Annotated in this window: 57 protein-coding genes, 2 tRNA genes and 2 pseudogenes (2 of these 61 only partly in view); 37 read left to right on the top strand and 24 right to left on the bottom strand. The window is 44.8% G+C overall.

The genetic code is table 11. From position 1 onward, the window contains the following. From fbaA to AB3F25_RS01210, 3 genes are all read left to right on the top strand, one after another. Positions 1-269: the 3' portion of a class II fructose-bisphosphate aldolase gene (gene fbaA, locus AB3F25_RS01220; protein ID WP_373603713.1), read on the top strand. Its footprint begins 811 nt before the window's first position; 269 of the gene's 1,080 nt are visible here — the last part of the coding sequence; its start codon lies off the left edge, out of view; the stop codon is at positions 267-269. Positions 270-338: 69 nt separating this feature from the next. After that, positions 339-1,595 carry an O-antigen ligase family protein gene (locus AB3F25_RS01215; RefSeq protein ID WP_373603712.1) on the top strand — a complete coding sequence of 419 codons (1,257 nt, stop codon included), beginning with the start codon at positions 339-341 and terminating at the stop codon, positions 1,593-1,595. Then, positions 1,588-2,622: a glycosyltransferase family 9 protein gene (locus AB3F25_RS01210; RefSeq protein WP_373603711.1), complete on the top strand. Its 1,035-nt coding sequence runs from the start codon at positions 1,588-1,590 to the stop codon at positions 2,620-2,622. Before AB3F25_RS01215 ends, AB3F25_RS01210 begins: the two co-directional genes overlap by 8 nt. On the opposite strand, the gene AB3F25_RS01205 is transcribed toward AB3F25_RS01210, so the two are convergent. From AB3F25_RS01205 to AB3F25_RS01195, 3 genes are all read right to left on the bottom strand, one after another. Continuing rightward, the gene (locus AB3F25_RS01205; RefSeq protein WP_373603710.1) at positions 2,578-3,237 is read right to left on the bottom strand and encodes a YitT family protein; all 660 of its coding nucleotides are present in this window, start codon (positions 3,235-3,237) and stop codon (positions 2,578-2,580) included. The genes AB3F25_RS01210 and AB3F25_RS01205 overlap by 45 nt on opposite strands. A 248-nt stretch (positions 3,238-3,485) precedes the next feature. Beyond that, positions 3,486-5,654, bottom strand: a complete 2,169-nt coding sequence (locus tag AB3F25_RS01200) for a heavy metal translocating P-type ATPase (protein ID WP_373603709.1) — start codon at positions 5,652-5,654, stop codon at positions 3,486-3,488. Beyond that, positions 5,641-5,847, bottom strand: coding sequence for a heavy-metal-associated domain-containing protein (locus AB3F25_RS01195; RefSeq protein WP_373603708.1), 207 nt, complete (start codon positions 5,845-5,847; stop codon positions 5,641-5,643). The genes AB3F25_RS01200 and AB3F25_RS01195 overlap by 14 nt, the downstream gene beginning before the upstream one ends. 84 nt (positions 5,848-5,931) lie before the next feature. Here AB3F25_RS01195 and AB3F25_RS01190 point away from each other — a divergent pair, with 84 nt between their 5' ends. Further along, entirely contained in the window at positions 5,932-6,327 is a 396-nt protein-coding gene (locus AB3F25_RS01190; RefSeq protein WP_373603707.1) for a MerR family DNA-binding protein, read from the top strand. Here the strand turns inward: AB3F25_RS01190 and metJ are convergent. Next, the gene (gene metJ / locus AB3F25_RS01185) at positions 6,324-6,641 is read right to left on the bottom strand and encodes a met regulon transcriptional regulator MetJ (protein WP_373603706.1); all 318 of its coding nucleotides are present in this window, start codon (positions 6,639-6,641) and stop codon (positions 6,324-6,326) included. The two genes, AB3F25_RS01190 and metJ, sit on opposite strands and share 4 nt — an antisense overlap. 84 nt (positions 6,642-6,725) lie before the next feature. Beyond that, positions 6,726-8,321 (bottom strand): murein biosynthesis integral membrane protein MurJ, encoded by a 1,596-nt coding sequence (gene murJ / locus AB3F25_RS01180; protein ID WP_373603705.1) that lies wholly within the window; start codon positions 8,319-8,321, stop codon positions 6,726-6,728. A 269-nt stretch (positions 8,322-8,590) separates the two neighbouring features. Here murJ and rpsT point away from each other — a divergent pair, with 269 nt between their 5' ends. Together rpsT and AB3F25_RS01170 are read left to right on the top strand one after the other, a co-directional pair. Beyond that, positions 8,591-8,854, top strand: a complete 264-nt coding sequence (gene rpsT / locus AB3F25_RS01175; RefSeq protein ID WP_005548279.1) for a 30S ribosomal protein S20 — start codon at positions 8,591-8,593, stop codon at positions 8,852-8,854. Positions 8,855-9,239: 385 nt separating this feature from the next. Continuing rightward, positions 9,240-11,489, top strand: coding sequence for a FepA family TonB-dependent siderophore receptor (locus tag AB3F25_RS01170; RefSeq protein WP_373603704.1), 2,250 nt, complete (start codon positions 9,240-9,242; stop codon positions 11,487-11,489). A gap of 450 nt (positions 11,490-11,939) precedes the next feature. Here the strand turns inward: AB3F25_RS01170 and AB3F25_RS01165 are convergent, their stop codons facing one another. From AB3F25_RS01165 to AB3F25_RS01155, 3 genes are all read right to left on the bottom strand, one after another. Next, entirely contained in the window at positions 11,940-12,956 is a 1,017-nt protein-coding gene (locus tag AB3F25_RS01165) for an ABC transporter substrate-binding protein (RefSeq protein ID WP_373603703.1), read from the bottom strand. A gap of 491 nt (positions 12,957-13,447) precedes the next feature. Beyond that, positions 13,448-13,524 (bottom strand) — tRNA-Arg (locus tag AB3F25_RS01160). A gap of 52 nt (positions 13,525-13,576) precedes the next feature. Further along, a tRNA-Pro gene (locus AB3F25_RS01155) sits at positions 13,577-13,653 on the bottom strand. Positions 13,654-13,817: 164 nt separating this feature from the next. Between AB3F25_RS01155 and folD the strand changes: the two genes are divergently transcribed. Then, on the top strand, positions 13,818-14,675 hold the full coding sequence (gene folD, locus AB3F25_RS01150; protein WP_373603702.1) for a bifunctional methylenetetrahydrofolate dehydrogenase/methenyltetrahydrofolate cyclohydrolase FolD: 858 nt from the start codon (positions 13,818-13,820) through the stop codon (positions 14,673-14,675). Between the two features lie 110 nt (positions 14,676-14,785). Here folD and AB3F25_RS01145 read toward each other — a convergent pair whose 3' ends face one another. From AB3F25_RS01145 to AB3F25_RS01135, 3 genes are all read right to left on the bottom strand, one after another. Continuing rightward, a complete protein-coding gene (locus tag AB3F25_RS01145; protein ID WP_373603701.1) occupies positions 14,786-16,207 on the bottom strand; it encodes a sucrose-specific PTS transporter subunit IIBC in 1,422 nt (473 codons plus the stop codon). A gap of 274 nt (positions 16,208-16,481) precedes the next feature. After that, on the bottom strand, positions 16,482-17,519 hold the full coding sequence (gene purM, locus AB3F25_RS01140; protein ID WP_373603700.1) for a phosphoribosylformylglycinamidine cyclo-ligase: 1,038 nt from the start codon (positions 17,517-17,519) through the stop codon (positions 16,482-16,484). 142 nt (positions 17,520-17,661) lie between these two features. Further along, complete coding sequence (locus AB3F25_RS01135; RefSeq protein WP_373603699.1) at positions 17,662-17,949, bottom strand: YfcZ/YiiS family protein; 288 nt, start codon at positions 17,947-17,949, stop codon at positions 17,662-17,664. Positions 17,950-18,144: 195 nt separating this feature from the next. On the opposite strand from AB3F25_RS01135, the gene AB3F25_RS01130 reads away from it, so the two are divergent. From AB3F25_RS01130 to AB3F25_RS01105, 6 genes are all read left to right on the top strand, one after another. Further along, positions 18,145-19,425 carry an outer membrane protein transport protein gene (locus tag AB3F25_RS01130; protein WP_373603698.1) on the top strand — a complete coding sequence of 427 codons (1,281 nt, stop codon included), beginning with the start codon at positions 18,145-18,147 and terminating at the stop codon, positions 19,423-19,425. Between the two features lie 99 nt (positions 19,426-19,524). After that, positions 19,525-20,064 carry a methylated-DNA--[protein]-cysteine S-methyltransferase gene (locus AB3F25_RS01125; protein ID WP_373603697.1) on the top strand — a complete coding sequence of 180 codons (540 nt, stop codon included), beginning with the start codon at positions 19,525-19,527 and terminating at the stop codon, positions 20,062-20,064. Beyond that, positions 20,061-20,723, top strand: coding sequence for a DNA mismatch repair endonuclease MutH (mutH, locus tag AB3F25_RS01120; RefSeq protein ID WP_373603696.1), 663 nt, complete (start codon positions 20,061-20,063; stop codon positions 20,721-20,723). The genes AB3F25_RS01125 and mutH overlap by 4 nt, the downstream gene beginning before the upstream one ends. Positions 20,724-21,167: 444 nt before the next feature. After that, the gene (gene aroK, locus AB3F25_RS01115) at positions 21,168-21,710 is read left to right on the top strand and encodes a shikimate kinase AroK (RefSeq protein WP_373603695.1); all 543 of its coding nucleotides are present in this window, start codon (positions 21,168-21,170) and stop codon (positions 21,708-21,710) included. A 9-nt stretch (positions 21,711-21,719) separates the two neighbouring features. Then, positions 21,720-22,808, top strand: coding sequence for a 3-dehydroquinate synthase (gene aroB, locus AB3F25_RS01110; protein WP_373603694.1), 1,089 nt, complete (start codon positions 21,720-21,722; stop codon positions 22,806-22,808). Position 22,809: 1 nt separating this feature from the next. Next, positions 22,810-23,655, top strand: coding sequence for a Dam family site-specific DNA-(adenine-N6)-methyltransferase (locus tag AB3F25_RS01105; RefSeq protein WP_373603693.1), 846 nt, complete (start codon positions 22,810-22,812; stop codon positions 23,653-23,655). Between the two features lie 11 nt (positions 23,656-23,666). Here AB3F25_RS01105 and AB3F25_RS01100 read toward each other — a convergent pair whose 3' ends face one another. Beyond that, positions 23,667-23,981 (bottom strand): DciA family protein, encoded by a 315-nt coding sequence (locus AB3F25_RS01100; protein ID WP_373603692.1) that lies wholly within the window; start codon positions 23,979-23,981, stop codon positions 23,667-23,669. Between the two features lie 76 nt (positions 23,982-24,057). Here AB3F25_RS01100 and secM point away from each other — a divergent pair, with 76 nt between their 5' ends. The 4 genes and pseudogenes from secM (at position 24,058) to mutT (ending at position 27,570) form a co-directional block, all read left to right on the top strand. Then, a complete protein-coding gene (secM, locus tag AB3F25_RS01095; protein ID WP_373604302.1) occupies positions 24,058-24,357 on the top strand; it encodes a secA translation cis-regulator SecM in 300 nt (99 codons plus the stop codon). Between the two features lie 71 nt (positions 24,358-24,428). Next, positions 24,429-26,957, top strand: a pseudogene (gene secA / locus AB3F25_RS01090) (preprotein translocase subunit SecA); the annotation flags it as partial. 66 nt (positions 26,958-27,023) lie between these two features. Then, positions 27,024-27,113, top strand: a pseudogene (locus tag AB3F25_RS01085) (SEC-C metal-binding domain-containing protein); the annotation flags it as partial. Positions 27,114-27,168: 55 nt separating this feature from the next. After that, complete coding sequence (mutT, locus tag AB3F25_RS01080; RefSeq protein WP_373603691.1) at positions 27,169-27,570, top strand: 8-oxo-dGTP diphosphatase MutT; 402 nt, start codon at positions 27,169-27,171, stop codon at positions 27,568-27,570. A gap of 1 nt (position 27,571) precedes the next feature. Here the strand turns inward: mutT and holA are convergent, their stop codons facing one another. Together holA and lptE are read right to left on the bottom strand one after the other, a co-directional pair. Continuing rightward, positions 27,572-28,606 (bottom strand): DNA polymerase III subunit delta, encoded by a 1,035-nt coding sequence (gene holA, locus AB3F25_RS01075; RefSeq protein ID WP_373603690.1) that lies wholly within the window; start codon positions 28,604-28,606, stop codon positions 27,572-27,574. Beyond that, positions 28,606-29,109 carry an LPS assembly lipoprotein LptE gene (gene lptE, locus AB3F25_RS01070; protein WP_373603689.1) on the bottom strand — a complete coding sequence of 168 codons (504 nt, stop codon included), beginning with the start codon at positions 29,107-29,109 and terminating at the stop codon, positions 28,606-28,608. Before lptE ends, holA begins: the two co-directional genes overlap by 1 nt. A gap of 28 nt (positions 29,110-29,137) precedes the next feature. Between lptE and AB3F25_RS01065 the strand changes: the two genes are divergently transcribed. Then, entirely contained in the window at positions 29,138-29,368 is a 231-nt protein-coding gene (locus tag AB3F25_RS01065) for a hypothetical protein (protein ID WP_373603688.1), read from the top strand. Here the strand turns inward: AB3F25_RS01065 and leuS are convergent. The 5 genes from leuS to AB3F25_RS01040 all read right to left on the bottom strand — a co-directional run bounded on the left by leuS (position 29,323) and on the right by AB3F25_RS01040 (position 34,953). After that, positions 29,323-31,911 (bottom strand): leucine--tRNA ligase, encoded by a 2,589-nt coding sequence (leuS, locus tag AB3F25_RS01060; protein ID WP_373603687.1) that lies wholly within the window; start codon positions 31,909-31,911, stop codon positions 29,323-29,325. The two genes, AB3F25_RS01065 and leuS, sit on opposite strands and share 46 nt — an antisense overlap. 255 nt (positions 31,912-32,166) lie before the next feature. Next, the gene (yggU, locus tag AB3F25_RS01055) at positions 32,167-32,484 is read right to left on the bottom strand and encodes a DUF167 family protein YggU (protein WP_373603686.1); all 318 of its coding nucleotides are present in this window, start codon (positions 32,482-32,484) and stop codon (positions 32,167-32,169) included. Positions 32,485-32,541: 57 nt separating this feature from the next. After that, positions 32,542-33,087 carry a YggT family protein gene (locus AB3F25_RS01050; protein ID WP_373603685.1) on the bottom strand — a complete coding sequence of 182 codons (546 nt, stop codon included), beginning with the start codon at positions 33,085-33,087 and terminating at the stop codon, positions 32,542-32,544. Next, positions 33,087-34,034 (bottom strand): magnesium/cobalt transporter CorA, encoded by a 948-nt coding sequence (gene corA, locus AB3F25_RS01045; RefSeq protein ID WP_373603684.1) that lies wholly within the window; start codon positions 34,032-34,034, stop codon positions 33,087-33,089. Before corA ends, AB3F25_RS01050 begins: the two co-directional genes overlap by 1 nt. A gap of 319 nt (positions 34,035-34,353) precedes the next feature. After that, positions 34,354-34,953 (bottom strand): YajG family lipoprotein, encoded by a 600-nt coding sequence (locus AB3F25_RS01040; RefSeq protein WP_373603683.1) that lies wholly within the window; start codon positions 34,951-34,953, stop codon positions 34,354-34,356. A gap of 92 nt (positions 34,954-35,045) precedes the next feature. Here AB3F25_RS01040 and AB3F25_RS01035 point away from each other — a divergent pair, with 92 nt between their 5' ends. The 12 genes from AB3F25_RS01035 (at position 35,046) to mnmA (ending at position 45,125) form a co-directional block, all read left to right on the top strand. Beyond that, positions 35,046-35,357, top strand: coding sequence for a BolA family protein (locus tag AB3F25_RS01035; RefSeq protein ID WP_373603682.1), 312 nt, complete (start codon positions 35,046-35,048; stop codon positions 35,355-35,357). 493 nt (positions 35,358-35,850) lie between these two features. Next, positions 35,851-37,194: a Na(+)-translocating NADH-quinone reductase subunit A gene (locus AB3F25_RS01030; protein WP_373603681.1), complete on the top strand. Its 1,344-nt coding sequence runs from the start codon at positions 35,851-35,853 to the stop codon at positions 37,192-37,194. Between the two features lie 2 nt (positions 37,195-37,196). Continuing rightward, positions 37,197-38,432: an NADH:ubiquinone reductase (Na(+)-transporting) subunit B gene (locus tag AB3F25_RS01025; protein WP_373603680.1), complete on the top strand. Its 1,236-nt coding sequence runs from the start codon at positions 37,197-37,199 to the stop codon at positions 38,430-38,432. Next, positions 38,425-39,210, top strand: a complete 786-nt coding sequence (locus AB3F25_RS01020; protein WP_373603679.1) for a Na(+)-translocating NADH-quinone reductase subunit C — start codon at positions 38,425-38,427, stop codon at positions 39,208-39,210. The genes AB3F25_RS01025 and AB3F25_RS01020 overlap by 8 nt, the downstream gene beginning before the upstream one ends. Beyond that, a complete protein-coding gene (locus AB3F25_RS01015; RefSeq protein WP_373603678.1) occupies positions 39,210-39,839 on the top strand; it encodes an NADH:ubiquinone reductase (Na(+)-transporting) subunit D in 630 nt (209 codons plus the stop codon). Before AB3F25_RS01020 ends, AB3F25_RS01015 begins: the two co-directional genes overlap by 1 nt. A 3-nt stretch (positions 39,840-39,842) precedes the next feature. Beyond that, positions 39,843-40,439, top strand: a complete 597-nt coding sequence (nqrE, locus tag AB3F25_RS01010; RefSeq protein WP_373603677.1) for an NADH:ubiquinone reductase (Na(+)-transporting) subunit E — start codon at positions 39,843-39,845, stop codon at positions 40,437-40,439. A gap of 11 nt (positions 40,440-40,450) precedes the next feature. Next, the gene (gene nqrF / locus AB3F25_RS01005; RefSeq protein ID WP_373603676.1) at positions 40,451-41,686 is read left to right on the top strand and encodes an NADH:ubiquinone reductase (Na(+)-transporting) subunit F; all 1,236 of its coding nucleotides are present in this window, start codon (positions 40,451-40,453) and stop codon (positions 41,684-41,686) included. 142 nt (positions 41,687-41,828) lie between these two features. Beyond that, a complete protein-coding gene (locus tag AB3F25_RS01000) occupies positions 41,829-42,869 on the top strand; it encodes an FAD:protein FMN transferase (protein WP_373603675.1) in 1,041 nt (346 codons plus the stop codon). 2 nt (positions 42,870-42,871) lie between these two features. Next, positions 42,872-43,132 carry a (Na+)-NQR maturation NqrM gene (gene nqrM, locus AB3F25_RS00995; RefSeq protein ID WP_373603674.1) on the top strand — a complete coding sequence of 87 codons (261 nt, stop codon included), beginning with the start codon at positions 42,872-42,874 and terminating at the stop codon, positions 43,130-43,132. A 93-nt stretch (positions 43,133-43,225) separates the two neighbouring features. Further along, a complete protein-coding gene (locus AB3F25_RS00990; protein WP_373603673.1) occupies positions 43,226-43,486 on the top strand; it encodes a DUF1778 domain-containing protein in 261 nt (86 codons plus the stop codon). Continuing rightward, positions 43,486-43,962, top strand: coding sequence for a GNAT family N-acetyltransferase (locus AB3F25_RS00985; protein ID WP_373603672.1), 477 nt, complete (start codon positions 43,486-43,488; stop codon positions 43,960-43,962). The genes AB3F25_RS00990 and AB3F25_RS00985 overlap by 1 nt, the downstream gene beginning before the upstream one ends. Positions 43,963-43,970: 8 nt before the next feature. Further along, positions 43,971-45,125: a tRNA 2-thiouridine(34) synthase MnmA gene (gene mnmA, locus AB3F25_RS00980; protein ID WP_373603671.1), complete on the top strand. Its 1,155-nt coding sequence runs from the start codon at positions 43,971-43,973 to the stop codon at positions 45,123-45,125. A 177-nt stretch (positions 45,126-45,302) separates the two neighbouring features. Here mnmA and pyrH read toward each other — a convergent pair whose 3' ends face one another. Further along, complete coding sequence (pyrH, locus tag AB3F25_RS00975; protein WP_373603670.1) at positions 45,303-46,016, bottom strand: UMP kinase; 714 nt, start codon at positions 46,014-46,016, stop codon at positions 45,303-45,305. Positions 46,017-46,150: 134 nt separating this feature from the next. On the opposite strand from pyrH, the gene AB3F25_RS00970 reads away from it, so the two are divergent. Further along, the gene (locus AB3F25_RS00970) at positions 46,151-47,713 is read left to right on the top strand and encodes a phosphoethanolamine transferase (protein WP_373603669.1); all 1,563 of its coding nucleotides are present in this window, start codon (positions 46,151-46,153) and stop codon (positions 47,711-47,713) included. 57 nt (positions 47,714-47,770) lie between these two features. Here AB3F25_RS00970 and tsf read toward each other — a convergent pair whose 3' ends face one another. The 3 genes from tsf to AB3F25_RS00955 all read right to left on the bottom strand — a co-directional run bounded on the left by tsf (position 47,771) and on the right by AB3F25_RS00955 (position 50,433). Beyond that, positions 47,771-48,622: a translation elongation factor Ts gene (gene tsf, locus AB3F25_RS00965; protein WP_373603668.1), complete on the bottom strand. Its 852-nt coding sequence runs from the start codon at positions 48,620-48,622 to the stop codon at positions 47,771-47,773. Between the two features lie 133 nt (positions 48,623-48,755). Continuing rightward, complete coding sequence (gene rpsB / locus AB3F25_RS00960) at positions 48,756-49,493, bottom strand: 30S ribosomal protein S2 (RefSeq protein ID WP_373603667.1); 738 nt, start codon at positions 49,491-49,493, stop codon at positions 48,756-48,758. Positions 49,494-49,665: 172 nt separating this feature from the next. Next, entirely contained in the window at positions 49,666-50,433 is a 768-nt protein-coding gene (locus tag AB3F25_RS00955; protein ID WP_373604301.1) for a class I SAM-dependent methyltransferase, read from the bottom strand. Positions 50,434-50,776: 343 nt separating this feature from the next. Between AB3F25_RS00955 and AB3F25_RS00950 the strand changes: the two genes are divergently transcribed. Continuing rightward, entirely contained in the window at positions 50,777-51,991 is a 1,215-nt protein-coding gene (locus AB3F25_RS00950; protein ID WP_373603666.1) for an aromatic amino acid transporter, read from the top strand. 82 nt (positions 51,992-52,073) lie between these two features. Here AB3F25_RS00950 and rdgC read toward each other — a convergent pair whose 3' ends face one another. Beyond that, the gene (rdgC, locus tag AB3F25_RS00945; RefSeq protein WP_373603665.1) at positions 52,074-52,982 is read right to left on the bottom strand and encodes a recombination-associated protein RdgC; all 909 of its coding nucleotides are present in this window, start codon (positions 52,980-52,982) and stop codon (positions 52,074-52,076) included. 67 nt (positions 52,983-53,049) lie between these two features. Here rdgC and proC point away from each other — a divergent pair, with 67 nt between their 5' ends. The 5 genes from proC to dusB form a co-directional block, all read left to right on the top strand. After that, positions 53,050-53,865: a pyrroline-5-carboxylate reductase gene (gene proC / locus AB3F25_RS00940; RefSeq protein WP_373603664.1), complete on the top strand. Its 816-nt coding sequence runs from the start codon at positions 53,050-53,052 to the stop codon at positions 53,863-53,865. Beyond that, positions 53,865-55,028, top strand: coding sequence for a 3-phenylpropionate MFS transporter (locus AB3F25_RS00935; RefSeq protein ID WP_373603663.1), 1,164 nt, complete (start codon positions 53,865-53,867; stop codon positions 55,026-55,028). Before proC ends, AB3F25_RS00935 begins: the two co-directional genes overlap by 1 nt. A gap of 149 nt (positions 55,029-55,177) precedes the next feature. Then, entirely contained in the window at positions 55,178-56,044 is an 867-nt protein-coding gene (locus tag AB3F25_RS00930; protein ID WP_373603662.1) for a DMT family transporter, read from the top strand. A gap of 21 nt (positions 56,045-56,065) precedes the next feature. Further along, the gene (prmA, locus tag AB3F25_RS00925) at positions 56,066-56,953 is read left to right on the top strand and encodes a 50S ribosomal protein L11 methyltransferase (protein WP_373603661.1); all 888 of its coding nucleotides are present in this window, start codon (positions 56,066-56,068) and stop codon (positions 56,951-56,953) included. A gap of 147 nt (positions 56,954-57,100) precedes the next feature. Next, positions 57,101-57,282, top strand: partial view of a tRNA dihydrouridine synthase DusB gene (dusB, locus tag AB3F25_RS00920; RefSeq protein WP_373603660.1) — the beginning only. 799 nt of this gene lie beyond the right edge of the window; 182 of the gene's 981 nt are visible here — the first part of the coding sequence; its start codon is at positions 57,101-57,103; its stop codon lies off the right edge, out of view.

The raw sequence follows: 57,282 nt of genomic DNA, 5'->3' as shown, positions 1-57,282 counted from the left end.
CCCGTGAAGAAATCCGCGAAGCCATCAGCTATGGCGCAATCAAAATGAATATCGACACCGATACCCAATGGGCATCTTGGAACGGTATACTCAACTTCTACAAAGCAAATGAAGCGTATTTGCAAGGTCAGTTAGGTAACCCAGAAGGCCCTGATGCACCAAACAAAAAATACTACGATCCACGCGTTTGGTTACGCAAAATGGAAGAGTCTATGTCTAAACGCTTAGAACAATCTTTCGAAGACTTAAACTGCGTTGACGTTTTATAATTGTTAAAAAATACACTAAAATACAACCGCACTTTTGAGTGCGGTTTTTTATTATTAGAGTGATGACTTATGCAAATCTCAAAACAAAAATCTTTTTCTGCCGTCATTAATTTTGCGATTGGCTTCTTCTTCCTTTCTCTTCTCGCGGCAAAAGGGGCATATAACTGGATGCCTTTTTTTTGTGGCGTACTCGGCATAGGATATAGCCTATTTCTATTAACTCGAAAAACGAAATTAGCCTTTTCAAAAAATGATAAATGGATAATTTGCTGTTATGTTTTCTATTTTGCTGTTTTTCTCATCTCTCTTTTCATTCACAAAGGTAACGTTCGGGAATTGGATAACCCGAGTAGAGCGTTAGTTTTCATTCCTGTTTTAATTCTTCTACTGCAAATTCGGCTTCTCCCTCAAGTATTGATTTATTGTATTCCTCTTGGAGCAATAATTGCAGGCGGTATCGCCATTTATGATCGTTTCGTTTCTCAAGTTTGGTTAGCTTTTTCGCCGAGAATTATGCATATTCAAGGGGGCGACATTGCTATGTCTTTAGGCATATTCAGCTTAGTTTTAGGGTTTTATTCTCTTGAGCGAAAAATGCAAAAAACCGCCCTACTATGTTTTTCGGCGGTTATTTTCGGCATCATTGGCAGCCTTTTATCCGGCGCACGCGGAGGATGGATCGGTTTGCCGCTTTTTATCATATTTTCCCTCTGGTTTTATCGGCATTATTTATCAAAAAAATTTTTTATCGGCGCGATTTCCATTTTCATTCTGGCCGGTGTAGGCGCCGCTCAAACCTCCGAAATGAGGGTTATGGAGCGTTTTAACCAAGCTAAATATGATATTACCTCTTATTTATCAGGAAAAAATACTAGCACCTCGCTCGGCGCACGATTTGATATGTGGAAAGGTGCCGTATTGATGATAAAAGAAAAACCGATTTTGGGTTGGGGCGTAAAAGGCTATCAAGAAAAACAGACGCAACAGGTTTCTGAAGGGACTATTAGTGAATACGCGGGGACATTTAAACATGCTCATAACCAATATTTAGATGTATTGACGAAATACGGCCTGCTTGGAATACTGGCTTTGCTCGGAGTTTTCATCTTGCCATTACGAATTTTCATACAAGGACTAAAAACCGCCGGTAATTCAACTGTAAAAATGACGGCCATATTAGGCATTATGCATATTATCTCAGCGATGACTTATTGCTTAAGCCAAAGCTTTTTTAACCACAATTCCGGCAATATTTTCTATTTTTTCCTCGTTATTGTGTTCTACGCCATGATGAGAACCGAACAGCAAAGAGCGAAGCATGAATAATATTTTAGTCATTCGTAACGATAAACTCGGTGATTTTATACAAGCGTGGCCGGCATTTGCTATGTTGAAGGCGTCCAATCCGTCATTAAAATTAACCGCCCTAGTGCCCGCTTACACATCGCCACTGGCTGAAATCTGTCCTTATTTAGACAGTATCATTATTGATAGTAAAAAAGACGATAAAGCCGATTTTCGGCGACTGCTTAATGAAATAAAAAACCATCATTTTGACGGGTTAATCAGCTTTTTTTCCAATACGCATAATGCCAAATTAGCCTGGAAAAGCGGTATAAAATATCGCTTGGCGCCGGCTACGAAATTTGTTCAGTTTTTCTATAATCATCGTCTGACTCAGCGTCGTTCCCGCTCGGAAAAATCAGAAGCGGAATACAATCAAGATTTAGTCCGTGCATTTCTGAAAAAACAGAATATGCCGATTGTAGAAGTAAAACCGCCTTATTTAACCTTCGATAAAAGTGCGCTCGAAAATCAGCGCGTTTTTTTAAGCCAAACGTTAGGGATTTCAACCAATAAAAAATGGATTTTCGTGCATAGCGGTTCCGGCGGTTCGGCAACGAATTTATCGTTACCTCAATATGCCGAATTAATTCAAGGCTTGCTTACCGAATTTGATTGCAATGCGGTGCTAACAGCGGGGCCGGGCGAAAGTGAAAAAGCTCATGAGCTGGCACAATTAGTGAACGACTCGCGCGTGGCGATTTACGATAAAAATCATGGCCTAGTGGATTTTGCCCATTCTTTGGCTTGTGCCGATTTGTTTATTGCCGGTTCAACCGGGCCACTGCATTTAAGCAGCGCGTTTAACGTACCGACCGTCGGATTCTATCCGAACAGTCGTTCTTCTCAGCCGCGACGTTGGAAACCGATTAACGATGCGGATAAACACCTGGCTTTTTGTCCGCCGGCCGGCAAAAACACACAGATGAATTTAGGCTTAATTTCTATCAAAGCGGCTCTAACCTCAATTATTCCCTTCGTACGTCGAATTTGGCAAGCGGGCAATTAAAGCTAAGTAACTTTGCACAATCCAACCAATTCCGGCGGCAAATACCAACGTTCCGACGCCCACCGTGCCGCCGAGAAAAAATCCCAACATACAAACCGAGATTTCAATACCGCTACGCACAATGCCAACTTTCCAATGAAAACGCTGACAAATGCCCACCATTAAACCATCACGCGGCCCCGCGCCTAAATGACACGTCAAATAAAATGCGGTGCCTAAGCCGTATAGAAACAAGCCGCTGATGCCGAAAATGATGCGAAGTAAAAGCGTGGTCGGTTCCGGTACCGTTTTGGTGGTCAATCCGAGGAAAAAGGCGATGACGATAATATTCAGCAAGGTACCTAATCCAAAGCGGAGTTTAAGCGGTAACCACGCCAGCATAACAATGCCGCTAATGAAAAATGACGCCCAACCGATACTGATATCGCCTTGTAACGCAATGCCTTGCGAGAGCACCGTCCAAGGTGTTGAACCGAGCCCGGAAAGGACGATCAAACCATCGCCCGCGCCCAAGACGGCCAACGCCAAAAGTAAAACCCATAAAGTTTTAAATCGTATGGACCAAAGCGAAGTTGCCGCCCAAGCGGTATGCGGAATAACGCGTATTTTTTTCATAAATTCCCTTGTAAAAGGCACCTCGCCATCATAAAGGGAAACGGCCAAAAACCAAAATAGTTTAATACGCAATACCGACAAGCTTTCGACTTGTACGAGGAACGGCGATAAACCTTGCTTGAATGCGGTGCCAATCGGCAATGACGATTATACGAAAAACCAACCGCCGTCTACTCTCAAAATAGCACCGCATTGGCGTCATTTTCTGAGTGCTGCGGTTATGCGGAGCGCACTTATACGGTTATTGATTAACGGAGTTTCAAACGTTTTAATCTTAACGCATTGGTCAGCACCGAAACGGAGCTTAACGCCATCGCACCGCCTGCAATAACCGGACTTAAATAGCCCAATGCTGCGAGCGGAATACCTAATAGGTTGTAAATCAAAGCAAAAAATAAGTTTTGTTTGATGTTCGTTAAGGTAGCTTGCGCGATGAAAATTCCGTCGGCTAATTGATTCACGGACTGACGCATTAAAGTCGCTGATGCAGTTTGCTGCGCCACATCGGAACCCGATTTCATGGCGAAACTGACATCGGCCATAGCTAACGCCGCTGCATCGTTAATGCCATCGCCCACCATCGCGACAATTTTGCCTTCTTGCTGCAAGGCTCGAATTTTAGCCGCCTTATCGCGCGGGCTGAGTTGGCCGAAGGCGTGTTGAATGTCGAGCTGTTGCGCAACATAATCCACCACCGATTGGCGATCGCCGCTCATAATCAGCACGTCGATATTGCGTTGTCGTAAGCGCGCGATCGCTTGCTTGCTTTCCGACCGTAACGTGTCCGTCAAGGCAAAAGCGCCCGCCGCTTCACCGTTTATGGAAACCGCCACTACACTAGCAATTTGCCATACATCCGGTAAATTTTCCGGCAGGGCAAATCCACAAAATGCCGGAGTACCGACATTAACCGAACCCACCCCTTCCACTTGTGCGCAAATTCCCTCGCCCGGCGTAGTTTGGGCTTCCAATGCGGTGCTAATTTCGAGCTTCATTTCTTGTGCCGTATGCACAATGGCTTGCGCCAGCGGATGAGCGGCATGTTGTTCGACAGTGGCGGCAATGCGGTAAAGCGACTCCTCCGAGAGCACCGCATTGGAAGGCCGCCAGACGGCTACAACTTGAAGATCGCCGTTCGTTAACGTGCCGGTTTTGTCTAATACCACGGTATCGATATGCGCCGCCTGCTCCATCGCCGCCGCGTCTTTAAACCAAATGCCGCTGTTCACTGCTTTACCCATACCGGCCATAATGGCGGCTGGTGTGGCAAGCCCAAGCGCGCAAGGACAAGCAATCACCAATACCGCAACGGCGTGCATAACGGAAGTGTCGAGTTGCTTCGTAAACAGCCAAGTAAGCATGAAAGTAAGCGCCGAAACGGCAAGTACTGCCGGAACAAAAATACCGGCAACTTTATCGGCAAAGCGCGCAATGGGCGCCTTTGTACCTTGCGCTTCGGAAAGCGCACTCATCATATCACCGAGCAAGGTTTGCGCGCCGAGCTGATTCGCGCGATAAGTCAGGCTGCCTTCCGTCACCATCGAACCGGCCAGCACGGAACTTTGCGGTTGCTTCATTTGCGGTGCTGATTCGCCGGTTAAATGACTTTCGTCGCACCAACCGTGGCCTTCTTCCACCACGCCGTCTGCCGCGATACGTTCGCCATGATTGGCCCGCAATACATCACCGGCGTTGACTTGATCAAGCGGAATGTTTCGCCAAGCGCCGGCTCGCAATACGCTGACTTGCTTCGGCGTGAGTTGGAGCAATAATTCAAGGCTATTCAAACTGTGTTTTTTGGTGCGTTCTTCCAAAAACTTACCGAGACTTACAAAACCGATCACCATCACCGCTGCTTCAAAATAAATGTGATGCGTCGCATCATGCCCCAAAGCACGGTGGTGGAACAGCATATAAGTGGAATAAAGGTAAATCGTCAGCGTGCCACTGCTCACCAATACGTCCATATTCGCAAGACCGCCGCGAATACTGCCGATAGCTCCGCGATAAAACGGAATCGCCAAACCGACTTGTACAATGGTCGCCAAAATAAATTGCCACATCGGCGGCAGCATTAAATCATGATTACCAAGTAACATTCCGAACATACCGAACAAAAACGGAATATTAATCAGCAGCAACAACCAAAGGCGCCAATGCGGTTTTTGTCGCTTGTGTGACGCAACCGGCGCATCGCTTTTCAAGGTGCCTTTAAAACCCGTTTTTTGAATAATGCCGATAATCTCTTCCACGTCGGCTTGGCTCGGATCAAACTCCACTTGTGCTTCTTCCACCGCAAAATTCACATTTGCTTGCGACACGAAAGGCTTTTTATTCAACACTTTTTCAATGCGACTGGCACAAGATTGGCAAGTCATGCCTTCAATTTGCAGGCGAATTTTTTTATGCTGTTGCATCAAAGCCTGCGTCCTCAATGGTTTCAATTAATTGGCCGATGGAAACTTTGCTTTCATCAAATTGAATGTCTGCATAGCCTTGCAAATCGACATTCACTTTTTCTACGCCATCAAGCGCTTCCAGCACCTGCGTGACACTTTTCACACAGCCGCCACAATGCATTCCTGTGATAATTAAACGAACGTTTTTCATAGATTTCTCCTTGTTTTAGATTGAATGATAAACGGATGTCGGCTACTATAAACCTTAACTCAAGGTTAAGGTCAAGATTTTTTTATGAATATTAGCGAAGCGGCAAAATTAAGCGGACTCAGCGCCAAACAAATTCGGGATTATGAAAAGCTTAGTTTGCTTAAACCGGCGGCACGTAGCCTTTCCGGCTATCGTCATTATGAAGAAAAAGATATTGAACGGTTGCATTTTATTCGCCATTCGCGCGATGTGGGCTTTTCCTTACAACAAATCGAACAACTGATACATTTGCAAGACAACCCTCGTCGCAACAGCCGCGAAGTTAAAGCGCTCACGGCGCAACATATTGAAACGTTAAAACGACAAATCGAACGATTAGAAAAAATGCTCGCAGCATTGCAACGCTGGCATGATGATTGTCAGGGCAACGATTGCCCCGATTGTGCAATTTTAGAAGGGCTAAATAAAGAAAGCGGTTAATAATCCCAAGTTTCAGGATCAATTCCCAATTGACGCATAATCTCTTTTGCGTTTTCCGGAATTTCATCGTGGCGTTCTTTCATCAAATCTGCATCTGTCGGTAAGGGTTGACCGGTAAAGGCATGTAAAAAAGCCTCACAAAGCAATTCGCTATTGGTTGCGTGACGTAGGCTTTTTAACTGACGGCGGGTACGTTCGTTGGTTAAAATTTCTAAAACTTTGATCGGAATCGACACGGTAATTTTCTTCACCTGTTCGCTTTTTTTACCATGCTCCGCATAAGGGCTGATATATTTGCCCTCCCAATTCGCCATAACGCACCTTTTTAAGTTAAAAAATAAAACTTGATAATGTGTGGGTATTCTAATGAAAAAACCGATAAATGACAATCTAGACGGCTAAATGGCTGTGGTTTCCTCGAATTTACCCGCAATAAAAGCAGATTTCCTTATACCTAATAAAATCAGCATGCCGCCGTAAACCAAGACAGCCAAAACGATCAACCAAGCAAGCCAATGCACACGCATTAAAAAAGTCATAGACGCCCATTGCTCGATGCCCGGCGTGTAGTAGCTCAATGCGGTGCCCATCAGCACGGAGGCGGCAAACACTTTAGCCAAAAAGAGCGCACTCTTGTGCGAAAAACGATACACTTCCGCTTTCGCTAAACCGCGGTAAAGTAAACATGCGTTCAAGGTCGCCGACATGGCGGAAGCCATAGCCAACCCCACATAACCAAAAGGAATCGCCAATACATTAAAACCCATATTGCTCACCATGGCGATCACACCGATTTTTACCGGCGTCTTGGTATCTTGGCGCGCGTAATAGCCGTTGGCAAAAATTTTAATCAGCATAAAACTCAGCAAGCCCGCGTTAAACGCCCATAAAGAATAAGACGCCGCGTGCACATCATGAAGGGTAAAACTGCCACGCATAAACAGCGTCAGCAACATTGGTTTAGCCAATACCGCAATGCCAACGGCGGCCGGCACGCCGAGTAATAAAATCATTCGCACGCCCCAATCCATGGTATTGCGAAAGTCTAGCGCGCTTTGCACCGAATTATCTTGGCGATTGACATGATGGCGCGAAAGTGTCGGCAAAATTACAGTGGAAATCGCAATGCCGAATAACCCGAGGGGAAATTCCAATAAGCGGTCGGAATAATAAAGCCAACTGATAGAACCGGTCATCAAAAAACTGGCAATGACCGTATCCAACAATAAATTGATTTGGCTCACCGACACACCAAACAGAGCCGGAAGCATAAGTTTACGAATTTTCGTCACTCCCTCATCATGCCACGCCCATTTAGGCTTAACGAGCAATCCCGCTTGTTTCATAAAGGGAATTTGGAACAAAAACTGCAACAAACCGCCGAGAAAGATGCCGATTGCTAAAGCCAAGTCAGGATTATCCATCTGTGGGGCTAAAAAAAGCGCGGTGGCAATCATAGCGATATTTAACAGCACCGGCGAAAATGACATCACGCCGAATTTACCTATGCTGTTGAGCACCGCACCGGAAAGCGCTACGAAAGTTATGAACCATAAATAAGGAAAGGTGATTTTGAGCAACAGGGACGCCTGTTCAAATTTATGCGCGTCAGGGCCATTGTTTAACCAATCGGTGAACCAGCCCATACCGAATAAAGCCACAACGATCGGCGAGCCTAGCATGGCCAAAATCGTTACGATACTGACCAAACCGCCCAACGTACCGGACACTTTTCCGATAAATTCTCGGGTTTTATTGAGATCACCGGATTTTTGATATTCTGCCAATACCGGCACAAACGCTTGCGAGAAGGCTCCTTCGGCAAATAGACGGCGTAGGAAATTCGGAATTCGGTTAGCAAATAAAAATACGTCCGCCACGGCTCCCGCACCGATAAGGTGAGCAATTACTACATCGCGCAGCAAGCCTAACACGCGCGACAATAAAGTCATTCCACTTACAATAATGCCGGATTTTAAAAGTCGTTTACTCAAAATAAAGCTCTCTTGGACCAGAAAATTTTAGCCTAATTGTATAGAAATTTTGCTTTTACGCTATATTCCGCACCAAAAAACTGATAGAATCCGCCACACATCGTTTGTGTGAGCCCCTATTGAAAAAGCTTGTAAAAATAACGATGCTTACTTTCGGTTGTGTCTCACCGAAATCAACACAAATCACTCATTGACAAATGTATAAAAAATCGGCATATTGACGCCCTTTATTTTGTCTATCAATTAACAAAAATTTTAGGAGTTTGACCTTGGCTAATATCAAGTCAGCAAAAAAACGTGCGGTTCAATCCGAAAAACGCCGCCAACATAACGCAAGCCAACGCTCTATGATGCGTACTTACATCAAAAAAGTATATGCTCAAGTAGCAGCAGGTGAAAAAGCAGCAGCTGAAGCAGCATTCGTTGAAATGCAAAAAGTTGTTGACCGTATGGCTTCTAAAGGTTTAATCCACGCTAACAAAGCGGCAAATCATAAATCCAAATTAGCTGCACAAATTAAAAAATTAGCGTAATTAAAACAATTCAAGTCAAGACCGCACTTTTAAGTGCGGTTTTTTTATAAAAAAATGCAGTATTATGTAGCAGCTCCAAAAAGATTTAACTTATTGTTTCTGCTATATTTTCTTATCTTTTATTTGTAACAGTACACAAAACTTTCGGACTATAAAACGTACTAGGAAACCCTGACAATATTTGCGATGTGCACTGTCTGCATTGCGGTATTCACCACAAAGTCTATTTTCTTACTTATCTTAAAAAGCGCGTAACTCATCGTCTCCCCCCAAAAAATGCCGATACTATTTTTTGCATTGAATCAAGGTTTTTCTTACCCAAATTTCGCTATTTACTCAAATATATATCGATCTTATCATTGCAAAGTTATTTATCTAACTACTTATGCAAAAAACTTTATCGGGGCTAAGTCTTATCGGCTTAGCAGTTATTTCCACAGTTTCCCGTGCTGATCAATTAGATATTATTCAGGTCACAGCCGACACGGAACAATCTTCCAATCAATCACTAGGAAGAACAACTCTTAGCTCAAAAGAGATTGCCAAACAACCGGTAGTAAGTGATATTGCCGAATTAGTTCGCATGCAACCGGGCGTAAATTTTACTTCGGGAAATGGTAATGGTTCTTACGGCAACAAACGACAAATTGATATTCGTTCTATGGGGCCGGAAAACACCCTTATTTTAATTGATGGTAAACCGGCAACTTCACGTAACAGCGCCCGTTACGGACGATTTGGTGCGCGCGATACACACGGTGACAGTAAATGGGTACCGGTGGAAGAAATTGATTCCGTTGAAGTGATTCGCGGTACGTCAGCAGCCCGTTACGGTTCAGGCGCTATGGGTGGCGTAGTAAACATTAAAACAAAATCTGTAACAAATGAATTAAAAGGTGGCCTTTCTTATTATTTAAATTTACCGGAAGACAGTAAATACGGCACAACTAACCGTACAACCTTTAATTTAAGCGGTCCTTTAATGAAAGATGTGTTAGGCTTCCGTTTATACGGTAGTTGGAGTAAAACGCGTGCAGATTCACCATCTATTAATGCGAACCCAGACGGTACATGGTCTTACGCGGGCCGTGAAGGTTTACGCAATAAAGATATTGCTGGTCGTTTAAATTGGAACATTACACCAAATCAAACTTTAACGTTCGATGTAAGCTATAGCCGTCAAGGAAATATCTATTCCGGCGATAGTGAATCTTGGGGTGCAAATGATGCAGAAAAAGAATTAGCGGGACGAAATCTAGAAACTAATCGAGTTTACCGTCAAGCTTACTCTCTCACTCATAAAGGCAAATGGTCTTGGGGTGAAAACGAAACCTATATTGCTTTTGATAAAACGACTAATGCACGACTACCTGTTGGTTTAGGCTTTGCGATGGAAGGACACTGGAATGGTGGTGATTTAAACTTTACAGATAGCGATCTTACCAACACTCGATTCAGCAATGAATTACGTATTCCATTTACATTCGGCGCAGAACACCTACTAACTATTGGAATGGAAGCTAACCACAGCAAACTCAATGATCCGAGTTCAATGAGCTACAACCTGAGAAATAACAGACCGATGAATTTAGGTGTGATTCCTTGGTTGCAAAGTGAAAATCGTAGTGGTGAAACCAGCTTAAGCGAATACGGTATTTTTGTTGAAGATATGATTGATTTTGGCCAAGGTACTGTTGTTACGCCGGCAATTCGTTTTGATCATCATAGCGTTTCTGGCGGCAATTGGACTCCAAGCCTAAATCTATCACAAGACGTGAACCCGTATTTAACCTTAAAAGGCGGTATTGCTCGAGCCTATAAGGCACCTAACCTTTATCAAATTACGGAAGGCTATGTATTGGCAAACCGCCAAAATAACTGTCCGGCAACAGCGGCAAATATCACCACTGTAGGTTCTTGCTACACCATCGGGAGTAAAGATCTTAAACCGGAAACCAGTGTAAACAAAGAAATCGGTTTTGAATTGCATAATGACCAAGGTTATAAACTCGGTTTAACCTATTTTTACAATGACTACCGTAACAAGATCGATGCCGATGAGGCTCTACTAGGTACCACAGATAACCCAAGTTATCGACGTGTCGGTCAGTATGGCGCGCCGGGACAATATATCCGTACCACCAATATTTATAAATGGGGTAATGTAACTCGCGCAACCGTTGCCGGAATTGAAGGTTATTTAAATTTACCACTTATCACCGATAAATTAAGTTTAGATACCAACTTTACTTATTTCACAAAAAGTAAAAACCGTGCAACAGGTAACCCATTAAATCTTTCACCAAAATACACAATTAGCTCAACTCTAAGTTATCAGATTACTGATAAATTAGATTTTGCAACCACTTATACCCGTTTCGGCAAGCAATTTAGCAAATCAAAAGGTACCCGTTATATGGACTTCAGCCGAACCGGCGCACACGATATGACAATTCGAGAAAGCCAAGGCAGTTATGGCTTATGGGGCGCCAGTATCGGTTATAAATGGCAAAACTTTAGTGTTCGCGCCGGTATAAGTAATATCTTAAACAAGAGATTATATGTTGACGGTAAGGCACAAAGCTATAACGAACCGGGACGTTCTTACTACACAACATTAAAATACATGTTCTAGCTTTTAACCAAATTATGTAGTTGTTACATAAAGTTAGATTGCCTCTATAAAATAGCACCGCATTGAAATGACTTCCAATGCGGTGCTATTTTGTGATCCCAATCCGTACTTCGTTCGGATATTCGTGCATTTACTACATAATGGCGACTTTTAAGCCAAAGCGTGTTGAATTTAACTGCGCTTTACTTAGCGCAAATAAGCCACAGATTAATCCTACCTTTTTATATTAAATGATTATTTTATGAATCGAATTACGCGACACCAACCATTACGGAAGTCGCCTTAATAATTGCAATACGCCTTTACCGACTTCCAAACCCAATTCTTTTACGGAATCAATAGAGATAGTTGACGGAACCAGTTTCGATTGAAGTAATTTTCATAATTCCCTCTTAATTATGCTGAGGTAAAAACCCGGGCACTATAATAGGAATTTTCTAAAGAACAATACTACTTAACGGGTGGTAAGGCATCTAAAATCCGCTTGGCATTTTCTTTCGTTAGTTCATAGTTGTAGTACTTTTTATAAAATGCCTGTGTTTTTTCTATCATATCCAAATCTTTAAATAAAGCAGGGTGGAAAATTTGAGCAGCCCATAAAACTTGTAATGCTTCTTCTGCGCTGTAACGATCCCACATAAATGTTCCGATCGGATTTACAAAAACTCGCCCGTTTTTAACCGCACTTATAGTTTGCCAAGCCGGATTTTGTTTAATTTCCGTCACTGCCCGCGCAGCATTTCCTCCGCCTATAGTAATCACATCGGGATTGGCTTTGATAATTTCTTCCAGCCCGACATCAACAGCATTTTCCAATTCCGGGAATGCCGGACGAGCACCACCTTTACGTTGCCAATCGCCGATAATAGTTTTCCCGCCATCAATGGTCGTCAAGCTTTCACCGCCTGTAATATGCACGGCCAATGGTTTATCATTTTCCGCCAAACCTTTCGTGCGTTCAGCAACAAACGCAATATTTTCATCTAATTCTTTAATATAGTTTTCTGCAATCGCAGGAGCATTTTCACCGATAATCTCTGCAGTGAGCCACACGGTTTTCTTTAAGCCTTCAAAATCATGGAAAATTGCCAGCACACCTTTAAGCTTTGCTCGATTAAGTTCTTCCACCATCATTGGTGTTGGCACAATCACTACATCAGGATGAGAGCCTAGCAATTCTTCCGTTTGCAAATTTCGTCCACTCCCCATAGCCGTGACGTTTTTAATATTAGGATAAACTTCCGCAAACCACGGGTTGCTCTGAATATAACTGGTTGTTGCCACTACTTTATCCATCCCACCCAATAACAGCACAATTTGGTTATTGGCATTCCACAAATCTGCAATCCGCGTGACATTATCAGCGATATCAATTTGATTGCCTGCCACATCAGTAATTGTTTTTGCCTGTAAATTGACAGATAAAACCAAGCTTAATAATGCAGTTTTAGTGTATCTTTTCCACATAATTTATCCTTATTATTAGATTAATCATATTTTAAAGGCTCATTATATCGATATTATCTAGCAGTTGTACAAAGATTTAATCTATTATTTTTTTCCTATATTTCCTTATTTTTAAATAGTAATGGAAGAAAAATAATATCATCTCTATTTGCTATTCTTGCTTAAGTGTTTTTAACTTCCAATGGCTCGTGTCATCTATTAAATATTTTTCCACTAATGATTTATTCACTAATAGTTTAATTTATAGCAATTGTTTGTGATTGTTTACACGGTAATACTTCCTCAATCTTTTGGCTGTTTAATTTTATAGCCTGATATGTAATATCTTTCACATTTAACTATTTTGATAGTGTTTGTTTAAGGATATGAACTATCAATTATTGAGGTTAAATTTGAAAAAGGGGATTTCTTAATTATGCAAAAATCCACACCGATCATAAAAGATCGCAGACTAAAAGAAACTTCCGATAACAATTAACGATTTGACAAAATGGCACGCCCTAAAGGATTCGAACCTTTGACCCACGCCTTAGAAGGGCGTTGCTCTATCCAGCTGAGCTAAGGGCGCATTTCAAGGGATACATCTTTTTGTAGAGATTTCGAGGGAAATATAAAAGAAGTGGTCGGCGAGATAGGATTTGAACCTACGACCCACTGGTCCCAAACCAGTTGCGCTACCAAGCTGCGCTACTCGCCGATAAACGCGCTCAATTATAGTGCGGTTTATCCTTCAGTCAATGAATTTTTGTTATTTTATCGATCGACTGGTTAAAATTATTTCAATTTTAGATTTGCTTTTGTAAATAACGATGTTGTCGGCTAGAATAGCAAACGTTTACGTTTCATCATTAAGGATTCCCAATGACAGCAAAAATTATCTCCGGCAGCGCTCTTTCCAAGCAAATTAAAGCGGAAATCGCACTGCAAATTACCCAATATCGCAACGAAGGGAAACGCGCTCCGGGGCTTGCCGTCATTCTTGTAGGAGCGGATCCCGCCTCCCAGGTTTACGTAGCAAGCAAACGCCGCAGCTGTGAGGAAGTGGGAATTTTTTCAAAATCTTACGATTTGCCGGAAACCATGGAAGAGCACGCATTGCTTGCATTAATTGATGAACTCAATGCCGATGAAACGATCGATGGTATTTTAGTTCAACTTCCGTTGCCTAAACACATTCGTTCTGAAGCAGTGATTGAACGCATCAAACCGGAAAAAGATGTGGACGGTTTTCATCCTTACAATGTCGGGCGCCTATGCCAGCGTATTCCAACCTTGCGCGCCTGCACACCATACGGCGTAATGAAATTGTTAGAAACCACCGGCATCGATTTGCACGGCAAACACGCGGTGATTGTCGGCGCGTCCAATATCGTCGGTCGTCCAATGTCATTGGAATTATTGCTTGCGGGCGCAACCGTTACGGTAACCCATCGTTTCACCAAAGATTTAGAAAGCCACGTTCGCCAAGCGGATATTTTAGTCGTTGCGGTCGGTAAACCGCATTTAGTGCCGGGCGAATGGGTGAAACAAGGCGCTGTGGTGATTGATGTCGGCATTAATCGTATCGACGGTAAACTGGTCGGCGATATCGGCTTTGAAGCCGCCGAGCGCCGAGCGGCTTACATTACGCCGGTACCGGGCGGGGTCGGTCCGATGACGGTCGCAATGTTAATGAACAATACGCTTTACGCTTATCAACATAACTGCCATTCTGCCTAACAAAAAATGCGGTGAAGTTAATTTCACCGCATTTTTTATTGTCGCCGCTCTTGCTTCAAAATAGCACCGCATTGGAGGCGCTTCCAATGCGGTGCTGTAGGCAAAAGAGCTTACGCTTTTGCGTTCGCACGTTTTACCATCACGAAAGAAAGGCCAAACGCCACAGTAAAGGAAATCATCATACCGATGCTGTACATTGCCAAACTGTCCGGTTTGATGGACGGTACGCCGAGGAAGCCCGCCGCGCCTAAGGCAATAGCCTTAACATTAAAGAACGCGATAAACGCACTTGCCAAGCCCGAGCCGATCATCGCCGCAAAAAATGCTTGGCGATAACGTAAATTCACCCCGAACATTGCCGGCTCGGTAATACCGAGTAAGGCAGAAATACCGGAAGGCACCGCCAAACCGCGCACTTTCGGATCTTTTAACGCCAGCGCTACGCCCAAACAAGCTGCACCTTGCGCGATGTTGGACATCGCCGCGATCGGGAAAATGAAAGTTCCGCCGGTTTGCGCCATTTCAGCCAATAATTGGGTTTCCACCGCGATAAAAGTTTGGTGCATACCGGTAATTACGATCGGCGCGTAGAATGTTCCGAAAATCGCGCCGCCCACGAAACCTAAGGTGTCATATAACCAAGTTAAGCCCGTTGCAATTAATGAACCCGCTTCGCGACCAACTGGACCAATCACGGTAAACGCCAAAAAACCGGCAATAAACAACGAGAATAACGGTGTGACCAAGTTATCTAAATAAGACGGCACGAATTTGCGGAAGGTTTTTTCCAAGCTCGCCAGAACCCAAGCGGAAATAATGGTTGGGATGACGGTGCCTTGGTAACCGACCTTTTCGATTTCAAGGCCGAATACATTCCAGTATTGAATATTGCCTTCCATTAAGGTTTTCGCGTAGTTCCAACCATCGGCTAATGCCGGATGTACCAAAAGCATTCCCAATGCGGCGCCGAGAAACGGATTACCGCCGAATTTGCGAGTCGCGGAGAAACCAAGCAACACCGGCAAAAACACAAAAGGCGCATTCGCGATAGTGTTGATGAACTCGACCAAATCTGAAATCGCCGGATATTTCGTGACGACGGAATGTTCCTCCCAGAAGAATCCGACGGAAGTAAGCATGGAATGGATCCCCATTAACAAACCGCCCGCCACGATGGCAGGAATAATCGGGACGAAAATATCTGCCAACCCTTTTACTAGGCGTTGCAATAAGCCTTGATTACTTGCTGCCGCTTCCGCCACTTCCGCTTTGCTCACATCACCGATACCAAGTTGCTTGATGAGTTCTTCATGTACTTTATTTACCGTACCGGAACCAAAAATAATTTGGTACTGCCCCGCCACAGAAAATTGACCTTTCACGCCTTCAATAGCATCAATGCCTTCTTTGTCGACTTTGCTCTCGTCGTTTAACACCATACGTAAGCGCGTTGCGCAGTGAGCGGCCGTGGCAATATTGCCTTTACCGCCCAGTTTTTCAATTACTTGTTCGGCAATTTTAGGAAAGTTCATAGTTTCTCCTGTGTAAATAAAATAAGCCCGCCGATTTTAACGAAAACCCGTTGAACTCACCAGAAATAATTACTTCCCTTAGAATCGCCGGTGACCTTCGCCGGGAGCACCGCATTGAATTTGAAAGTCCCGATTTCAAACGTTTTGATTCCACTTATTAAGTGTCATTCAGGCAGCTAACGAACATCCGTTTAAATATGCAAGCAATAAAGAAGGGTAAAAAAATAAAAAAGAAAGGCGAACTTACATTCGCCTTATAAAAAAAGAGGAGTGATTATTGAATAACGACTTGTTCTTCGTCGTCGGCGGCCTGTTCAATACGGCCGATAAGCCAAGCTTTTTCGCCCGCTTGCTTTAATATTGCCAATGCGATTTCTACTTGATCTTGCGGCAACGCAATCACCATGCCGACACCGCAATTAAAAGTGCGGTACATTTCATGAGTGGAAATATTGCCTTGCTCTTGTAACCATTTAAAAATCGGTTGCCACGCCCAACTTTTTTCGTCGATCACGGCCTTGGTGTTTTTTGGCAACACGCGCGGAATATTTTCCCAGAAACCGCCACCGGTTAAGTGTGCGATGGCGTGCACGTTCACTTTTTTGATAAGGGATAAAACAGATTTCACATAAATTTTAGTCGGCGCCAACACTTGTTCGCTTAGCGGTTTACCGTCTAATTCGGCAGTCGCCGGATTGACACCGGACACCTCGATAACTTTACGAATTAAGGAATAGCCGTTCGAATGCGGTCCGCTGGAACCCAATGCAATTAATGCGTCGCCATTACGCACTTGACTGCCGTCAATAATTTCAGATTTTTCCACCACACCGACACAGAAACCGGCTAAATCATAATCGCCTTCGTGGTACATCCCCGGCATCTCCGCCGTTTCACCGCCCACCAACGCACAGCCTGATTGCACACAGCCCTCTGCGATGCTTTTAACCACGTCGGATGCGACCTCCACATCTAATTTACCGGTAGCGTAATAATCCAAGAAAAACAACGGTTCGGCGCCCTGTACCACTAAATCATTCACGCACATTGCGACCAAATCCACGCCGATGCTGTCATGTTTTTTCAAATCAATCGCCAAACGTAATTTGGTGCCGACGCCGTCTGTGCCGGAAACCAAAATTGGCTCTTTATATTTGCTCGGAATAGCGCACAAGGCGCCGAAACCGCCCAGTCCGCCGATGACTTCGGGACGCGTGGTACGTTTCACATGCGGTTTAATTCGTTCGACAAGTTCGTTGCCGGCGTTGATGTCCACGCCGGCATCTTTGTAACTTAATGATTGTTTGCTCACAATGTTTTCCTGTGTCAGTAAATAAAAATTGGCGCGAATTGTATCAGATCAGGCAAACGTTTGCGATGGAAAAATACGAGATGGAAAATACGATAAAAAAGACCGCATGAAAGCGGCCTAAATTCTGTTTTTGCGAAATTTTTTAGCGGTTCGCCAATTCAAAAATCATCGCTTCGGCTTGGCAACAAAAAGTAAAACGTGCTTTCAATTGAGCACCGCATTCGACGGCAATGATTTCGCCACTGATTTCACAAGGCTCGCTTTCGGTTCGGCGTGCTTTTTCGGTTAAACGTGCAAAGGCTTGTTCCGCGTCCGCTTGGCTTGGGAAAGTTTGATCCACGTTCACCGTACAATCGGAACCATCAATTATCGTACCAACATCCACGCAGCTACAAGTCAGCGATTCTTCTGCTTTGCATTTTACGCTCATAATTTGTCCTTATTTCGAAATAAAAATCGGCGCCATTTTAGCATTTTTAAAAACAAGTTTGAAATTCGCCGCATATTTCAAAAATATTGACTGGTCGGAACTCTAATAAAATAACAAAATGAATTTGCGCTCTAATTAATGGAGTTTTAGAATCGCGCGTCTTTTATTTTTTCGTATAAATAACAAAGGGTTCCAATGAAAAAATTTCACCGTTCTTTATTTGCAATAGCAATATTATTGGCTGCCGGTGGCGTAAATGCGGCAGCATTCCAATTAGCGGAAGTCTCGTCTTCCGGTTTGGGTCGCGCGTATGCCGGTGAGGCGGCAATCGCGGATAACGCAGCGGTGGTCGCGACCAACCCGGCGTTAATGAGCTTATTCGACACTAATCAATTCTCTGCGGGCGGCGTTTATGTGGATTCAAAAATCCGTATGGAAGGCCAGATCGCGCTTCAGGGCACCGCATTGAAAGCCGATGCGCACAAGAGCAGTGTCGTTCCCGGCTCATTTGTACCGAATATGTATTTTATTTCGCCAATCAACGATAAGTTTGCCGTCGGTGGCGGAATGAACGTTAACTTCGGTTTAAAAAGTGAATATGAAGATAATTATGCCGCCGGCATTTTTGGCGGAACAACGGATTTAACCGCGTTAAACCTGAATTTAAGCGGATCCTATCGCGTAACCGAACAATTTAGTGCCGGTTTGGGCATTAACGCCGTTTATGCAAAAGCTGAAGTGGAGCGCACAGCGGGATTTTTAGCGCCGCTGATGGGCGCTCCCGCGGGTACACCGTTGGTTCACTTGCAAGATAAAAACGCTTGGGGATTCGGTTGGAATGCGGGTTTAAGCTATCAAATTAATGAGCGTAATCGATTCGGTCTGGCCTATCATTCGCCGATCGATATTGACTTTAAAGATCATAACGCACTAAGTCGCGCCGCTGCACCGCATCGGGGTGGACAATTGACCGGCGTCGGCGAATTAACCTTGAAATTACCAAGCTATTGGGAATTTTCAGGATTCCATCAAATCACCGATAAATTGGCGTTGCATTATAGCTACAAATACACCGATTGGCATCGCTTCAAAGAGTTGCGTGGCACTTATCAAGACGGCGTAGACGCCTTCTATAAAGAGGAAAATTACCGTGCTAACTCGCGCATTGCATTCGGCGCGACTTATGCGCTAAACGATGCCTTAACTCTTCGTGCGGGGATTGCCTATGACGAAGCCGCTGCCACCGGAAAACACGCCAGCGCGTCCATTCCGGATACCGATAGAACTTGGTATAGTTTCGGTGCGACGTATAAATTTACGCCGGATCTTTCTATTGATGCCGGTTTCGCCCACTTACACGGCAAAAAGATTCAATTTACCGAAGAATCCAACTTCGCGGGCAGAAAAGTCGTTGCGCAATATCGTTCTAAATCCAGAGCCAACCTTTACGGCTTAAACTTGAATTATCGTTTCTAATTCGTTAAAAAATTTAGCATAATGAAGCACACGTCCATCGGATGTGTGCTTTTTTTATGATGCATTCATCCGCAAACTTTAATTCAAAACATTACAAAAATGACCGAATCTTACTACACTTATTGTCCCTCCCCCATTGGCGACTTGCTGATTTTGTCTGACGGCGAACATATCACTCACGTTGATTTCGAAAAAGAACAATACGCACCGAACCCAAAATGGATTAAACGAAATGACTTACCCCTTTTCCAAAAAGTACATTCGGCTTTTAAGCGTTATTTCGACGGCGAACCGGAAACCTTCGCGGATATTCCGCTGAAAACCGAGGGCACCGCATTCCAACAAGCCGTTTGGCAAGCATTGCGTGGCATCGGCTACGGCAAAATTTCCAGCTACGGCGAATTGGCCCAAATAATTGATAAGCCCAAAGCCGTGCGCGCAGTGGGCGGCGCAGTGGGCAGCAATCCGATCAGCATTATAATTCCGTGCCACCGCATTCTCGGCAAAGACAAAACCTTAACCGGTTTCGGCGGCGGCCTAGCGGCAAAACGTTTTTTATTACAACTGGAAAACATTCCTTACATCGATAAAGGCAGCGAAGACACAAAACCGCGCTTTTTCAAAAAATACACCCAATGACACCGCAAACTCTCGAACAACTCTTACAACGCGCGCAAGCCATTGCCGGGCTGACGCTCGGTGAGCTTGCCGACGAATTACATGTTGCCGTGCCGCCGGATTTAAAACGCCACAAGGGCTGGGTGGGTATGCTGTTGGAAACCGCATTAGGCGCGACCGCCGGCAGTAAAGCAGAACAAGATTTCGCTCATCTCGGCGTTGAACTCAAAACGTTACCGATTAACGAACAAGGCTTTCCGCTCGAAACGACCTTCGTCAGTCTTGCGCCGCTGGCTCAAAATTGCGGCGTACAATGGGAACATTCTCACGTTCGTCACAAACTTTCCCGCGTACTTTGGATGCCCGTTGAAGGCGGTCGTCACATTCCCTTACGCGAACGTCGCATTGGCGCGCCAATTTTATGGCAACCGAACGAAGAGCAAGAACGCCGCCTGAAACAGGATTGGGAAGAATTGATGGAATACATCACGCTGGGACGATTGACGCAAATTACCGCACGCATCGGCGAAGTCATGCAGCTAAGACCGAAAGGCGCCAACAGTCAAGCGATAACTAAAGGCATCGGGGCAAATGGGAACTTGGTAGAAACCTTGCCTTTGGGGTTTTATTTGAGGAAAGAATTTACCGCCGGCATTTTAGCGGATTTTTTAAAAAGTTAACGGATTCCTTTCGTCTGTTGTCGTCAACTTTTATGAACGCACATTCAATGCGGTGCTCTTTGGCAACCTCACGACTACAACACTTTCAATGCGGTGCTCTTCGGCAACCTCGCGATTACAACGCTTTCAATGCGGTGCTCTTCGGTAACCTCACGATTACAACACATTCAATGCGGTGCTTTTCGGCAACCTCACGATTACAACGCTTTCAATGCGGTGCTCTTCGGCAACTTCACAAGAATGTCGATAAGCGCTGTTTTATCCGTTTCCGGCGTATTGCTGAACTTGCTCGGGACAAAATAAATTCCTCTAAAAGGTTGAAAGAAAGAGGGGTTATTGCGATAATTGGCGGCATTTTTTAGGTGATCTTTTAGCGACCTTCACGGTCTTACTTTCACGTTTAAAAAGATCGATTTGAGTAAATTTATCGTTAGAAAAAGAACAATGGCTGAGAAACGTAATATTTTTTTAGTAGGCCCGATGGGCGCGGGAAAAAGCACGATTGGTCGTCAGTTGGCACAACAACTTAATATGGATTTTATCGATTCCGATGCGGTGATCGAAGAACGCGCCGGCGCGGATATTAGTTGGATTTTTGATTTGGAAGGTGAAGAAGGTTTTCGTAAGCGTGAAGAACGTATTATTAATGAACTGACCCAATTGCAAGGCATTGTGCTTTCCACCGGCGGCGGTGCGGTAATGTCGAAAGAAAACCGCAATTATTTATCCGCCCGTGGGATTGTGATTTATTTGCAAACCACCGTGGAGAAACAATTCCAACGTACTCAGCGCGACAAAAAACGCCCGCTTTTGCAAGGCGCGGAAGATCCGCGTCAAGTGCTGGAGAATTTAGCTAAAATTCGCAATCCTTTATACGAAGAAATCGCGGATATTACATTGCCGACCGATGAACAAAACGCTCGGGTAATGGTAAATCAAATCGTTGATTTAATTGATAATTTAAACGGATTAAACAATTCAATCTAAGGGTTAATCATGTTGTGCGTAAACGTAGAATTACAAGAGCGTCGTTATCCGATTTTAATCGGTAGCGGTTTGTTGCAAGATGAACGCAATTATCCGCTGAAGCAGGGCGACCGCGTGATGATCGTAAGCAACCCTACGGTCGCGCAGTTCTATTTGGATACGGTTACGCAAGCCCTTGAAAAACGCGGTTGCACGGTGGATCAGGTGTTATTGCCGGACGGCGAAAAGTACAAAACGCTTGAATCGTTAAATCTGATTTTCAGTGCACTGTTAAAAGGTAATCATGGGCGCGATACCACCATCGTCGCCCTTGGCGGCGGGGTGATCGGCGATGTGGCTGGCTTTGCCGCGGCGAGTTACCAACGTGGCGTACGCCTAATTCAAATTCCGACCACGTTACTTTCGCAAGTGGATTCTTCCGTCGGCGGTAAAACGGCGGTGAACCATGAATTCGGTAAAAACATGATTGGCGCGTTTTATCAACCGTCTATGGTATTAATTGACACCCTTACGCTTAAAACCTTGCCTAAACGGGAAGTCAATGCGGGGCTAGCTGAGGTGATCAAATACGGCGCGATTTTAGACGATGCATTTTTTACATGGCTGGAAAAGCATATTGATGAGCTTGTAGCGTTAGAACCACAGGCACTGCAACACTGCATCGCTCGTTGTTGCCAAATTAAAGCGGATGTAGTGGCGCGCGACGAAATGGAAAAAGGCGAACGTGCGTTGTTAAATTTAGGCCATACTTTTGGTCATGCTATCGAAACCCATCTTGGCTACGGCAACTGGTTGCACGGCGAAGCGGTAGCGGCCGGTATGATGATGGCAGCGGCGCTTTCCGCAGAATTGGGCAACATATCCGTTGCCGATGTTTCCCGTTTGGAAAAATTGTTGGCGCGCGCCAATTTGCCTACCATCTCGCCGGATACGATGCAACCGGAGGATTACTTGCCGCATATGATGCGCGATAAAAAAGTGCTTGCCGGCAAATTACGTCTGGTACTACTCAAATCGCTCGGTCAAGCTTATGTGGCAACAGACACCGCTAAAGATCTCGTCTTAAAAGCGATTCGTCGTTGCACTCAAACGGACTAAAATGCTACGTCCGAAAAAACAAACAAAGCCCAAAATTAAACATCGCCCGTTTTTAAAATGGGCGGGCGGTAAGTTCCGTTTAACGGACGATATTAACAAAACCTTTCCCAAGAAAAAACAATGTCTTATTGAGCCTTTTGTCGGGGCGGGAGCCGTGTTTCTCAATTCTAATTTCGAACGCTATATTTTGGCGGATATCAATCCCGACTTAATTAATCTGTTCAACATTGTGAAAGAAAACGTGGACGATTATATCGAAGCTTGCAAACCAATTTTCTTTGCTGAAGAGGCGAATTCGGCAGGTTATTATTATGCGAAACGGCAACAATTCAATGATTCCCAAGATCCCTTTGAACGTTCGGTACTTTTTCTCTATTTAAATCGTTTCGGCTTTAACGGATTATGTCGCTACAACAGCAAAAACGAATTTAACGTTCCTTTCGGTGCATATAAAACGCATTATTTTCCGGAAGATGAGTTGCGCTATTTTGCTCACAAAGCGCAAAACGCGGTATTTTTATGCGGAGATTTTCAGCAAACGTTCGAACTGGCGGATAAAAACTCGGTCATTTACTGCGATCCGCCTTATGCGCCGCTACAGCAAGACTCTAATTTTACGGGATATGCCGGTAACGAATTCGGTCTTGAACACCAACGCGTCTTAGCAGAATTGGCAAAGCGCGCTCAAAAAGAAAAACAAATTCCGGTTTTGATCTCCAATCACGACACCAAGTTCACACGCGGAATCTATAAAGATGCAAAATTAAAACGCGTAAAAGTGCAGCGTTCTATCAGCCAAAATTCAGAAAAGCGCATAAAAGTGAAAGAATTAATTGCAATTTTTTAAAGTATAAGTCGCTAAAACGCGGGATTAATCCGAATTTCGAATTTTTCTACTTGAGGATAATCCTGTTGAACTAAAGCTAATAATTCCGCTTGGCGAAACAAAATCCCTTGCCGCACAACGGCATTGGCCACTTCAATAAAAAGCGTCTCTCCTTTTATCGCACCAATGCGAAACTTACCCAGAAATTGCGGCGGAAAAGTGCGGGTAAATTGCTGATTTAATTCGTGAATAGCCAGTCCTTTTCGCATCATTTTAGCGAAAGACGATTGTTCCATCACATCCACAATATTTACCGCTTTTTGATAACGTTCACTCTTGTATTCCACAAAGCAACCCCAATAAATGACAGCAGTTTGAATTTTCGCTACAATACACGCAATTTTTTTCTAAGACAACGAGATGATGATTTCAGGCAAAAGCAAACCGAATTTTTGGTCGCGATTACTTTTAAGTATGCTCGCCATCCTTGCTTTGCCTCATGTGCAAAGTTTAGAAAATCAAACGCAAGAAAATTATTCATCTCAAATTTCAATTCAACAGGTGTTGGTGACGTCAAAGGTCGCTCGCGAAGTGCAACACCAAACGCGGCAACCCTCCTCCGTTCTTCCGTTAAACGAAAAATTCACCGAAATTCAACCGCACCTTTTCAATGCGGTGCTAAATCCGTTGGCACCGATTCGCGCCGGGCCCTCCCTCATTTAATTTCGATCTTTTTACCGTCCGATTTTGCAATCGGATTTGTATTTTTATTATTTATTTGAAAGAGAAATTACATGAGCATTTTAACGAAAATTTTTGGCAGTCGTAACGACCGAATTTTACGCAAATTAAGAAAAAAAGTTGCACAAATCAATAAATTAGAACCTCAATTCGAAGCCTTAACCGACGAACAACTGCGTGCAAAAACTGACGAGTTTCGCAGTCGTTTGAGTGCGGGCGAAACCTTGCAAGATATTTTGCCGGAAGCCTTTGCCACCGTGCGAGAAGCCAGTAAACGCGTACTGGGTATGCGCCACTTCGACGTGCAACTTATCGGCGGAATGGTATTAACCAATCGCTGCATCGCTGAGATGCGTACCGGTGAGGGTAAAACTTTAACGGCGACCTTGCCTTGTTATTTAATCGCTCTTGAAGGCAAAGGCGTACACGTAGTAACCGTAAACGATTACTTGGCACGTCGCGATGCGGAAACCAACCGTCCGTTATTTGAATTTTTAGGCATGAGCGTGGGCGTCAATATTCCAGGCTTACCGCCGGAAGCCAAACGCGCAGCGTATGCGGCGGATATCACTTACGCCACAAACAGCGAACTCGGGTTTGATTATTTGCGCGATAACTTGGCGCATTCAAAAGAAGAACGTTTCCAACGCACTTTAGGCTATGCATTGGTGGATGAAGTGGACTCCATTTTAATCGACGAGGCGCGTACCCCGCTGATTATTTCCGGTCAAGCAGAAGACAGTTCCGGACTTTATATTGCAGTAAACAAGCTGATTCCAAGCCTGATTAAACAAGAAAAAGAGGACACCGAAGAATATCAAGGCGAGGGCGATTACACCCTAGATTTAAAATCCAAACAAGCGCATTTAACCGAACGCGGTCAAGAAAAAGTGGAAAACTGGCTGGTGGAACAAGGTTTAATGCCGGAAGGGGATTCCCTTTATTCACCGGGACGAATCCTATTGTTGCATCATGTCATGGCGGCCTTGCGTGCGCATACGTTGTTTGAGCGCGATGTAGATTACATCGTAAAAGACGGTGAAATCGTGATCGTGGACGAGCATACCGGTCGCACAATGGCAGGACGCCGTTGGTCCGACGGTTTACACCAAGCCATCGAAGCAAAAGAAGGCGTAGATATAAAAAGCGAAAATCAAACCGTTGCGTCGATTTCGTATCAAAACTACTTCCGCCTGTATGAAAAATTGGCGGGAATGACTGGTACGGCGGATACGGAAGCCTTTGAATTCCAACAAATTTACGGTTTGGAAACAGTGGTCATTCCGACTAACCGCCCAATGATTCGAGACGACCGCACCGACCTGATGTTTGAGAATGAAGAGTACAAATTTAACGCGATTATCGAAGACATTAAAGACTGCGTAGCACATCAACAACCGGTGTTGGTTGGTACCATTTCGGTGGAAAAATCGGAATTGCTATCCAACGCCTTGAATAAGGTGGGCATTAAACACAACGTATTAAATGCAAAATTCCACCAACAAGAAGCCGAAATCGTGGCTGAAGCCGGTGCGCCGGGTGCGGTCACCATCGCGACCAATATGGCAGGCCGTGGTACAGATATTATTCTTGGTGGTAACTGGAAAGCCCAAGCGGCAAAATTGGATAACCCAACGCAAGAGCAAATCGACGCGCTTAAAGCTGAATGGGAAAAAAACCACGAAATCGTGATGAAAGCCGGCGGTTTGCATATTATCGGTACCGAACGTCACGAATCGCGCCGTATCGATAACCAGTTGCGCGGTCGTTCCGGACGTCAAGGCGACCCAGGTTCTTCCCGCTTCTATTTATCTTTGGAAGACGGCTTAATGCGTATTTATCTTAATGAAGGCAAACTCAATTTAATGCGCAAAGCATTCTCCGTGCCGGGCGAAGCGATGGAATCCAGAATGTTGGCGAAAGTGATTGCGTCGGCGCAAGCGAAAGTGGAAGCATTCCATTTTGACGGTCGTAAAAACTTGCTTGAATACGATGATGTGGCCAACGATCAACGTCACGCAATTTATCAGCAACGCAACTATTTGTTGGATAACGACGATATTTCCGAAACCATCCGTGTAATTCGCCACGACGTGTTTAACGATGTGATTGATCAATATATTCCGCCACAATCTTTAGAAGAACAATGGGATATCAAAGGTCTTGAGCAACGCTTGGCGCAAGAATTTGGTATGGAATTACCAATTGAACATTGGTTGGAAGAAGACAGTAATTTACACGAAGAAAACTTGCGCGAACGCATCATTAACATCGCTGAAGAGGAATACAAGGAAAAAGAAGCGCTTGCCGGCGAAGAAACCATGCGTCATTTTGAAAAAGGCGTAATGTTGCAAACTCTCGACGAACTTTGGAAAGAGCATTTGGCAGCGATGGATTATCTTCGTCAAGGAATTCATTTGCGCGGTTACGCACAAAAAGATCCAAAACAGGAATACAAAAAAGAGTCGTTCCGTATGTTTACGGAAATGTTAGATTCTTTAAAACACCATGTAATCACCACGCTTACCCGCGTACGCGTAAGAACCCAAGAGGAAGTCGAAGCCGCGGAACACGCGACACAATCCGCCCAATCGGCGGATGGCCGTGAGAGCACCGCATTGGAGCAAGGTGAAAAGGGCGATTACGCCAACTTAAATATCGGTCGTAACGATCCTTGTCCTTGCGGTTCAGGTAAAAAATACAAACATTGTCACGGTAGCCGTGCGAAATACAATTAATGGACGAAAACTGCGGCCGCTTTGGCCGCATTTTTTCATTCGGGATTGAAAAAATATGGAAAAACCAACAATACAAGTCGCCGCCGGCATTATTCGCAACGAGTTCGGACAGATATATTTAACTCAACGTTTAGAGGGACAGGATTTTGCTCAATCGTTGGAATTCCCCGGCGGCAAAGTTAATGCCGACGAAACGCCGGAACAGGCGTTAAAACGGGAATTGGAAGAAGAAATTGGTATTGTGGTCTTGAACGCTGAACTTTACGAACGTTTCCAATTCGAATATCCGACGAAAATTATTTCCTTCTTTTTCTATGTGGTGGACGAATGGATCGGTGAGCCATTTGGGCGCGAGGGGCAAGAAGGTTTTTGGATTGAACAACGGGCATTAGATGCGGGACAATTTCCGCCGGCAAATGCCAAATTGATTCAGCGTTTGCTGGCTGAAACAATGTAGGCTAGAGACAAATTTTTACCGACAAATCAGCCAATTCTTCCCACACATCATCACTAAATTCCTGTTTAACGAGCCGTTCGATGCTCGCCAATTGTTGAATGATGTCATAAAGTTTTCGATAGGTTAATCGTTGCAGCACGCTTAAAAAAAGCGGTCGGCGATTTTGCCAAATTCTTAGCCGATCAAATTCTGCTTTAATTTGTTGAAGCGGTAGCGCATCCGCGGTGTGAACGGGTTGCTGCGGTTTAGTCAACTCCAGCAAAGTGAGCAATTCACGTTGTAACGTGCGCAATAAAATAATCGGTTGTACCTCTTCCGCCTGTAAGCCCGCCAAAATACGTTTGGCACGATTGGCTTTGCCCGCAAGCAATGCATCAATCCATTGAAATGGCGTAAACACGGAAGATTGCTCCGCCACCGCAATCACGCGATGATAATTAAGCTTGTGATCGGAATGCAGTAAATCAAGCAACTGCAAAGTTTGCTTTAAGGCAAGCAGGTTATTTTCATAACTATAACAAAGCTGTTGAACGGCTTCGTCATCTGCCGTCATCCCCATGGCTTGAATGCGATACTTCAACCAACGCGGGAGATCTTCCGCGTTTGGTGTTTGGCAGTTCACCAGCACCGCATCAACATCGTAGCGGTTAAGCGCGTCAAACCAGGCTTGCTTTTCAAACGCTTTGGTAAGCTTCGGCATAACTAAAATCAGCAACACGTCTTCATTTAACGCCGCGCTTAATTCTTGTAGATTTTTTTGTACAGGCGTACTCAGATTTTCCGGTAAATTCAGCACCAGCACTTGTTTATTGAAAAACAAGCCAACGGATTGGCAGGATTCAATCAGCTGCGCCCAGTTGGTTTGATTGTCGATCGAAATGTTGTTTTTTTCATCAAATCCCTGTTGCAAGGCGGCTTGATAAATCGCCTGTTCACTTTCGCCGAGCAGTAGCGGATCTTGTCCCGCCAGGCAATACACTTTGGCTAAACGTTGGGCAAGATGATGCGCCAATTGCTCGGAGAAAATACGATTCATTATTTTCCTTTTACTTGATGCTGCAACGCCACCATTTTGCTGATCAGCTGACGTGCCGCTTGTTCGCGCATATCGTTCCAAATCAGCTCTCGTTCTGCAGCTTTGGCAAGCGCTGCGCGGGAGTTATCAAAAAACGTGCGGTTAACTTTTGCGCTGATCGGATAGGTTTCACCATCGGTTAAACGTACGTTGGCTTCCACTTCTAACATCAATACTTTTTCCGCCTCGCGTCCGCGTTTGAAAATAGACGCTACTTTGTCGTTAGTAATTTGTTTATTGATGCGTAAAATCGGCACGCCTTGTGCGGCGTTAACCAAATTCACGTCATTGGCTTGTAATTGACGACGCATCGCCATCGACATTTCACTGTACGGATCGGCGCTTTCAAAGGCGAGTGTACGTAATTCCGGCGGAATCAATTCGCCGTTTTGAAAACGCCAGCCACAAGCGAAAAGAACGGTGACGATAACAATAAGAACGCATTTTTTGATTAATTGAATCATAAGATTCCCCTTGTATGTTTTGCATCTTGTGTTCGGGAAGTGCGCTTACAACGCGCCGCTTGAGAGATTGCAAAACGCAGCGTTAAAGGTGCGAATTAGCACCGCATTGAAGCGCCAATTGGCGGGCATCGAGCATCCCGCCACAACGGAAGTACGGATCAGCACCGCATTGGAACCGTTCCGCCGCACCTTCGCCATCATTTCACAAGTTGCTTATTGCGGTTTCACCACCACATTTAACAATTTACCCGGCACATAAATTACTTTCACAATTTGCTGGCCGTCGGTGAATTTCTTCACGTTTTCATCTGCGAAAGCAACGCTTTTAACACTTTCTTCATCCGCCTCAACTGCAACGGTCACTTTACCGCGCACTTTGCCATTCACTTGTACCACGATGAGCTTCTCATCTTCTATCATCGCGGATTCATCGACTTTCACCCATTCTGCTGTGTCGATGCCGTTTTCGTTACCTAACGCTTGCCACAATTCGAAACAAATATGCGGCGTAATCGGATAAAGCATTCGCACTACCGCACTTAAGGCTTCCGCCATCACAGCGCGATCTTGTTCGTTTTCAAGTGGTGCTTTAGTAAGTTTATTCATCAACTCCATAATCGCCGCAATGGCGGTGTTGAAAGTTTGACGGCGACCAATATCGTCGCTGACTTTCGCGATGGTTTTGTGTACTTCGCGGCGTAGGGCTTTTTGTTCCGCTGAAAGCGCATTCGCATTTAGCGCCGTGGTCGCCGGATTTTGTTGATATTGATAGACCAAATTCCATACGCGACCTAAGAAACGTTTTGCGCCTTCTACACCGGACTCTTGCCATTCAAGGGTCATTTCCGCAGGGGATGCAAACATCATAAACAAGCGAACCGTATCCGCGCCGTATTTTTCCACCATTTCCTGCGGGTCAATACCGTTATTTTTCGATTTCGACATTTTGGTCATGCCGGTGTGCACCAGTTCGCGACCTTCCGGATCGATGGCTTTAATAATGCGGCCTTTTTCATCACGTTCTAAAGTCACTTGCGTCGGACTCACCCAGATACGCTCGTTGGTCGGGCTGGTGTAGTAGAACGCGTCGGCCAACACCATACCCTGGCACAACAATTTGGTTGCCGGTTCGTCACTGGCCACAAAACCCGCGTCGCGCAACAATTTATGGAAAAAACGGAAATAGAGCAAATGCATCGTCGCGTGTTCAATACCGCCGATATATTGATCTACCGGTAACCAGTAGTTTGCTTCCTCTTTGTCAAGCATCGCTTCGGCAAATTTCGGTGACGTGTAGCGCGCGTAATACCAAGATGATTCCATAAAAGTATCGAATGTATCGGTTTCTTTTAACGCCGGCACACCGTTGAAGGTAGTTTTCGCCCAATTCGGATCCGCTTTAATTGGGCTTTGCACGCCGTCCATCACCACGTCTTCAGGCAAAATAATGGGCAAATCTTCCATCGGTACAGGCACGACCTCGCCGCTTTCTAACGTCAACATCGGAATCGGCGCGCCCCAATAACGTTGGCGAGACACGCCCCAATCACGCAAACGATAATTTACTTGGCGTTTGCCCACACCTAATTGTTCCAGTTTGTCCGCGATGCCGTTAAACGCGCCATTGAAATCCAAACCGTCAAATTCGGCCGAATTAATCAGCGTGCCGTGTTCGCTAAAAGCTTGTTTGGTTAAGTCAATTGTTTCACCTGCAAGCGGTGCGATAACTTGCTTAATTGGTAAATCGTATTTGTGCGCGAATTCGTAGTCTCGTTGATCGTGCGCCGGAACAGCCATCACCGCGCCGGTACCGTAGTGCATTAACACAAAGTTCGCCACCCAAATCGGTAATTTTTCACCGGTCAACGGATGAATTGCGAACAAGCCGGTCGCCATCCCTTTTTTCTCCATGGTCGCCAGATCAGCTTCGGCAACTTTCGCGTTTTTCGCTTCTTGAATGAACGCAGCCAACTCAGGATTATTTTGTGCAGCAAGACTTGCGAGCGGGTGAGCGGCAGCGATACCTAAATAGCTCACGCCATAGAAAGTATCCAGGCGGGTGGTATAAACCGCGACTTTTTCGTTGGTATCCGCCACATCAAAGGTGATTTCCACACCTTCAGAACGGCCGATCCAATTGCGTTGCATGGTTTTTACCATCTCCGGCCATTGTGGAAGATTATCCAAACCGCCTAATAATTGTTCAGCGTAATCAGTGATTTTGATGAACCATTGCGGAATTTCTTTTTGTTCCACTGGCGTGTCACAACGCCAGCAACAGCCTTCGTGCACTTGTTCGTTGGCAAGCACGGTTTCATCGTTCGGGCACCAGTTCACCGTGGACGTTTTTTTGTAAACCAGACCTTTTTTGTAAAGCTCGGTAAAAAACCATTGTTCCCATTTATAGTAATCCGGTTTGCAGGTGGCGATTTCGCGATCCCAATCAAATCCGAAGCCCAAAAGTTGAAGTTGTTTCTTCATATAGGCAATGTTTTCGTAGGTCCACTTCGCCGGTGCGGTTTTATTTTTGATCGCCGCGCCTTCCGCCGGCAACCCGAACGCATCCCAGCCGAACGGTTGCAACACGTTTTTACCGAGCATACGTTGATAGCGAGAAACTACGTCACCGATGGTGTAGTTACGAACGTGCCCCATATGCAGGCGACCGGACGGATACGGGAACATGGAAAGACAGTAGTATTTTTCTTTGGATTCGTCTTTGACGGCCTTAAAAATGTTATTTTCAGCCCAGTATTGTTGAACTTTTGGTTCAATCATATCGGGACGATATTGTTCTTGCATAAAATCACCTTAATTTTGCCCGCGTTTCGGCATGTTTTTAACATATCCAATACGGCTTGTTTTTTGATTAGAAAATGCGGCATAGAATACCGTAAAACGGCATAAATTGATAGGGCGCGGGCGGAGCGGAGGGCGATTTTTTATAATCGATTTTTGACCTTATAAGGCCGCAATGAACTTACGAAATAGCACCGCATTGGAAGCACACCGGAAGCGCGTTCAATGCGGTGCTGTTTGGTGGTGTGAATTCATACTTCACTCAGAGATTTTTGGATATTTGCTACATACTTGTAGATTTTCGATTTCTTTTGGAATGAGTTTCGGCGCGGGAATCCACAGTTGTTTGTGACGATTAAGTTCGCCTTTTTCCAGCACGATACTACTTTTCGGCACCTTGAAAACCTTACTTAAAAATTTCAACAAATGGGCGTTGGCTTGTCCGTCCGTCGGCGGCGCGGTGATGGTGATTTTGAGTTCTTCGTCGTGAATGCCCGCAATATGATCTTTACTGGCTTTCGGTTGTAAAAAAATTTTCAGGCGAATGCCGTCGGGGGTTTGTTCAATTGCCGGCATAATTTTTTCTCATAAACAAAAGCCACGCGGAACGTGGCTCAAAAACAAATCGCTACGTCAACCGGCGATAACCCACAGTCTTTGTAACATATCAAGCATAAAATTGTTGATAAATAACAAGATAAAAACGATAACCATCGGTGAAAAATCAATCATCCCGACAGTCGGCAAAAATTTGCGAACCGGCCGAAGCAATGGCTCAGAAAGTTGATATAACGCATAGAAAATCGGGTTGTTGCCACGGTTAAACCAACTCGCAATCGCACCGGCAAACAACACGTAAAAAATCGCTACGCCAACGGCTTTCAAAACGCTTAACACGCCTAAAATCAGCATGCCGTCAATGGCTAAACCGAAGTACAGCACGGATTTCAGTGCGCCGAGAATAAAGATCAACAAAAAGGCTGAAGTGTCGATATTGCCGATAATCGGCGCAATTTTGCGCATCGGTTTTAGCACCGCATCGGTGGCTTTCAATACGAATTGCGAAAGCGGGTTGTAATAATCTACGCGGGCGAATTGCAGCCAAACGCGTAAAACTAACACGAGGGCATAAAGATTGATGATTGAACCGACAAATAATGCTGTTTGAGATAATTCCATTAAAGCCATCCTTTTCGTCTGAAATAAATGTAAGGGGTAAGCGCGGCGGCAATCATTAAACCGATGGCCATTGGGTAGCCATATTTAAAATGCAACTCGGGCATAAAATCAAAGTTCATACCGTAAGTGGAGGCCACCAGGGTTGCCGGCAAAAACATTACAGATACGACGGAGAAAAACTTCATAATTTTATTCTGTTCGATATTGATATAACCCATTGCCGCCTGCATGAGGAAATTCACTTTTTGAAACAAGGCTTCGTTATGAGGTTGGAGCGATTCAATATCGCGTAAGATTTCGCGCGCTTGCTCTAACTGGTTGGCCGGCAAACGGGTTTTGCGCACCAGAAACCCAAGCGCACGTTGCGTATCCATTAAACACAAGCGCACTTTGGAACTGGTATCTTCCTGTTCGGTGAGGGTACTTAAAGCTTCGTCAAAAGCTTCATTTTGAGTGCCGTTTAAAATCACGCGGCTTAATTCTTCCAAATCGGCGTAAACGTTTTCAATGACATCGGCAAGCTGTTCGATTTTGGTTTCAAACAAATCAAGTAACACTTCGTAAGCGTTGCATTCGAGTAAACGTTGGCTACGGGACCGCATTCGATACAAGCGGAATGCGGGCAGTTCGCGATCACGCAACGTGAATAAGCGCCCATCGCGCACGGTAAACGCCACGCTGGCAAGGTCGGCGTAGTCGTTTTCGTCTTCGCAATAAAAGAACGAGTGAAGATGTAAGCCATCTTCGTCTTCAAAGAAACGCGCGGACGCTTCAATGTCTTCCAACTCAAGAAAAGACGCAAGGCTCTGGCCTAATCCCTCTTGCAACATTTCGCGTTCTTCGCCGGTCGGCTCAAGTAAGTCGAGCCAAATTGCGGTATCAAGATCGGTTTGATCTTCATCGATTCGATACAAACGGGAATCTTTGATAGCAAAAGCATTGATCATTTCATACTCCTTTTGGGATTATGAACAGCTAACCGTGAACAAAAATAAGAATATCAAACGAATAAATGAAGTGCGCGCGAAATCGCGATATTTCTCGTTTGCTATAAAGATGCCGAAAGCGGTTACCGACGAACCCTCGCCGAGCCTGCTTGGCAAAGGCGGGAGTCTAAAGTGATATTCGGTATCGACTATGACTGTCCAAAGTGTGTGTCCTTCTCATTAAAAAAACGGGCGAATGTTACGCTTGAAAGGTGCATCCGTCAAGTTTAATCAGCACGAAAAAGGGGCGACATTCGCCCCCACCGAAACGGCTATTCGGTTAATTGGTGTATTGATTAATCGCTTGGCCGATTTCTTGATCTTGATAAATATTATTCACAATATCCTTAAAGGCTTCTCCCATGACTTTTTGAATTTCGTCATTGTCCGCATTAAACGCACCGGATTGCGAACGCGTGGTGTGAAAGTCCTTATTAAAGTGGCCTTTAGCGCCTTGCACATAAACGTTTAATTGAATTTTGCTGTTTAATTTATAACGTAAATTACCTTGTTCCACATTAGTGGCGAAATCTTTAATTTCCACGGTAACCCCCGCATTTGAATTGTTCGCTTGACCAATGCGGAAACCTTTACTCACCAAGTTTTGTTGCATCACTTGTTGAAATAACTGGCTAACGTTTGGCGAAGCGTTCAGTCTCACTAATTCGCCGTTTTTCACATAAGACGCAATTTCTTGTTGCGCACGCGCATCTCGCGTCATGACATAAACGACGGCGGATTGATTGACGTTCATAGACGCACTCGGCGCCGGCGGCGTGAAGGTTAAACTATTAGATTGCGCTTGGCAGCCGGCAAGGAAAAAGGCAGCTGCGGCAAAACTCATCGCGGACAATGCTTTGATTTTCTTTGTAACGTTCATAATTTCCTCAATTTATTAGATAATATCGCGCTATTCTGGCAAACTTGTTGCTTGATGTATAGCGTTTCAGCAAAATTTTATTGGAGAAAAAAATGTCAAAACAACAAGCGTTGTTAGCTAAAATTCACGCCGAATTTCGGCCGCATTTTGCCGCGGTGGAAAACGAAAGTCACATGCATAGTTCAGGGCGCGGTGCAGATTCTCATTTTAAATTGGTGATTGTGAGCGATAAATTCGAGAGCCTGCGTAAAGTACAACGTCATCAAATGCTTTACCAACTTTTTGCAGAAGAGCTGAACAACGGTATTCATGCTTTGGCGCTTCATCTTTACACCAAACAAGAATGGGAAAAGCTCGGCGAAGTTTTTCCGCGTTCGCCGAATTGTTTAGGCCTAGGGCAATAGGGCAATAGGGCAATAGGGCAATAGGGCAATAGCGAAATAATAATACTATTGCCGTTGTGCTCGGCAGAAATCGATCTCCCCCAACAGCACCGCATTGGAGCCGCTTCCAATGCGGTGCTGTTGTTTAACGCCATTTATGCTTCGACTCAATAACCGTTTTGAGCGTTTGCTACCTCACCCGCCATGATTTGCCGGCTCGTGCCCAATACCGCTTTATCTATAGCCTCAAAAAAGTTCACCCAAACACGGTCTGAAAGTGGAATAAAAAGACATTTTTCGTTAGAATGGGGCGCTTTTAGATTTTCGATTTTTTGATGCGGTGCCGAGATTGCACTTCATCAGAAAATCAAGCCGATTTGAGTTTTTAAATTTATGTGCCAGTTGTTAATGCTTTGATTTTCCAAGTATTCTCTGCCACGCTCAAACACGAGATTGCATTTAAGTGCGCTTATTTGCAATCGTATTTTTAACCTTGAAAAGTAGTGCAAACAGTATGATTACAATTAAGAAAGGCTTGGATCTCCCAATTGCGGGAAAACCGGCACAAGTAATCCACGACGGTAATGTTGTGAATCAAGTTGCGATTCTTGGTGAGGAGTATGTGGGGATGCGTCCTTCGATGAAGGTGCGCGAAGGCGATGTCGTAAAGAAAGGTCAAGCGCTTTTTGAAGACAAGAAAAATCCGGGAGTGATTTTTACAGCCCCTGCAAGCGGTACCGTCACTGCGATCAATCGTGGCGAAAAACGCGTATTGCAATCTGTGGTAATCAATGTGGAAGGCGATGAGCAAATCACTTTCGCAAAATATAACGCAGATGAATTGAATACCCTTTCTTCCGAACAAGTGAAACAAAATCTTGTGGAATCAGGCTTATGGACCGCATTGCGCACCCGTCCATTCAGCAAAATCCCGGCAGTTGACAGCGAACCTTCTTCTATTTTCGTCAATGCAATGGATAGCAATCCGTTAGCAGCAGATCCTGCCATCGTGCTAAAAGATTTTTGGCAAGATTTCATTAATGGTTTAACCGTATTAAGCCGTTTATTCCCAAGTAAACCTTTACGTTTATGCAAAGCGGGCGATACCAATATCCCGACCGTAGATTTAGCCAATCTTGAAATTCATGATTTCGGCGGCGTGCACCCGGCAGGTTTAGTGGGAACCCATATTCACTTTATCGATCCGGTCGGTGCGCATAAAACCGTGTGGCACATCAATTATCAAGATGTGATTGCTATCGGTAAATTATTCACTACCGGCGAACTTTATGTTGAACGCGTAATTTCACTTGCCGGCCCGCAAGTGAAAAAACCGCGCTTAGTGCGTACGGTAATCGGCGCAAACCTTTCTCAATTAACCAAAGATGAGTTAAGTGCGGGCGAAAATCGTGTGATTTCCGGTTCTGTGCTTTACGGCAATACGGCAAAAGGCCCTCACGATTATTTAGGCCGTTATGCATTGCAAGTTTCCGTTATTGCTGAAGGCAACGAGAAGGAGTTCTTAGGCTGGATCACGCCGCAAGCGGGCAAATATTCGATTACCCGTACCGTATTAGGTCACTTCGGTAAAAAATTATTCAATTTCACCACTGCAGAAAATGGCGGTGAGCGTGCAATGGTGCCAATTGGTAGCTATGAGCGCGTGATGCCGTTAGATATTTTACCAACATTATTGTTACGTGACTTAATCGTGGGTGACACCGATGGCGCACAAGCACTAGGTTGCTTGGAACTTGATGAAGAAGACTTAGCGCTTTGTTCATTCGTTTGCCCGGGCAAATACGAATATGGTTCAATCTTGCGTCAAGTGTTAGATAAGATCGAGAAGGAAGGTTAAAAATGGGTTTAAAAAATCTTTTTGAAAAAATGGAACCCGCGTTTTTACCGGGAGGTAAATACAGCAAGTTTTATCCGATCTTTGAATCGATTTACACCTTGCTTTACACACCGGGTACGGTAACGCACAAAAACACGCACGTTCGTGATGCGTTAGACTCAAAACGTATGATGATCACCGTGTTCCTTGCATTGTTCCCGGCAATTTTCTACGGTATGTACAATGTGGGTAATCAAGCGATTCCTGCGTTAAACCAATTAGGCAATTTAGCGCAATTAATTGCAAGCGATTGGCACTATGCGCTCGCTAACAGCCTCGGGGTAGATTTAACCCTAAATGCAGGCTGGGGCAGCAAAATGGCATTAGGTGCGATCTTCTTCCTGCCGATTTATATCGTGGTATTTACCGTTTGTACGATTTGGGAACTACTATTCTCCGTTGTGCGTGGACATGAAGTAAATGAAGGGATGTTCGTTTCTACTATTCTTTTCGCGTTAATCGTTCCGCCGACATTGCCATTATGGCAAGCGGCATTCGGTATCACCTTTGGTATCGTGGTCGCGAAAGAAATCTTTGGTGGCGTAGGTCGTAACTTTATGAATCCTGCGCTTGCCGGTCGTGCATTCTTGTTCTTTGCGTATCCGGCACAAATTTCCGGTGACTTGGTGTGGACTGCAGCAGACGGTTTCTCCGGCGCAACCGCACTTTCACAATGGTCACAAGGCGGCCAAAGCGCATTACAACATACCGTAAGCGGTCAACCGATTTCTTGGATGGACGCATTTATCGGTAATATTCCGGGTTCGATGGGTGAAGTTTCGACCCTCGCCATCTTAATCGGCGGTGCAATTATCGTATTCACCCGCATTGCCGCATGGCGCATTATCGCCGGCGTAATGATTGGTATGATTGCAACTTCAACCTTATTCAATCTTATCGGTTCTGATACCAACCCAATGTTCTCGATGCCTTGGCATTGGCACCTTGTTTTAGGTGGTTTTGCGTTAGGTATGGTGTTTATGGCGACCGATCCGGTTTCCGCGTCTTTCACCAACACCGGTAAATGGTGGTACGGTGCGTTAATCGGCGTGATGGCAGTATTAATTCGTACCGTGAACCCGGCTTATCCGGAAGGCATGATGTTAGCGATTTTATTTGCGAATTTATTCGCACCGATTTTTGACTACATCGTGGTACAAGCAAATATCAAACGTCGGAGAGCAAGAACAAATGGCTAAGTTTAATAAAGATAGCGTTGGCGGTACAGTTACCGTTGTTGTATTGCTAAGTTTGGTGTGTTCTATCATTGTTTCCGGTGCCGCTGTCGCCCTTAAAGCAAAACAAGATGAACAAAAAGCACTTGACGTTCAACGCAATATTTTAACCGTTGCCGGTTTGATGAAAGAAGATAACGCTTCCGTCATTAAAGACACTTATAACAAGTTTATCGAACCGCGTTTGGTGGATTTACAAACCGGTGATTTCGTTCAGGCATCAAAAGAAGATGTGGAAAAATTTGATCCGAAGAGTGCCGTCAAGAGCACCGCATTGAGCCAAGTTATTCCGCCCGATGCGGATAAAGCGGGCATTAAAGTGCGTGCGAAAGAAGCTCGTGTTTACCTTGTAAAAGATGAACAAGGTCAAGTCAATCAAGTCATATTGCCGATGTACGGTCGCGGCTTATGGTCAACGATGTACGGTTTCGTTGCGGTTGCCCCGGATGCCAATACCATCAAAGGCATTACTTACTATGATCAAGGTGAAACCGCCGGTCTTGGTGGTGAAATCGCCAATCCGCGTTGGCAAGCACTTTTCGTAGATAAAAAACTGTTTGATGATAATCAACGCGTGGCTATTCGTGTTGCCAAAAATGCGTCTTCTAACAAAGAGCACGGCGTTGATGCCTTATCAGGCGCAACCTTAACCTCAAACGGTGTGCAAGGTTCCTTTGATTATTGGTTTAGCCAAAACGGTTTTGGTCCATTCTTAGCAAAATTTAAAGCGGGGGCAAGATAATGGCTGATGCAAAAAGCAATTTAAAAGCACTTTTGCTTGATCCGATCGTAAAAAATAACCCGATTGCGCTGCAAATTTTGGGTATTTGTTCTGCGTTAGCGGTAACAACTCAATTACAAACCGCGATCGTTATGGCAATTGCAGTAAGTTTAGTAACCGGTTTTTCCAGCATGTTCATTTCAATGATTCGTAACTACATTCCGAATAGTATTCGTATCATTGTACAACTGGCAATTATCGCCTCTTTGGTAATTTTGGTTGACCAAGTCTTAAAAGCCTTTGCTTACGGCTTGTCCAAACAATTATCGGTATTCGTCGGTTTGATTATTACCAACTGTATCGTAATGGGACGTGCAGAAGCGTTTGCGATGAAATCCCGTCCATTGGAAAGTTTTGTTGACGGTATCGGTAATGGCTTGGGTTACGGTGCGATTTTATTAATCGTGGCGACCTTACGTGAATTAATTGGTTCAGGTCGTTTACTTGGCTTTCCGGTATTCCAAACCATTCAAGACGGTGGTTGGTACCAACCGAACGGTTTGTTCCTTCTTGCACCAAGTGCGTTCTTTATTATCGGCTTCATCATTTGGGGCTTAAGAACGTGGAAACCTGAGCAACAGGAGAAATAATCAATGGAACATTATATTAGCCTATTTGTGAAGGCGATCTTCATTGAAAATATGGCGCTTTCTTTCTTCTTAGGAATGTGTACTTTCCTTGCCGTGTCGAAAAAAGTGTCAACCGCATTCGGTTTGGGTGTTGCGGTCACAGTTGTGCTTGGTATTTCCGTGCCGGCGAACCAATTTGTATTTGAACACGTGTTAAAAGATGGTGCTTTAGTTGAAGGGGTAGATTTATCCTTCTTAAGCTTCATTACATTTATCGGGATTATCGCGGGTATCGTTCAAATTCTTGAAATGACGCTCGATAAATTCTTCCCGGCACTTTATAACGCATTGGGGATTTTCCTTCCGCTTATTGCCGTAAACTGTGCGATCTTCGGTGGTGTATCCTTTGCCATTCAACGTGAATATACCTTCGCCGAATCCGCCGTGTATGGTATTGGTGCAGGCTTAGGTTGGATGCTGGCGATTGTTGCATTGGCCGGCTTAACTGAGAAAATGAAATATTCTGACGTGCCGGCAGGTTTACGCGGTTTAGGGATTACCTTTATCTCCGCAGGCTTAATGGCGCTTGGCTTTATGTCATTCTCCGGTATTCAGTTATAAGGAGTGCATAAATGAGCGAAACTACAATTCTTTTACTCGGTGTTGCAGCCTTTACAGCCATTGTTTTGGTGCTCGTTGCAATCATCCTGTTTGCTAAATCCAAATTAGTGGATTCCGGCGACATTACCATTCAAATTAACGATGACCCGAGTAAAGCCATTACCTTACCGGCTGGCGGCAAATTGCTCGGCGCCCTTGCCAGCAAAGGGATTTTTGTGTCATCGGCTTGTGGCGGCGGTGGCTCCTGCGGTCAATGTGTCGTGAAAGTAAAAAGCGGCGGCGGTGAAATTTTACCGACTGAGTTATCCCACATTACCAAACGTGAGGCAAAAGAAGGCTATCGCCTTTCTTGCCAGGTAAACGTGAAAGGCAACATGGATATCGAATTACCGGAAGAGATTTTCGGTGTGAAAAAATGGGAATGTACCGTTATTTCTAACGATAACAAAGCCACCTTTATCAAAGAGCTTAAATTAGCGATTCCTGAGGGTGAAGAAGTGCCATTCCGTGCCGGTGGTTATATCCAAATCGAAGCCGATCCTCATACGGTTTACTACAAAGATTTCGATATTCCGAAAGAATACCACGAGGACTGGGATAAATACGACTTATGGCGTTATGTGTCCAAAGTGGATGAGCATATTATCCGTGCTTACTCCATGGCGTCTTATCCGGAAGAAAAAGGCATTATTATGCTGAACGTGCGTATTGCGACACCTCCACCACGTCAACCGGATGCCCCTCCGGGACAGATGTCTTCTTATATTTGGTCGTTAAAACCGGGTGATAAAGTGACGATTTCCGGTCCATTCGGTGAATTCTTCGCGAAAGATACCGATGCCGAAATGGTCTTTATCGGCGGCGGTGCGGGTATGGCGCCAATGCGTTCCCATATCTTTGACCAATTAAAACGTTTACATTCCAAACGTAAAATGTCGTTCTGGTATGGTGCGCGTTCTAAACGTGAAATGTTCTATGTGGAGGATTTTGATCAGCTTGCTGCAGAAAATCCAAACTTTACATGGCACGTTGCACTTTCCGATCCATTACCGGAAGACAACTGGACAGGCTATACAGGCTTTATTCACAACGTGCTTTATGAAAACTACCTGAAAAATCACGAAGCGCCGGAAGACTGTGAATACTATATGTGCGGCCCTCCGGTCATGAACGCGGCGGTCATCAAAATGTTGAAAGACCTTGGTGTTGAAGATGAAAACATCTTATTGGATGACTTCGGTGGTTGATTTTAGTTAATCAAAACACATAAAAAAATGACCGCACTTTGCTCTTTATCGCAAGAGAAGTGCGGTCAATATTTAATATGAATTACAGGCAAGCGGATTGAAAAGTCGGTTTGCCTGTAATTCATCTCGTTAGGAAAGAAAAATGAAAAAACTATTGAGTGTCGTTATCGCAATTGCCATGGCATTTTCTTTGACGGTCTGCCGGCAAGCCGCCAATGCGGTGCTCTTGAGCGGCAACACCATGGGCACCACTTATCATGTGAAATATATCGATGACGGTTCCGTTACCGAAACATCGCAGAAAATTCATGAACAAATCGAAGCGATTTTACAAGACGTAAATGCGAAAATGTCCACTTACATTAAAGATTCCGAATTAAGTCGTTTCAATCAAAATACTCAAGTGAATACACCGATTGAAATTTCTCAGGATCTTGCAAAAGTATTAGCAGAAGCGATTCGTTTGAATAAAATGACTGAAGGCGCATTAGATGTCACCGTGGGGCCTGTTGTCAATCTTTGGGGCTTTGGTCCGGAAAAACGGCCGGAACGTCAACCGGCAAGCGAGCAGCTGGCCGAACGTCAAGCTTGGGTCGGCATTGATAAAATCGCTCTTGAAATGAACGGCAACATCCCGACCTTAACCAAGAAAATTCCACAGGTTTATATTGATTTATCTTCCATCGCGAAAGGTTTTGGTGTGGATCAAGTGGCAGAAAAATTGGAGCAACTCAACGCACAAAATTATATGGTAGAAATCGGTGGTGAAATTCGCGCCAAAGGTAAGAATTCTGAAGGAAAACCTTGGCAAATCGCCATCGAAAAACCGAATACTACGGGCGAAAGAGCGGTTGAAAATGTAATTGGTTTAAATAATATGGCGATGGCAACCTCCGGTGACTATCGTATTTATTTTGAAGAAAATGGCCAGCGTTTTGCCCATGAAATCGATCCAAAAACCGGCTATCCCATTCAGCATCATTTAGCGTCGATCACTGTGTTAGCGCCGACTTCCATGACTGCTGACGGTTTATCCACAGGATTGTTTGTGCTTGGCGAAGAGAAAGCGCTTGAGGTGGCCGAGAAAAATAATCTCGCGATTTATTTGATTATCAAAACGGATAAAGGCTTTGAAACCAAAATGTCATCTGCCTTTAAAAAATTAACGGAAACCAAGGAATAACTATGCAAACTTTATTTTTCACTCTTATCGCTTTTGTCGCCATTATTTTACTGATGTCTATCGGTTTTATCGTTAAAAAGAAAAGTTTAAAAGGTAGTTGCGGCGGTTTATCCACCCTAGGCATTGCCAAAGCCTGCGACTGCGACAAACCTTGCGATACGCTCCAATCCAAACTCGATGCGGGTGATGAACAAGCTAAAGCAGAATACGAACAAAAATTTACCAAGAAAAATGATGATTCGTCGTTTTATGAAGTGAAGTAAACTAAACGGTCAGCAATGCTGACCTTTTTTGTATTGACATTTAATACACAAATAATAGAATCGTACATCATTTGTATAGACGAAAGGATAGTTATGCGTACAGCGACAATTAATCTCCGAGCTATGCCTAATCAGCGGGATTTGATTGATTATGCGGCAGAGTTGCTCGGCAAAAGCCGTTCTGATTTTATGTTAGAGTCAGCATGTAATAATGCTAAAAACGTTATTTTAGATCGAACACTATTCCAGCTTGAGGAAGAAAAATTTAACCAATTTTTGACCGCACTTGAGCAACCTGTTGATCATCATTCAATGGATAAACTCTTTTCGATTAAAGCTCCTTGGATAGAATAATGGCTGGTTATTCTTTCCCTGAATCGCTTTCTAATCAACATCATTTGACAACATTCGATTGTGGTGAAGAAGTATTAAATCAATGGCTTAAGCGCAATGCATTGAAAAATCAAATTAGTCAGGCTAGCCGAACTTTTGTGGTTTGTGATCAAAATAAAAATGTAGTGGCGTATTATGCGATGGCGTCCGGCGCGATTACTCACTTACAGGCTACCGGTAATATTCGCCGAAATATGCCGGATCCCATTCCCGTTATCATTTTAGGGCGTTTAGCAGTAGATAAATCAGTACAAGGCAGGCACTTTGGGGCAGCTATGTTAAAAGATGCGGTACTGCGCGCTAAATCAGTAAGCGAACAAATTGGCGTTCGCGCATTACTTGTCCATGCTTTGAATGAAAAAGCGAAAGCATTTTATCTTAGTTATGGTTTTCAACCTTCACCGATTGATGATCTCACATTAATGTTAAAACTTTAGAAAATATTATGTTATCAAAAACTTACAACCAACACTTTGCAACCTTAAGCGCTGAACAACTTGCCGAAAATGCCACAAAAAAAGTGATTTGCGGGATTTCGGGCGGAGTGGATTCTTCAGTTTCCGCGTTCATTCTTCAACAACAAGGCTATCAAGTAGAAGGTTTGTTTATGAAGAACTGGGAAGAAGATGACGATACCGATTATTGTACCGCAGCAGCCGACCTCGCAGACGCGCAAGCAGTGTGCGACAAGCTCGGCATTAAGCTGCATAAAATCAATTTTGCGGCGGAATATTGGGATAATGTGTTTGAACATTTCCTTAGTGAATACAAAGCGGGCCGCACGCCGAACCCGGATATTCTGTGCAACAAAGAAATTAAATTTAAAGCGTTCTTGGAATATGCAGCGGAAGATTTAGGCGCGAATTATATTGCCACCGGGCATTATGTGCGTCGTGCAGGTGATGATAATGCGCAATTATTACGTGGTTTAGATGCCAATAAAGACCAAAGCTATTTCCTTTATACGCTTAGCCACAAACAAGTAGGGCAAAGTCTATTTCCGGTAGGCGATATTGAAAAGCCGATTGTGCGCGCCATCGCGGAAGATTTAGGTTTGGTCACGGCGAAGAAAAAAGATTCGACCGGTATTTGTTTTATCGGTGAGCGTAAATTCAAAGACTTTTTAGCGCGCTATTTGCCGGCACAACCGGGCGATATTCGTACGGTGGATGGCGAAGTGATCGGTCGCCATGATGGCTTGATGTATCACACTTTAGGTCAGCGCAAAGGCTTAGGCATCGGTGGTTTGAAAAATGCCGGTGAGGAAGCGTGGTATGTGGTAGATAAAGACGTGAAAAATAACGAACTGATTGTGGCACAAGGACACGATCATCCTCGTTTATTCTCCAAAGGCTTAATGGCAAAACAGCTTCATTGGGTCGATCGCCAACCGATTCGTGAACCATTCCGTTGCACAGTAAAAACCCGCTATCGCCAAACGGATATTCCTTGTGTGATTGAGCCTATCGACGATGAAACTATCCGCGTCATTTTCAATGAACCGCAAGCAGCAGTGACGCCGGGTCAATCCGCCGTATTTTATCTCGGTGAAGTTTGCCTGGGCGGCGGTATTATTGAAGAACGTCTTACCCTCGAGTAAACCAAAGCCGCTACATGCTCAGCGACCTTCTCCCAGAGCACCGCATTGAAAGTCGCTTTGGGCCGGTGAAAAATTCAATTCTCCCAATTACCTTACTTTCCGGCGCAAATTGAATTAACCCAAAAGAAAAGGCGACCGCATTTGGGTCGCCTCATTAGTTAATGTGTTAAATCACCATTAACAAATCGTAGTGCCCTCTTCCGTGCCGAGCACTACGTTACGCAATGCACCCGGACGCCCCATATTGAACACACGGATCGGCATGCCGTGGTCGCGCGCTAAAGTAAACGCTGCCAAGTCCATCACCTGCAATTCTTTATCAATCACTTCATCGTAGCTTAGATTTTTATACAGTTTGGCATCCTGATTTTTCGCCGGATCGCAATCATATACGCCGTCTACTTTCGTCGCTTTTAACACAACGTCCGCTTCGATTTCGATACCGCGTAAACAGGCGGCCGAATCGGTGGTAAAAAATGGGCTGCCGGTACCGGCGGAGAAAATCACCACGCGTTTTTCACGTAACATTTTAATCGCTTCCGACCAATTGTAAGTGTCGCAAATACCGTTTAGTTGGAACGCCGACATCAATTTTGCGTTTACATCCGCTCGAAATAAGGAATCGCGCATCGCTAAACCGTTCATGACCGTAGCCAACATTCCCATGTGGTCGCCCACCACACGATTCATGCCGGCTTTCGCCAATTTTGCGCCGCGGAATAAGTTACCACCACCTAGCACGACGCCAACTTCTACCCCCATTTCGACTAATTCTTTGATTTCAATCGCCATGCGATCAAGGATTGACGGATCAATACCGAATCCTTCGTCGCCTTGTAATGCTTCACCACTTAATTTCAATAAAATACGTTTATAAATCGGTCGGCTCATTATTTATTTTTCCTTTCTGGCTTAAAAAATTGGCTTATTTTATAGAATAACCACGCAAGAGTGAAGAAGTTAAAACTGGAAATCCGGCGCAAAAAGGAGATAATGAGCAGCATTTGTTTTCCAATAGAGATGATATGAACACACAAAAAACTTACCGAATTTTAGCCACGCTTTTCGTTTTTATTTGTGCCCTGACAGCCGGCTACTTTATGTTAATCGGTTCGGGGATGTTTCCGAGTCCCAATGCGGTGCTAATTTTACTCTCCACTGCGTTGATTCTTTTATTAAGCAGTAGCAAAAAATCTTTCTATTTTATTATGTTGCCGCTGGGGTTGGCGCACGCCTTTTATACGCCCACCGGTTTAAATTTCGGCGCGCCGAGCTATCAATATATCGCTTCTGTGTTCGCCACTGATATGCTGGAAACCAAAGAGTTTTTGCTACAAATTCCGCTGACAAGTTATTTAATTGCCATTGCGATCCCAATTTTGCTATTCGTGCAATATAAAAGTGCAGTTAAATTCGGCGTTAAATTTTATCGTAACAAAACCTTTATTGTACTGACGACCTTGCTTTTTGCATTTTATTTACCGATTGCCGAGCCGCTTAAGGAAACGCTGAGTTCTACGCTAAAAATAATAGACGAAATGCAAAAACTCAAACAAATGTCGCAATCCAATAATTGGGGCAAATCCGTACTGGAAAATTCTCGTTACGACGATTATGTAATTGTATTGGGCGAAAGTGCACGCAAAGATTATCATCAGGCGTACGGCTATCCGATTGAAAATACGCCATTTATGTCGAATGCAAAAGGAACGCTGATTGACGGCTTGCGCTCCGCCGGCACTAATACCGTCGCCTCGTTACGTTTAATGTTAACCTTGCCGAACAAAGAAAAGTGGGAGCCGAATTACGATTTGAGTTTAGTCGATTTGGTCAAATCCGCCGGCATTAAAACCTATTGGCTATCAAACCAAGGTATGTTGGGCGAATTCGATACGCCGGTATCGTCACTGGCCGCAAAATCTGATGAAACCATTTTCTTAAAAAAAGGAGGCAGTTTTAATTCCACCAACTTTAGTGATTTCGATTTACTGCCTAAACTCACTCAAGTATTAGAAGATCCAATTCAAGGGAAACGTTTTATTGTATTACATATTTACGGCTCGCATCCGCTGGCGTGCGACCGTGTGGAAGATTATCCAAAAATTTATAAAGATGAGGAAATCGATCCGAAATATGGCTATTTGAACTGCTATGTTTCTTCCATTAAGAAAACCGATGAATTTTTAAAACGAGTGTATGAACAGCTTGAAGAGAACTCGACGAAAACAGGACGCACGTTTTCGATGATTTATTTTTCCGATCACGGTTTATGCCATCAACAGGATGAAAAAAATAACGTGTTGTTATTTAATCAAAACTGTTTCAGCCGCGAACACCATGATATCCCGCTGTTTAAATTGTCGTCCGATGATAGCGAACGGAAAGAATACAAAGCATTTAAATCCGGTTTGAACTTCTTAGAAGGTGTTGCAACTTGGATCGGCATTAAGAATCCGAAACTTACTCAGGAAGAAGATTTATTTTCTAGCCAAGCGGATAAAGACGATTTCGGCTTGCAAAAGCGCATTAATGAGAAATATCGTAAAGATGATGATCCGGCAATCGATATCCGACCGAAACATAAATAACACGCAAAACAAAAGCCGATAACCAAGTTATCGGCTTTTTTATCTCTGAAAAAAGAATTAAGCATTACCGCCGGTAATTTTAGCCACTTCAGCGGCAAAATCCTCTTCCACTTTTTCGATACCTTCACCCACTTCTAAACGAATGAAGTTAGACACAGAAGTGTTTACAGATTTTAAGAAATCACCTACAGAAACAGACGGATCCATCACGAATGCTTGACCGGTTAAAGACACTTCGCCGGTAAATTTCTTCATACGGCCTTCAACCATTTTCTCTGCGATTTCTTTCGGTTTACCGGAATTAATCGCGATGTCGATTTGGATTTGACGTTCATGTTCTACCACTTCGGCGGAAACGTCTTCCGGGTTAACGAATTCAGGTTTAGACGCAGCAACATGCATTGCTACTTTTTTGAGTTCTTCCGCAGACCCTTCGCCCGCCACTAACACACCAATTTTCGCGCCGTGTAAGTATTGTGCGATGACTTTACCATCTAAATAAGCGACACGACGAATAGTCATGTTTTCGCCGATTTTCGCTACTAACGCCGCACGTTTTTCTTCAAAATGCGCCTGTAATTGTTCAATTGTCGTGCCTTTGTGCGCGGCGGCATAATCCGCCACTTCGTTTGCCAAGCCTAAGAAGCCCGCATCTTTCGCAACGAAGTCGGTTTCGCAGTTCATTTCGACCAATACACCGAAGCCATTTTCAATACGTGCAAGAATTACACCTTCTGCGGCTACGCGACCGGCTTTTTTCGCCGCTTTCGCTTGACCGGATTTACGCATGTTGTCGATGGCCAATTCAATGTCGCCGTTCGCTTCAACTAACGCTTTTTTACATTCCATCATGCCTGCGCCGGTACGTTCGCGCAGTTCTTTTACTAATGCTGCTGTAATTTCAGCCATTTTTCCAATCCTCTGTCTTAAAGTACGGTGCTTTAAACGTACTTTGGGTAAAAATACAGGGGCTAAATTTTAGCCCCTGTGCCAATTAATCGTTTTGATTAATAAGGGCTGAGCCTTATTTCGATAACCCGAATTATTGTTCCGTCGCTTCCACTTCTACAACTAATTCTTCCGCAATCGCTTCAACATTGTTACCGCGACCTTCTTTCACCGCTGCTGCTGCAGCCGTTAAATAAAGTTGGATTGCGCGAGTTGCGTCATCATTGCCCGGGATAACATAATCCACACCGGCTGGTGTAGAGTTGGTATCCACGATAGCGAATACAGGAATGCCAAGGTTGTTCGCTTCTTTCACCGCGATATGTTCGTGATCCGCACCGATGACAAATAACGCATCCGGTAAACCGCCCATATTTTTGATACCGCCGAGGCTTAATTCAAGTTTTTCCATCTCACGGCTACGCATTAACGCTTCTTTTTTGGTTAATTTGTCGAAAGTACCGTCTTGAGATTGGGTTTCCAAATCTTTTAAACGTTTAATTGATTGACGAACTGTTTTCCAGTTAGTCAACATACCGCCTAACCAACGGTGATTTACATAATATTGTTGACAGTCTAATGCCGCGGCTTCTACCGCTTCTTGAGCTGCGCGTTTCGTACCGACGAATAAAACTTTACCGTTGTTGCTCGCGATGCGGGTTAATTCGGCAAGCGCGTCGTTGAATAAAGGTAAGGTTTTTTCAAGATTGATGATGTGAACACCATTACGTGCACCAAAAATGAAAGGTTTCATTTGTGGATTCCAGTAACGAGTTTGGTGTCCGAAGTGTACGCCCGCGTTGATCATGTCGCGCATTGAAACTTGTGCCATAATATTTTCCTTTTATTGGGGTTGAGCCTCCACATATCAGCTCATCGACCGTTTGGCACCCCGATGAAGCCTTGATGATATGTGTGTGTTGTAAATAAAAACGCTGTTTTTTTAACGGCAAAAACAGCGGTGCGTTTTATATCACAAAGAGAGGGCGAAAACCAGTTTATTTTTACGCCGAAACGATTTTCTTTGCCCGAACGAAAAGCAACACCGGGCGATGCTGCAAATCTTTAAATTCATCGAGCCACTCGGGTTGATCGGCGAGCATCGGTTCTGCCATTCGCTCGATTTGAAACCCCGCCGCAATTAAATCGTTAACAATTGTTGCAACGGTGCGATGGTAAGTTTTAAACGGCTGTTTGAACCAATTTCGGTCGCGCTCGCCTTCCTCGCGATAATGATTCAAACGATACGCAACCTGTTGTTTATTATTATCCTTTTCCCAGCGTTCGCCTTCTTTGTGGCAAGTGGTTATTGGATGTTCCTGAGAAAACAGCAACGTGCCGCCGGGCGCTAATTTATCGGCAATTGAAGCCAACAACGCAGGAAAATCTTGCACATAATGAAAAGCGAAAGAACTGGTAATCACGTCAAAACCGTCTTCCGGCAAGTCGGCTAAATTTTCCATCGGTAAGTGATACAAAGAACAGACTGTCGTATCAGCACCGCATTGGAGCAAGTCGTGGTGGGCTTGCGCTAACATATTGACGGATAAATCCAACCCCGTCACCGCCGCCGCGCCTTGTTGCAAATAAAGCCGTAAATGCTCGCCGCAGCCGCAACCAAGATCGAGCAATTTTTTGCCGTGTAAATCCGGTAATAACGCAAGCATGGTCGGCTTTTCCACAATTTCGTTTAAGCTTATCGGATTGGCACGAAGCTTTCGATAAAGCGCGAAAAAATGTTCGTGGTAGTATATGCTGGTTTTCTGATTCATGAACTCCCTCAACAGCACCGCATTGAACAAAGAAAGGATCATTTCTTTACCTTCCGCAAGATGCACTAAAAAGCGATGCGACGATTAATTATTTGAAACGATTTGGAGAAGAACCACATCGACACACTGCGTTGTCATTCGGTGCAATGATAGAACATTTATGCTCGGCATACTGTAAACAAAAGCATCCAATGCGGTGCCCGTAAGCGGATTCAGAGGCAACACTTGAGCAAAAATGGATGAGTTAACTCCAAGATAAAATAAAGCGGTGAACCACCTTTACAGACTGTAAATTCTAAAATACAATCCGCGTAAATTTTTAATTACAAAAAAGGAATGAAAAATGAACAAAACCGTAGGCAGTACATTACTCGTCGCCGGTACCATGATCGGCGCAGGCATGCTCGCCATGCCGCTCACTTCGGCCGGCATCGGTTTCGGCTTTACCATCGTTTTATTGCTATCACTGTGGGCATTGCTTACTTTCAGCGCCTTATTATTCGTTGAACTGTATCAAACCGCCGAAAGCGACGCGGGCATTGGCACGCTTGCCGAACAGTATTTCGGCAAAGCGGGACGCATTGTTTCCACCTTGGTTTTAATCGTTTTTTTATATGCATTAATCGCCGCTTACGTCAGTGGCGGCGGTTCACTGCTGATGGATTTATTACCCGCCACAGGCGATACGGGCAGCTCCAATAAGCTCGCCGTGTTACTCTTTACCGTGATTTTCGGCACATTTATTGTAATCGGCACCCATTCGGTGGACAAAATCAATCGCGTCTTATTTTTCGTGATGATCGCCGCGTTCGTGCTGGTGTTGAGCTTAATGTTACCGAAAATCCAATTCGACAACTTAATGGCAATGCCGATCGACAATGCTTTAATGATTTCCGCCAGCCCGGTGTTTTTCACCGCATTCGGTTTTCACGGTTCCATTCCGAGTTTAAATAAATATTTGGGGGGGAACGTAAACGCGTTGCGCCGGTCGATTTTGGTCGGTTCGGGAATTACGCTCGGCGCCTATATTTTATGGCAACTTTCCACCCACGGCTTACTCACGCAAAACGACTTCTTACAAATTTTGCAAGAAGACGCTACCTTAAACGGCTTAGTGAAAGCGACGCTTGCGATAACCGGCAGCAGCATCATTGCCGGCGCAGTAAAATTATTCTCAACCTTGGCCTTGGTAACATCATTTCTAGGCGTGGGGTTAGGTTTGCTGGAATGTATCGAGGACTTACTAAAACGTTCCTTTAACCGCTCCGCCGGCCGCATCACGCTCGGTTTATTCACCTTTATTCCGCCATTGATTTTCGCTTTGTTCTACCCGGAAGGTTTTATCTTGGCGCTTGGCTACGCCGGCCAAATGTTCGCCTTCTACGCAGTGGTATTGCCGGTCAGCTTAGTATGGAAAGCGCGCCGTCTCCATCCGCATCTGCCGTACCGCGTCCGAGGCGGCAATCTGGCCTTGTTCGTGGTGTTAGCGCTCGGCGTGGCAATTACCGCCATTCCGTTTGCCATCCGCGCCGGATATTTGCCTTTCGTGGTCGGTTGATCGACAAAATAGCACCGCATTGAAATCCCTTCCAATGCGGTGCTATTTTCAACAAAGAACGGCCGTTAAGTCGGAATTACGCCTACAATCTCACCTTTTCCCCACCGAACGCTTCCAGCAAGTTTTCGGTTAATTTCGCCAGAATTCCTGTCATTAACACAAAATCCGCATCAAAACGTTGGGCAAAATCTTCTTTCGAAATATCTTCATTTTTCTCCCGCACGCTATCGGCAAATTTAAGGCGTTTTAGGCTACCATCTTCGTTAAACACGAAAGTTAAAGTATCTTCCCATTCCAACGCCAATTTGCTCACGACTTTTTTGCCCTCTTGCAACAAGGCGAGAATGTCTTCATTTTCCAACGGTTGTTTTTTGCAACGAATCACGCTGTCTTCTTGGCTGCCGCGCAGTTCGGCTTCTTCTAACGCAATCAACCAATGAGGCAAATTATCTTGCGTAATCCAATCGGTTAAAATCGTGCTTGGTTCGTTGGCAAAGGCAAGCGGCACCACCGGCAAAGAACCGAGGGATTTGCGTAATAACGCCAACACGTCTTCCGCCCGTTTGGCAGAAGCCGCATCCACATGCAGCAAACCGCTTTCCGTATCGATCCACAACGCCGTGTATTGATTTTTGCTGAAAGCACGCGGCAATAAATTCATCACCACGTCGTCCTTTAAAGTTTGCTTTTCATTTTTTTTCAGCTTGCGATTTTCTTTTTCTTCAAGGCTTTCAATGCGGTGCGCTAACTCGCGTTTAACAACATTTGCCGGCAACATTTTTTCTTCCTTTTGCGCCACCAACAAAATCTGTTTACCGACAGAAAAATACAGTAAATCCGAACCGCGCAACGGCGCAGACCAGCCGAATTTACTTTGATCTTGCACGCCACAAGGATGGAATCGACATGTTTCCAACTGCGTTTGTAACTGCGTGAGATCCCATTCCAACGACTTGGTAAGACGATAACTCATCAAATTTTTGAACCACATCGTAAACTTCCTTCATAATAGGGTAAAATACGCGCCATTGTAGCCCATAAACTGATAGGAAAAAACGATGCAACACAAATTAATCGCCTTTATCGGCGGCGGCAATATGGCGCAAGCAATCGTACTTGGTTTGTTAAAGCAAGGCTATCCGGCTGAGCAGATTATTGTGAACGACCCAAACGAAACAAAACGCGCATTTTTTGCCGAACTCGGCGTGCAAACGGCACAAGATAACGCGGTTAGCGCAAAGCGTGCCGATGCGGTGCTGTTGGCGGTGAAACCGCAAATGATGGCGGAAGTGTGCCGCTGCCTAGCGGGGGTTGATTTTAGCGATAAATTATTGATTTCCATCGCCGCAGGCATTTCTACCGCGCGCTTGCAAGCATTGATTCCGAGTGCCCAATCCGTAGTGCGCGTGATGCCAAATACGCCGGCACTCGTAAACGAAGGCATGGCAGGCTTGTTTGCGGCTAAAAATACCGCGCAAGTCGATTGCATTTTCGTACAAGAATTGTTGAATACGGTGGGCAAAACCCTTTGGCTGCACGATGAAGCGCAAATGCACGCAGTCACCGCAGCATCCGGCAGCAGTCCGGCGTATTTCTTCCAAATGTTGGAAGCGATGCAACAAGCGCTGGTCGAGATGAATTTAGATGCCGACAGCGCCTGCGCCTTGGTGCGACAAGCCATATTCGGTGCGGCCAAAATGGCGATCGATAATACGCAACTCGACTTTTCCACATTACGCCGAAACGTCACGTCCAAAGGCGGCACGACGGAAGCGGCATTAGCCGTATTCAACGCGCAACATTTTAATCAAATCGTCGCACAAGCCATGCAAGCCTGCGCCGCGCGTTCGCAAGAAATGGAAAAATTATTCTGATGCAAATTCGTCCCTTTTATTGGCTCGCCTTGAGTTTCTTGGGTTATTACTGTGCCTACGGCGTGTTTTTGCCCTTCTTTCCTGCATGGTTAAGATCGCAAAACTATGGCGAAGAAATGATCGGGCTGGTCATCGGCAGCGCCTATATTTTCCGTTTTGTCGGCGGCTTATTATTTTCTTCGTTAATCCAAAAAGCCGCGCACATGATCGTCTCGCTACGCCTGCTCGCCCTTGCCAGCGTCTTGACGGCAGTGGCGTTCAGTTTGTTCGCGCATCATTTCTGGCTATTATTTTGCGTTGTCGGTTTATTTGCTGCAGTAAACGCGGCCGGAATGCCTATCGGCGATTCCCTTGCCGCCACTTGGCAACGCCAAATCGGGCTGGATTACGGCAAAGTGCGATTAATCGGTTCTTTGGCGTTTATTTTGGGCGTCGTGGTGTTCGGCGGAATAATCGACAGCCTCGGTGCGGAAAATATCGTATGGATGTTAACCGCTCTTTTGCTGTTCTATACTTTGATTCAATTATTAAAACCTGCCATTGCGCCACAAGACGAAACCTCGGAACAAGGCGAAAACCGTCGAATCGGCTTTTTAGCGCTACTGAAAAACCCGACAACTTTACGCGTAATGCTCGCCGTCGGCATGATTCAAGGTTCACACGCCGCCTATTATGTATATGGCACGATTTATTGGACCGATATTGGCCTTTCCGTCACACAAACCGGCTTGCTTTGGGGCATTGGGGTCGGCGCGGAAATTCTGTTATTTTTCTTTTCACGTCGTTTATTTCAAAACGTATCGGTCAGTAAATTGTTTTATTTCTCCGCCGCAGCCTGTGTCGTTCGTTGGGCGGCGTTTGATTACGTTCGGGAGTTCACTTTAATTCTATTATTACAACTGATGCACAGCCTTACTTACGCCCTGTGTCATTACGCTGTTGTGCGCTACATCACCACGCGACCGCAAAGTCACATCGCCAAATTACAAGGCTTATATAACGGCTTGTCAAACGGCCTTCTTATCGCGCTTTTCAGTGCGATTGCCGGCATAATTTACCCTGCATCGCCGACTATCACTTTTCTATTTATGAGCGCGATTGCCGCAGTCTCTTTCTTGCTAATTCCACGCAAGTTGGAGGCTTTCTTAATGAAACAATCTTAACAGCACCGCATTGAAACCTTGCAGCAATGGACTTCCGAACGGGCACCGCATTGAAACCTTGCAGCGATGGACTTCCGAACGGGCACCGCATTGAAATCATCTTTCTCGTCCCCGTAAACGAACGTGAAGATAACCGTAAGAGATAAATTATGATTTACCAAATTATCGCTTTGCTCATTTGGAGCAGCTCATTAATCGTCGGCAAAATGACATATTCCATGATGGATCCCGTGCTGGTGGTACAATCGCGCCTAATTATCGCAGCGATTTTTGTGCTGCCACTATTTCTGCGACACTGGAAAAAAATTGATAAATCAATGCGCAAACAACTCCGGTGGCTGGCATTTTTCAATTACACCGCCGTTTTTTTGCTGCAATTTATTGGCTTGAAATACACTTCCGCCGCCAGTGCGGTTACGATGATCGGTTTGGAACCGTTGCTGGTGGTTTTCATCGGGCATTTCTTTTTTAAAGACCGCGCTCGCGGGCTCCATTGGCTGTTCGGCGCGATGGCCTTTTTAGGCGTAGCGATAATGATTAACGGCGGGCAACATCATGACGGCATCAATGACATTAGTCTGTTCGGCTGTTTACTGGTATTAGTCGCCGGCATTATTTTCGCCGGTGTATTGCGCTGGACTCAAAACGTCGTGGCGCGCGTATCCAACCAAGCCTACACTTCAACCACCATCGTACTAGGCTGTCTAATCACCCTGCCGTTCACTTTGCTTTTAACCGAAAGTTGGCGAATTGAATGGGACTTTTACGGCGTCATCGGTTTATTTTATCTTGCCATCGGTTGCAGCTGGCTGGCATTTTGGCTCTGGAATAAAGGTTTAAACAGCGTAGATGCGAATCTTTCCGGCATTTTGGTGGCGTTGGAACCACTGTTTGGAATTTTATTTGCGGTAGCCTTGCTCGGCGAAAGTCTTTCGACGCTATCCACCCTCGGCATCGCCCTTATTATGCTCGCCACCATTGGCTCGGCGTTACTGCCAAAATTGTTGAAAAAATAGGTTTTATGAAAGGAGAAAAATATGGCTTGGATTCAAATTCGCTTAAACAGCACGAATGAAAAAGCAGAAAAAATAAGTGATTTTTTAGAGGAAATCGGTGCCGTTTCCGTCACGTTTATGGACAGTCGAGATACGCCGATTTTCGAACCGCTGCCGGGCGAAACCCGTCTGTGGGGCAATACCGACGTCATCGCGCTTTTTGATGCGGAAACCGATATGGCGGAAATCGTCGGCTTATTAAAACAGGCGGGCCATTTAGAGGATGGCGCGGCATATAAAATCGAGCAAATCGAAGACAAAGATTGGGCACGCGAATGGATGGATAACTTCCATCCTATGCAGTTCGGTAAACGTTTATGGATCTGTCCGAGCTGGCGTGAAGTTCCCGAGCCAAATGAAGTGAATGTGATGCTCGATCCCGGCTTGGCCTTCGGTACCGGCACACACCCAACCACCGCACTTTGCTTAGAATGGTTAGATGGTTTGGATTTACAGGACAAAACGGTGATCGACTTCGGCTGCGGTTCCGGTATTTTGGCCATCGCCGCGCTGAAACTCGGCGCCAAAAGCGCAATCGGCATTGATATTGATCCGCAAGCGATTCTTGCCAGTCGTAACAATGCGCAACAAAACGGTGTTGCGGATCACTTGCAACTTTTTTTATCCGACGAAAAACCGGCGAATCTTAAAGCGGACGTTGTAGTCGCCAATATTTTAGCCGGCCCATTAAAAGAACTTTATCCGCTAATTAGCTGCTTGGTGAAAGAAAACGGCGATTTGGGCTTGTCCGGTATTTTAGAAACGCAAGCTCAATCCGTCTGCGATGCTTACGCCCAAACCTTTGATTTGGAAGAGGTCGCGGTACGTGAGGAATGGTGCCGAATTACGGGCAAGTTAAAATCGCTTTAATTTTATTTTGTCAATTAAAAAAAGTGTATTTTTTGAACAAAATTCGCTTTGCAAAGCATATTAAAGTGCGTATGATAGCACGCCTTGTCGGTTGTCGCCCCGTTCGACAGCAATTGGATTTAGGCTTGCTCCAAGGTGAAAGGTAAAATGCGCATCGGTCCTTACCCATTAAAAAATCGTGTTTTACTAGCACCGATGGCGGGCATTACCGATAAACCTTTCCGCCGTCTTTGTGCCCATTACGGCGCGGGATTGACCTTCTCCGAAATGATGTCCGCCAATCCGCAACTTTGGCATACAGAAAAATCCAAATTGCGTTTGGCGCATAG

The organism is Aggregatibacter sp. HMT-949, assembly GCF_041734645.1.
Lineage (GTDB): Bacteria > Pseudomonadota > Gammaproteobacteria > Enterobacterales > Pasteurellaceae > Rodentibacter.
This window is presented reverse-complemented; position numbering and strand designations above follow the sequence as displayed.

Bases quoted from the DNA above. Each gene is read 5' to 3' on its own strand.
- AB3F25_RS01215 (WP_373603712.1), top strand. From the start codon at position 339: ATGCAAATCTCAAAACAAAAATCTTTTTCTGCCGTCATTAATTTTGCG.
- AB3F25_RS01210 (WP_373603711.1), top strand. From the start codon at position 1,588: ATGAATAATATTTTAGTCATTCGTAACGATAAACTCGGTGATTTTATA.
- AB3F25_RS01205 (WP_373603710.1), bottom strand. From the start codon at position 3,237: ATGAAAAAAATACGCGTTATTCCGCATACCGCTTGGGCGGCAACTTCG.
- AB3F25_RS01200 (WP_373603709.1), bottom strand. From the start codon at position 5,654: ATGCAACAGCATAAAAAAATTCGCCTGCAAATTGAAGGCATGACTTGC.
- AB3F25_RS01195 (WP_373603708.1), bottom strand. From the start codon at position 5,847: ATGAAAAACGTTCGTTTAATTATCACAGGAATGCATTGTGGCGGCTGT.
- AB3F25_RS01190 (WP_373603707.1), top strand. From the start codon at position 5,932: ATGAATATTAGCGAAGCGGCAAAATTAAGCGGACTCAGCGCCAAACAA.
- metJ (WP_373603706.1), bottom strand. From the start codon at position 6,641: ATGGCGAATTGGGAGGGCAAATATATCAGCCCTTATGCGGAGCATGGT.
- AB3F25_RS01170 (WP_373603704.1), top strand. From the start codon at position 9,240: ATGCAAAAAACTTTATCGGGGCTAAGTCTTATCGGCTTAGCAGTTATT.
- AB3F25_RS01165 (WP_373603703.1), bottom strand. From the start codon at position 12,956: ATGTGGAAAAGATACACTAAAACTGCATTATTAAGCTTGGTTTTATCT.
- folD (WP_373603702.1), top strand. From the start codon at position 13,818: ATGACAGCAAAAATTATCTCCGGCAGCGCTCTTTCCAAGCAAATTAAA.
- AB3F25_RS01145 (WP_373603701.1), bottom strand. From the start codon at position 16,207: ATGAACTTTCCTAAAATTGCCGAACAAGTAATTGAAAAACTGGGCGGT.
- AB3F25_RS01135 (WP_373603699.1), bottom strand. From the start codon at position 17,949: ATGAGCGTAAAATGCAAAGCAGAAGAATCGCTGACTTGTAGCTGCGTG.
- AB3F25_RS01130 (WP_373603698.1), top strand. From the start codon at position 18,145: ATGAAAAAATTTCACCGTTCTTTATTTGCAATAGCAATATTATTGGCT.
- AB3F25_RS01125 (WP_373603697.1), top strand. From the start codon at position 19,525: ATGACCGAATCTTACTACACTTATTGTCCCTCCCCCATTGGCGACTTG.
- mutH (WP_373603696.1), top strand. From the start codon at position 20,061: ATGACACCGCAAACTCTCGAACAACTCTTACAACGCGCGCAAGCCATT.
- aroK (WP_373603695.1), top strand. From the start codon at position 21,168: ATGGCTGAGAAACGTAATATTTTTTTAGTAGGCCCGATGGGCGCGGGA.
- aroB (WP_373603694.1), top strand. From the start codon at position 21,720: ATGTTGTGCGTAAACGTAGAATTACAAGAGCGTCGTTATCCGATTTTA.
- AB3F25_RS01105 (WP_373603693.1), top strand. From the start codon at position 22,810: ATGCTACGTCCGAAAAAACAAACAAAGCCCAAAATTAAACATCGCCCG.
- secM (WP_373604302.1), top strand. From the start codon at position 24,058: ATGATTTCAGGCAAAAGCAAACCGAATTTTTGGTCGCGATTACTTTTA.
- mutT (WP_373603691.1), top strand. From the start codon at position 27,169: ATGGAAAAACCAACAATACAAGTCGCCGCCGGCATTATTCGCAACGAG.
- holA (WP_373603690.1), bottom strand. From the start codon at position 28,606: ATGAATCGTATTTTCTCCGAGCAATTGGCGCATCATCTTGCCCAACGT.
- lptE (WP_373603689.1), bottom strand. From the start codon at position 29,109: ATGATTCAATTAATCAAAAAATGCGTTCTTATTGTTATCGTCACCGTT.
- leuS (WP_373603687.1), bottom strand. From the start codon at position 31,911: ATGCAAGAACAATATCGTCCCGATATGATTGAACCAAAAGTTCAACAA.
- yggU (WP_373603686.1), bottom strand. From the start codon at position 32,484: ATGCCGGCAATTGAACAAACCCCCGACGGCATTCGCCTGAAAATTTTT.
- AB3F25_RS01050 (WP_373603685.1), bottom strand. From the start codon at position 33,087: ATGGAATTATCTCAAACAGCATTATTTGTCGGTTCAATCATCAATCTT.
- corA (WP_373603684.1), bottom strand. From the start codon at position 34,034: ATGATCAATGCTTTTGCTATCAAAGATTCCCGTTTGTATCGAATCGAT.
- AB3F25_RS01040 (WP_373603683.1), bottom strand. From the start codon at position 34,953: ATGAACGTTACAAAGAAAATCAAAGCATTGTCCGCGATGAGTTTTGCC.
- AB3F25_RS01035 (WP_373603682.1), top strand. From the start codon at position 35,046: ATGTCAAAACAACAAGCGTTGTTAGCTAAAATTCACGCCGAATTTCGG.
- AB3F25_RS01030 (WP_373603681.1), top strand. From the start codon at position 35,851: ATGATTACAATTAAGAAAGGCTTGGATCTCCCAATTGCGGGAAAACCG.
- AB3F25_RS01025 (WP_373603680.1), top strand. From the start codon at position 37,197: ATGGGTTTAAAAAATCTTTTTGAAAAAATGGAACCCGCGTTTTTACCG.
- AB3F25_RS01020 (WP_373603679.1), top strand. From the start codon at position 38,425: ATGGCTAAGTTTAATAAAGATAGCGTTGGCGGTACAGTTACCGTTGTT.
- AB3F25_RS01015 (WP_373603678.1), top strand. From the start codon at position 39,210: ATGGCTGATGCAAAAAGCAATTTAAAAGCACTTTTGCTTGATCCGATC.
- nqrE (WP_373603677.1), top strand. From the start codon at position 39,843: ATGGAACATTATATTAGCCTATTTGTGAAGGCGATCTTCATTGAAAAT.
- nqrF (WP_373603676.1), top strand. From the start codon at position 40,451: ATGAGCGAAACTACAATTCTTTTACTCGGTGTTGCAGCCTTTACAGCC.
- AB3F25_RS01000 (WP_373603675.1), top strand. From the start codon at position 41,829: ATGAAAAAACTATTGAGTGTCGTTATCGCAATTGCCATGGCATTTTCT.
- nqrM (WP_373603674.1), top strand. From the start codon at position 42,872: ATGCAAACTTTATTTTTCACTCTTATCGCTTTTGTCGCCATTATTTTA.
- AB3F25_RS00990 (WP_373603673.1), top strand. From the start codon at position 43,226: ATGCGTACAGCGACAATTAATCTCCGAGCTATGCCTAATCAGCGGGAT.
- AB3F25_RS00985 (WP_373603672.1), top strand. From the start codon at position 43,486: ATGGCTGGTTATTCTTTCCCTGAATCGCTTTCTAATCAACATCATTTG.
- mnmA (WP_373603671.1), top strand. From the start codon at position 43,971: ATGTTATCAAAAACTTACAACCAACACTTTGCAACCTTAAGCGCTGAA.
- pyrH (WP_373603670.1), bottom strand. From the start codon at position 46,016: ATGAGCCGACCGATTTATAAACGTATTTTATTGAAATTAAGTGGTGAA.
- AB3F25_RS00970 (WP_373603669.1), top strand. From the start codon at position 46,151: ATGAACACACAAAAAACTTACCGAATTTTAGCCACGCTTTTCGTTTTT.
- tsf (WP_373603668.1), bottom strand. From the start codon at position 48,622: ATGGCTGAAATTACAGCAGCATTAGTAAAAGAACTGCGCGAACGTACC.
- rpsB (WP_373603667.1), bottom strand. From the start codon at position 49,493: ATGGCACAAGTTTCAATGCGCGACATGATCAACGCGGGCGTACACTTC.
- AB3F25_RS00955 (WP_373604301.1), bottom strand. From the start codon at position 50,433: ATGAATCAGAAAACCAGCATATACTACCACGAACATTTTTTCGCGCTT.
- AB3F25_RS00950 (WP_373603666.1), top strand. From the start codon at position 50,777: ATGAACAAAACCGTAGGCAGTACATTACTCGTCGCCGGTACCATGATC.
- rdgC (WP_373603665.1), bottom strand. From the start codon at position 52,982: ATGTGGTTCAAAAATTTGATGAGTTATCGTCTTACCAAGTCGTTGGAA.
- proC (WP_373603664.1), top strand. From the start codon at position 53,050: ATGCAACACAAATTAATCGCCTTTATCGGCGGCGGCAATATGGCGCAA.
- AB3F25_RS00935 (WP_373603663.1), top strand. From the start codon at position 53,865: ATGCAAATTCGTCCCTTTTATTGGCTCGCCTTGAGTTTCTTGGGTTAT.
- AB3F25_RS00930 (WP_373603662.1), top strand. From the start codon at position 55,178: ATGATTTACCAAATTATCGCTTTGCTCATTTGGAGCAGCTCATTAATC.
- prmA (WP_373603661.1), top strand. From the start codon at position 56,066: ATGGCTTGGATTCAAATTCGCTTAAACAGCACGAATGAAAAAGCAGAA.